This is a genomic window from Sorangium sp. So ce119, assembly GCF_051524405.1.
Lineage (GTDB): Bacteria > Myxococcota_A > Polyangia > Polyangiales > Polyangiaceae > Sorangium > Sorangium cellulosum_G.
In genome coordinates this window covers 6,389,190-6,446,860 of the sequence record NZ_CP150310.1, presented here as the reverse complement: position 1 = coordinate 6,446,860, position 57,671 = coordinate 6,389,190, and the positions used below count along the sequence as shown (strand labels likewise).

Annotated in this window: 43 protein-coding genes (1 of these 43 only partly in view); 26 read left to right on the top strand and 17 right to left on the bottom strand. The window is 71.0% G+C overall.

The annotated features are described in order from the left end of the window. Positions 1-332: 332 nt before the first annotated feature. The 8 genes from WME76_RS24295 (at position 333) to WME76_RS24260 (ending at position 10,978) form a co-directional block, all read left to right on the top strand. Complete coding sequence (locus WME76_RS24295) at positions 333-1,574, top strand: enolase C-terminal domain-like protein (protein WP_437954663.1); 1,242 nt, start codon at positions 333-335, stop codon at positions 1,572-1,574. Next, positions 1,571-2,689 (top strand): hypothetical protein, encoded by a 1,119-nt coding sequence (locus WME76_RS24290; RefSeq protein ID WP_437954662.1) that lies wholly within the window; start codon positions 1,571-1,573, stop codon positions 2,687-2,689. Before WME76_RS24295 ends, WME76_RS24290 begins: the two co-directional genes overlap by 4 nt. Continuing rightward, entirely contained in the window at positions 2,686-3,459 is a 774-nt protein-coding gene (locus WME76_RS24285; protein ID WP_437954661.1) for an SDR family NAD(P)-dependent oxidoreductase, read from the top strand. The genes WME76_RS24290 and WME76_RS24285 overlap by 4 nt, the downstream gene beginning before the upstream one ends. After that, a complete protein-coding gene (locus WME76_RS24280; RefSeq protein WP_437954660.1) occupies positions 3,456-5,120 on the top strand; it encodes an MFS transporter in 1,665 nt (554 codons plus the stop codon). The genes WME76_RS24285 and WME76_RS24280 overlap by 4 nt, the downstream gene beginning before the upstream one ends. A gap of 110 nt (positions 5,121-5,230) precedes the next feature. Then, a complete protein-coding gene (locus WME76_RS24275) occupies positions 5,231-6,328 on the top strand; it encodes a PfkB family carbohydrate kinase (protein ID WP_437954659.1) in 1,098 nt (365 codons plus the stop codon). Between the two features lie 44 nt (positions 6,329-6,372). Further along, positions 6,373-7,014, top strand: a complete 642-nt coding sequence (locus tag WME76_RS24270; RefSeq protein ID WP_437954658.1) for a bifunctional 4-hydroxy-2-oxoglutarate aldolase/2-dehydro-3-deoxy-phosphogluconate aldolase — start codon at positions 6,373-6,375, stop codon at positions 7,012-7,014. 180 nt (positions 7,015-7,194) lie between these two features. Next, entirely contained in the window at positions 7,195-8,736 is a 1,542-nt protein-coding gene (locus WME76_RS24265) for a hypothetical protein (protein WP_437954657.1), read from the top strand. A 181-nt stretch (positions 8,737-8,917) separates the two neighbouring features. After that, positions 8,918-10,978 (top strand): dipeptidyl-peptidase 3 family protein, encoded by a 2,061-nt coding sequence (locus tag WME76_RS24260; RefSeq protein ID WP_437954656.1) that lies wholly within the window; start codon positions 8,918-8,920, stop codon positions 10,976-10,978. 81 nt (positions 10,979-11,059) lie between these two features. On the opposite strand, the gene WME76_RS24255 is transcribed toward WME76_RS24260, so the two are convergent. Then, a complete protein-coding gene (locus tag WME76_RS24255) occupies positions 11,060-11,971 on the bottom strand; it encodes a phosphotransferase family protein (RefSeq protein ID WP_437954655.1) in 912 nt (303 codons plus the stop codon). A 227-nt stretch (positions 11,972-12,198) separates the two neighbouring features. On the opposite strand from WME76_RS24255, the gene WME76_RS24250 reads away from it, so the two are divergent. Together WME76_RS24250 and WME76_RS24245 are read left to right on the top strand one after the other, a co-directional pair. Continuing rightward, the gene (locus WME76_RS24250; RefSeq protein ID WP_437954654.1) at positions 12,199-12,639 is read left to right on the top strand and encodes a hypothetical protein; all 441 of its coding nucleotides are present in this window, start codon (positions 12,199-12,201) and stop codon (positions 12,637-12,639) included. Positions 12,640-12,676: 37 nt separating this feature from the next. Next, positions 12,677-13,288 (top strand): antibiotic biosynthesis monooxygenase family protein, encoded by a 612-nt coding sequence (locus tag WME76_RS24245; protein WP_437954653.1) that lies wholly within the window; start codon positions 12,677-12,679, stop codon positions 13,286-13,288. 25 nt (positions 13,289-13,313) lie between these two features. On the opposite strand, the gene WME76_RS24240 is transcribed toward WME76_RS24245, so the two are convergent. Continuing rightward, positions 13,314-13,940, bottom strand: a complete 627-nt coding sequence (locus WME76_RS24240; RefSeq protein WP_437954652.1) for a TetR/AcrR family transcriptional regulator — start codon at positions 13,938-13,940, stop codon at positions 13,314-13,316. A gap of 100 nt (positions 13,941-14,040) precedes the next feature. Between WME76_RS24240 and WME76_RS24235 the strand changes: the two genes are divergently transcribed. The 3 genes from WME76_RS24235 to WME76_RS24225 all read left to right on the top strand — a co-directional run bounded on the left by WME76_RS24235 (position 14,041) and on the right by WME76_RS24225 (position 17,121). Then, the gene (locus tag WME76_RS24235; protein ID WP_437954651.1) at positions 14,041-15,393 is read left to right on the top strand and encodes an alpha/beta hydrolase family protein; all 1,353 of its coding nucleotides are present in this window, start codon (positions 14,041-14,043) and stop codon (positions 15,391-15,393) included. After that, positions 15,390-16,427 carry a DUF6268 family outer membrane beta-barrel protein gene (locus WME76_RS24230; protein WP_437954650.1) on the top strand — a complete coding sequence of 346 codons (1,038 nt, stop codon included), beginning with the start codon at positions 15,390-15,392 and terminating at the stop codon, positions 16,425-16,427. The genes WME76_RS24235 and WME76_RS24230 overlap by 4 nt, the downstream gene beginning before the upstream one ends. Positions 16,428-16,488: 61 nt before the next feature. Continuing rightward, complete coding sequence (locus tag WME76_RS24225) at positions 16,489-17,121, top strand: MarC family protein (RefSeq protein WP_433926894.1); 633 nt, start codon at positions 16,489-16,491, stop codon at positions 17,119-17,121. Positions 17,122-17,170: 49 nt separating this feature from the next. On the opposite strand, the gene WME76_RS24220 is transcribed toward WME76_RS24225, so the two are convergent. After that, on the bottom strand, positions 17,171-18,040 hold the full coding sequence (locus tag WME76_RS24220; protein ID WP_437954649.1) for a PAS domain-containing protein: 870 nt from the start codon (positions 18,038-18,040) through the stop codon (positions 17,171-17,173). Between the two features lie 212 nt (positions 18,041-18,252). Then, positions 18,253-19,200, bottom strand: coding sequence for a LysR substrate-binding domain-containing protein (locus WME76_RS24215; RefSeq protein WP_437954648.1), 948 nt, complete (start codon positions 19,198-19,200; stop codon positions 18,253-18,255). 96 nt (positions 19,201-19,296) lie between these two features. Here WME76_RS24215 and WME76_RS24210 point away from each other — a divergent pair, with 96 nt between their 5' ends. The 5 genes from WME76_RS24210 to WME76_RS24190 all read left to right on the top strand — a co-directional run bounded on the left by WME76_RS24210 (position 19,297) and on the right by WME76_RS24190 (position 25,250). Beyond that, a complete protein-coding gene (locus tag WME76_RS24210; RefSeq protein WP_437954647.1) occupies positions 19,297-20,211 on the top strand; it encodes an NAD-dependent epimerase/dehydratase family protein in 915 nt (304 codons plus the stop codon). A 263-nt stretch (positions 20,212-20,474) separates the two neighbouring features. Next, a complete protein-coding gene (locus WME76_RS24205) occupies positions 20,475-22,592 on the top strand; it encodes a hypothetical protein (RefSeq protein WP_437954646.1) in 2,118 nt (705 codons plus the stop codon). A gap of 564 nt (positions 22,593-23,156) precedes the next feature. After that, entirely contained in the window at positions 23,157-23,687 is a 531-nt protein-coding gene (locus WME76_RS24200; protein ID WP_437954645.1) for an N-acetyltransferase family protein, read from the top strand. Continuing rightward, positions 23,687-23,836 (top strand): RICIN domain-containing protein, encoded by a 150-nt coding sequence (locus WME76_RS24195; RefSeq protein ID WP_437954644.1) that lies wholly within the window; start codon positions 23,687-23,689, stop codon positions 23,834-23,836. The genes WME76_RS24200 and WME76_RS24195 overlap by 1 nt, the downstream gene beginning before the upstream one ends. A 151-nt stretch (positions 23,837-23,987) precedes the next feature. Further along, complete coding sequence (locus WME76_RS24190) at positions 23,988-25,250, top strand: glycosyl hydrolase family 8 (protein ID WP_437954643.1); 1,263 nt, start codon at positions 23,988-23,990, stop codon at positions 25,248-25,250. 87 nt (positions 25,251-25,337) lie between these two features. Here WME76_RS24190 and WME76_RS24185 read toward each other — a convergent pair whose 3' ends face one another. After that, the gene (locus WME76_RS24185) at positions 25,338-27,014 is read right to left on the bottom strand and encodes a protein kinase domain-containing protein (RefSeq protein WP_437954642.1); all 1,677 of its coding nucleotides are present in this window, start codon (positions 27,012-27,014) and stop codon (positions 25,338-25,340) included. A gap of 823 nt (positions 27,015-27,837) precedes the next feature. Here WME76_RS24185 and WME76_RS24180 point away from each other — a divergent pair. After that, positions 27,838-32,715, top strand: a complete 4,878-nt coding sequence (locus WME76_RS24180) for an AAA family ATPase (protein WP_437954641.1) — start codon at positions 27,838-27,840, stop codon at positions 32,713-32,715. A gap of 90 nt (positions 32,716-32,805) precedes the next feature. Here the strand turns inward: WME76_RS24180 and WME76_RS24175 are convergent, their stop codons facing one another. The 5 genes from WME76_RS24175 to WME76_RS24155 all read right to left on the bottom strand — a co-directional run bounded on the left by WME76_RS24175 (position 32,806) and on the right by WME76_RS24155 (position 37,314). After that, a complete protein-coding gene (locus WME76_RS24175; RefSeq protein WP_437954640.1) occupies positions 32,806-33,990 on the bottom strand; it encodes an endo-1,4-beta-xylanase in 1,185 nt (394 codons plus the stop codon). A 344-nt stretch (positions 33,991-34,334) separates the two neighbouring features. Then, on the bottom strand, positions 34,335-35,030 hold the full coding sequence (locus tag WME76_RS24170; RefSeq protein ID WP_437962153.1) for a CTP synthase C-terminal region-related (seleno)protein: 696 nt from the start codon (positions 35,028-35,030) through the stop codon (positions 34,335-34,337). Positions 35,031-35,169: 139 nt separating this feature from the next. Beyond that, entirely contained in the window at positions 35,170-35,733 is a 564-nt protein-coding gene (locus tag WME76_RS24165) for a DinB family protein (protein WP_437954639.1), read from the bottom strand. 63 nt (positions 35,734-35,796) lie between these two features. Next, the gene (locus tag WME76_RS24160) at positions 35,797-36,750 is read right to left on the bottom strand and encodes a hypothetical protein (protein ID WP_437954638.1); all 954 of its coding nucleotides are present in this window, start codon (positions 36,748-36,750) and stop codon (positions 35,797-35,799) included. Positions 36,751-36,753: 3 nt separating this feature from the next. After that, on the bottom strand, positions 36,754-37,314 hold the full coding sequence (locus tag WME76_RS24155; protein ID WP_437954637.1) for a hypothetical protein: 561 nt from the start codon (positions 37,312-37,314) through the stop codon (positions 36,754-36,756). Positions 37,315-37,473: 159 nt separating this feature from the next. Here WME76_RS24155 and WME76_RS24150 point away from each other — a divergent pair, with 159 nt between their 5' ends. The 4 genes from WME76_RS24150 to WME76_RS24135 all read left to right on the top strand — a co-directional run bounded on the left by WME76_RS24150 (position 37,474) and on the right by WME76_RS24135 (position 41,019). Next, the gene (locus WME76_RS24150) at positions 37,474-38,310 is read left to right on the top strand and encodes an SDR family NAD(P)-dependent oxidoreductase (RefSeq protein WP_437954636.1); all 837 of its coding nucleotides are present in this window, start codon (positions 37,474-37,476) and stop codon (positions 38,308-38,310) included. Between the two features lie 40 nt (positions 38,311-38,350). Next, a complete protein-coding gene (locus tag WME76_RS24145; RefSeq protein ID WP_437954635.1) occupies positions 38,351-38,854 on the top strand; it encodes an SRPBCC family protein in 504 nt (167 codons plus the stop codon). Positions 38,855-39,103: 249 nt separating this feature from the next. Next, a complete protein-coding gene (locus tag WME76_RS24140) occupies positions 39,104-40,177 on the top strand; it encodes a hypothetical protein (RefSeq protein WP_437954634.1) in 1,074 nt (357 codons plus the stop codon). Positions 40,178-40,233: 56 nt separating this feature from the next. After that, entirely contained in the window at positions 40,234-41,019 is a 786-nt protein-coding gene (locus tag WME76_RS24135; RefSeq protein WP_437954633.1) for a phytanoyl-CoA dioxygenase family protein, read from the top strand. Positions 41,020-41,071: 52 nt separating this feature from the next. Here the strand turns inward: WME76_RS24135 and WME76_RS24130 are convergent, their stop codons facing one another. From WME76_RS24130 to WME76_RS24105, 6 genes are all read right to left on the bottom strand, one after another. Continuing rightward, a complete protein-coding gene (locus WME76_RS24130; RefSeq protein ID WP_437954632.1) occupies positions 41,072-41,902 on the bottom strand; it encodes a hypothetical protein in 831 nt (276 codons plus the stop codon). 202 nt (positions 41,903-42,104) lie between these two features. Then, on the bottom strand, positions 42,105-43,130 hold the full coding sequence (locus WME76_RS24125; RefSeq protein WP_437954631.1) for a hypothetical protein: 1,026 nt from the start codon (positions 43,128-43,130) through the stop codon (positions 42,105-42,107). Positions 43,131-43,206: 76 nt separating this feature from the next. Then, complete coding sequence (locus WME76_RS24120) at positions 43,207-43,920, bottom strand: ABC transporter ATP-binding protein (RefSeq protein ID WP_437954630.1); 714 nt, start codon at positions 43,918-43,920, stop codon at positions 43,207-43,209. Beyond that, positions 43,895-44,665, bottom strand: coding sequence for an ABC transporter ATP-binding protein (locus WME76_RS24115; RefSeq protein WP_437962152.1), 771 nt, complete (start codon positions 44,663-44,665; stop codon positions 43,895-43,897). Before WME76_RS24115 ends, WME76_RS24120 begins: the two co-directional genes overlap by 26 nt. Continuing rightward, positions 44,665-45,633, bottom strand: a complete 969-nt coding sequence (locus tag WME76_RS24110; RefSeq protein ID WP_437284550.1) for a branched-chain amino acid ABC transporter permease — start codon at positions 45,631-45,633, stop codon at positions 44,665-44,667. The genes WME76_RS24115 and WME76_RS24110 overlap by 1 nt, the downstream gene beginning before the upstream one ends. Next, positions 45,630-47,789: an ABC transporter substrate-binding protein gene (locus tag WME76_RS24105; RefSeq protein WP_437954629.1), complete on the bottom strand. Its 2,160-nt coding sequence runs from the start codon at positions 47,787-47,789 to the stop codon at positions 45,630-45,632. Before WME76_RS24105 ends, WME76_RS24110 begins: the two co-directional genes overlap by 4 nt. 189 nt (positions 47,790-47,978) lie before the next feature. On the opposite strand from WME76_RS24105, the gene WME76_RS24100 reads away from it, so the two are divergent. Further along, the gene (locus tag WME76_RS24100) at positions 47,979-49,673 is read left to right on the top strand and encodes a GH3 auxin-responsive promoter family protein (RefSeq protein ID WP_437954628.1); all 1,695 of its coding nucleotides are present in this window, start codon (positions 47,979-47,981) and stop codon (positions 49,671-49,673) included. A 174-nt stretch (positions 49,674-49,847) separates the two neighbouring features. Here WME76_RS24100 and WME76_RS24095 read toward each other — a convergent pair whose 3' ends face one another. Further along, positions 49,848-51,554, bottom strand: coding sequence for a glycoside hydrolase family 5 protein (locus tag WME76_RS24095; RefSeq protein ID WP_437954627.1), 1,707 nt, complete (start codon positions 51,552-51,554; stop codon positions 49,848-49,850). Between the two features lie 683 nt (positions 51,555-52,237). On the opposite strand from WME76_RS24095, the gene WME76_RS24090 reads away from it, so the two are divergent. Beyond that, positions 52,238-53,086: a hypothetical protein gene (locus WME76_RS24090; protein ID WP_061614144.1), complete on the top strand. Its 849-nt coding sequence runs from the start codon at positions 52,238-52,240 to the stop codon at positions 53,084-53,086. 488 nt (positions 53,087-53,574) lie between these two features. Beyond that, on the top strand, positions 53,575-57,671 hold the 5' portion of the coding sequence (locus WME76_RS24085) for an AAA family ATPase (RefSeq protein WP_437954626.1). 799 nt of this gene lie beyond the right edge of the window; the window shows 4,097 of its 4,896 coding nt (coding positions 1-4,097); its start codon is at positions 53,575-53,577; its stop codon lies beyond the right edge, outside the window.

Genomic DNA, 57,671 nt, shown 5'->3' with positions numbered 1-57,671 from the left:
TACGTAAGACGTCGTGCGTGCGAGCTTGTTGAAATTTTACAGCCACCGCTCGGGCCCCTGCGAGGCGCAGCCGCTCGAACGGCGACGGGCCGGGGCACGTGATCGCTGCCGATCGGGATGCTTTTGTCGATGCACACAGGAGAGCTGAAGACGGGTTGATGCCCTGACGGGAAAGCCGGTCGCTGGGTCGCATCAACGGGAGAAGGTCGCCGCCCATCCGTCGGTGACTCATGCAGTGATGATTGCAATTCCGAGCGATTGATGTCTTTGGTGGTCCGCGAAGGCCGGTCGTTTCACGCCGGCAGCCCGAGCTCCCTGGAGTGCCGTCCTGCATGAGAATCGTCGATATCCGCGCCACCACCGTCACCGTGCCGCTCGAGGCGCCCCTGCGCCACGCGAACGGCTGTCACTGGGGCCGCTTCGTGCGCACGATCGTCGAGGTCGAGGCCGATAGCGGCCTCATCGGCCTCGGCGAGATGGGCGGCGGCGGCGAGTCGGCCGAGGCCGTGTTCCGCGCGATGAAGGCCTACCTCGTCGGCCACGACCCCGCCCGCCTCGAGGAGATGCGGTTCAAGATCGCGAACCCGACGGCCTCTCTCTACAACAACCGCACCCAGATCCTCGCCGCCCTCGAGTTCGCCTGCCTCGACCTGATCGGACAGGCCTGGGGCGTGCCGGTCCACGACATCCTCGGCGGCAAGCTCCAGGACGAAGTCCCGTTTGCCTCCTACCTCTTCTTCCGCTATCCGAACGCCGACGGCTCGGGCGAGGTGCGCACGCCGAAGCAGCTCGCCGACGAGGCGAGAGCGCTGAAGAAGAAGCACGGGTTCACCTCCCACAAGCTCAAGGGCGGCGTGTTCCACCCCGATGTCGAGCTCGAGTGTTACCGCGCCGTGGCCGAGGCCGTCGGGGGCGACCGCATCCGCTTCGATCCGAACGCCGTCTGGTCGACGGAGCAGGGCATCCGCTTCGGACAGGCGATCGAGGACCTCAACAACGATTACCTGGAAGATCCCGTCTTCGGCCTGCACGCGATGCGGCGCACCCGCGAGAAGGTGCGGATGCCGCTCGCCACCAACACCGTCGTCGTCAACTTCGAGCAGCTCGCCGCCAACGTGCTGGACACGGCCGTGGACGTCATCCTGCTCGACACGACGTTCTGGGGCGGCATCCGGCCCTGCGTGAAGGCGGCCGGCATCTGCGAGACGTTCGGCCTCGGCGTCGCCGTCCACTCCTCGGGCGAGCTCGGCGTGCAGCTCGCGACGATGCTCCACCTCGGCGCCGTCATCCCGAACCTCTCGTTCGCCGCCGACGCGCACTACCACCACCTGAAAGACGACGTGATCCGCGGCGGCCCGCTCCCGTACAAGAACGGCCGGATCCGCGTCCCCGAGGGCCCCGGCCTGGGCGTCCGCCTCGATCGCGACAAGCTCGCCCACTACGCCGAGGAGTACCGGCGCCTGGGCTCGTATCCCTACGACAAGGACCCGCTTCGCCCGGGCTGGTGCGCCACCGTGCCGAACGAGCGCTGGGCCGATCCGAACGACGACCGTACCCCCGAGGTGCCGAGATGACCCTCGCCGAGCGCGTGGCCAAGGCGGTCGACGCCGCGCCCATCATCGATCTGCACACCCACCTGTTCGCGCCCGGGTTCGGCGCGATGAACCTCTGGGGCGTCGACGAGCTCCTGACCTACCATTACCTCGTCGCAGAGACCCTGCGCGCCGAGCCGAAGGTCACGCCCGAGGCGTTCTTCGCCCGCGACAAGGCCGCGCAGGCCGACCTCGTGTGGGACGCGCTCTTCGTCCGCCGCTCGCCGCTGTCCGAGGCCGCATCGGGCGTCGCCACCGTCCTCGACGCGTTCGGCCTCGACCCCGCCGCGCCGGACCTGCGCGACGCGCGCGCCTTCTTCGCCGCGCGCCGGGTCGAGGATCACGTGGACGACGTGCTGCGCCTCGCGGGGGTGAGCGCGCTCGCGATGACGAACGACCCGACCGACGCCGCCGAGCGCGCCGTCTGGGAGGCGGGCGCCGGGGCCGATCCGCGGTTCCACGCGGCGCTGCGCCTCGACCGCCTCGTCTCGTCGAACGATCTCGCCTCCGAGCTCGACCGGTGGATCGCCCGCATGCGGCCGCGCTACCTGGCGATCTCCGTCAACGAGGTCTCGGCCCCGCCCCGGGCCGTGCTGGACGCGTGCCGCGAGCACGACCTGCCGTTCGCGATGATGATCGGCGTCCGGCGCGCGGTGAACCCCCGCCTCGGCGTGGCCGGCGACGGCGTGAGCACCGCCGATCTGGTCCCGCTCGAGCGGCTCGCCGCCGAGAACCCCGACGTCCGCTTCCTCGTCACGACGCTCGCGCGCGAGAACGCGCACGGCCTCTGCGTCGTGGCGCGCAAGTTCGCCAACGTCCTCCCGTTCGGCTGCTGGTGGTTCATGAACAACCCGAGCCTGATCGAGGAGACCACCATGATGCGCCTGGAGATGCTCGGGCCGACCTTCGTGCCGCAGCACTCCGACGCGCGCGTCCTCGATCAGCTCATCTACAAGTGGCGTCACTCGCGGCGATCGATCGCCCGCGCGCTGACGCGACGCTATGAGGCGATGCCCGTCCCGCCGACCGACGCGCAGATCCAGCGCGACGCGCGGGCGCTCATGGGCGGCATCGCCGGGGAGTGGCTGGGAGCATGACGACCCTCTTCGAACTCGCGGGCCGCACGGCCGTCGTTGTCGGCGGCACCTCCGGGATCGGGCGCGCGATCGCCCTCGGCCTCGCCGAGGCCGGGGTCCACACCGTCGCCTCCGGCACCCGCGCGGACCGGGCGAACGCGGTCGCCAAGGAGATCCGCGCCCGGGGCGTCCGCTCGGTCGAGGCGACGTGCGACGTCGGCGACCGCGCGTCGCTCGACGCCCTGCGCGACAGCGTCGTCCAGGTGCTCGGCGGCGTCGACATCCTCGTCAACTGCGCCGGCCGGACCTTCCGCAAGCCGACGGCGGAGGTCGCCGACGCGGAGTGGAGCAGCCTGCTCGACACGAACGTCACCGGCATGCTGCGCGCCTGCCAGTCGTTCCACGCCCCCCTCAAGGAGAGCGGCCGGGGCCGCATCGTCAACATCGCCTCGCTGTCGAGCTTCGTCGCGTTCCACGAGGTCGCGGCCTACGGCGCGTCGAAGGCGGCCGTGCTGGCGCTGACGAGGAGCCTCGGGGCCGAGTGGGCCAGGGACGGCATCCGCACGAACGCCATCGTGCCGGGCGTCTTCGTGACCGACCTCAACCGCGCCCTCCTCGAGGGCACCCCGCGCGGGCAGGAGCTGCTCACCCGCACGCCCCTCGGCCGCTTCGGCGAGACCATCGAGCTGATCGGCGCCGCCCTCTTCCTCTGCTCCGACGCGGTCAGCTTCATCACCGGCACCAGCATCGCCGTCGACGGCGGCTTCCTCGCCTCCGGAGTCAACCAATGACCGCCGCATCCCCCGCAGCCCCGGCGAACGCCGGCACCATGACCCGCGTGCGCTGGACGGTCTGCGCGCTCCTCTTCTTCGCGACGACGATCAACTACCTCGACCGGCAGCTCTTCTCGCTGCTCGTCCCGTTCTTCGAGAGCGACCTGCGCCTCGGGCCGACGGACCTCGCGCTCATCAACGTGAGCTTCCTGCTCGCCTACGGCTTCGGCATGGTGTTCGTGGGGCGCTGGATCGACCGCGTCGGCACCCGCAAGGGGCTCGGCCTGACGTTCCTGCTCTGGAACATCGCCTCCGCGGCCCACGCCTTCGTCGGCAGCTTCGGCGGCTTCGCCGCGATCCGCTTCCTGCTCGGGGTCGGCGAGGCGGGCAACTTCCCGTCCGCCGTGCGCACCGTCGCCGAGTGGTTCCCCAAGAAGGAGCGGGCGCTCGCGACCGGGCTGTTCAACTGCGGCTCGAACGTGGGCGCCATCCTCGCCCCGCTCCTCGCGATCCGCATCGCGGAGGCGTACGGCTGGCGCGCCTGCTTCCTCACCCTCGGCGGGGTCGGCGTCGTGTGGATCTTCTTCTGGACGCGCTTCTACCGGCGCCCCGAGGAGCACCCGAAGGTCTCGCCCGAGGAGCTCGCGCACATCCGCTCCGACGCGAAGGAGTCGACCGAGGCCCTCGGCGTCGGCGAGGTGTTCGGGATGCGGCCCGTCTACGCGGTCGCGATGGCGAAGTTCTTCACCGACGCGCCGTGGTGGTTCTACCTCACCTGGCTGCCGAAGTTCCTCGTCAGCGAGTTCAAGCTGACGCCGACGTTCATGGCCTACGCGATCCCCGTCGTGTTCATCGTCGCCGACGTCGGCGCGATCGGCGGCGGCTGGCTCTCGTCGAGGCTCATCGCGAGCGGCCGCTCCGTCGGCACGTCGCGCAAGCTCGCGATGCTCGCCTGCGCGCTCTGCGCGGCGCCCGTCATGGCCGTCGGGCAGCTCGTCGATCGACCGAGCGTCGGAGGCATCCCGTCGGTGTACGTCGCGGTCGCGATCATCTCGCTCGCCGCGGCGGCGCACCAGGGCTGGAGCAGCAACCTCTACACGCTCGTCTCGGACACCCTCCCTCGCCCCGCCATGGCGACGGTGGTCGGCATCAAGACCGCGTTCGGCGTCGTCGGCGGCGCGCTCTTCCAGATCTTCGTGGCCCGGTCGCTCACGCTCACCGGCTCGTACGCCCTGCCGTTCATGCTCGCAGGCAGCCTGTACCTCGTCGGGCTGCTCGTGCTGCACCTCCTCTTGCCGCGGGTCGAGCCGGTCACGCCGAAGCGGCGCGTGCCGCAGGCGGTCATCGTCGCCGGCGGCCTGGCGATGCTCGCGGGCATCGCGGCGACGCAGTTCACCCTCAACGCCCCCCCGTACGCCTCCGTCGCCGGCTACCGCGAGACGCGGCCCGCCCAGCTCAGCGCGACGGGCGCGCCCACCGAGGGCCCGGCCGCCCGCGTGGGCTGGATGGAGGCGCGCTGGTACTTCTGGCCGACGGCCGCGGGACCCAGGGCCGAGCTTGTCAAGTTCGACCGCGACGGCCGGCCGATCGTCGAGACCAAGGGCGCCGGCGCCAAGGGGTACACGGGCCCGTCCGCCGCCGAGGTCGAGGCGGCCCGCGCCTCCGGAGGTGCCCGATGATCGTCGCTCCCGGCGAGCCTCATCGCCGCTCCGGGGCCCCCGGCGCCCCCCGGAGCTCTCCACCTCGACCCCGCTGTTCTGCCGCGCGCCCCGAGCCCCTACGATAAGCCATGTCCTTCACGCTCCGCGATCCTGCCACGTGCCGCTGGGACCTCGTCTCCCTCGGCGAGGTCATGCTGCGCCTCGATCCGGGCGACGGCCGCATCTCGACGACCCGCACCTTCAACGCGTGGGAGGGCGGCGGCGAGTACAACGTCGCCCGCGGCCTCCGCCGCTGCTTCCGGCTCCGGTCGGCCGTCGTGACCGCCCTCGCCGACAACCCGGTCGGCCGCCTCATCGAGGATCTCATGATGCAGGGCGGGGTGGACCTCTCGCTCGTGCGCTGGGTGCCGCACGACGGCGTGGGGCGGACCGTGCGCAACGGCCTGAACTTCACCGAGCGGGGCTTCGGCATCCGCGGCGCTGTCGGCACCTCCGACCGCGGCCACACCGCCGCGTCGCAGCTCAAGCCCGGCGACGTCGACTGGGACGCGATCTTCGGCCGCGACGGCGCGCGGTGGTTCCACACCGGCGGCATCTTCGCCGCCCTCTCCGAGACGACGCCGGGCGTGGCGAAGGAGGCCATGGAGGCGGCGCGCCGGCACGGCGCCGTCGTCTCCTACGACCTCAACTACCGCCCGTCGCTCTGGAAGTCGATCGGCGGCCAGGCCCGCGCGCGGGAGGTCAACCGCGCGCTCGCGCCGTACGTCGACGTGATGCTGGGCAACGAGGAGGACTTCACCGCGGCCCTCGGCTTCGAGGTGGAGGACCTCGACGACGCGCACGCCAACCTCAGCGTCGGCGCGTTCGAGGCGATGATCCAGCGCGTCATCGCGGCGTTCCCGAACATCCAGGCCGTCGCGACCACCCTGCGCGTGGCGACCTCGGCGACGCGCAACGACTGGGGCGCGGTGCTGTACCAGGGCGGCCAGCTCTACCAGGCGCCGCAGCGCAAGGACCTGGAGATCTACGACCGCGTGGGCGGCGGCGACTCGTTCGCCTCGGGCCTGATCTACGGCCTTCTCACGGGCAAGGGGCCGCAGTGGGCGGTCGACTGCGGCGCGGCGCACGGCGCGCTCGCGATGACGACGCCCGGCGACACGACGATGGCGACCCTCGACGAGGTGCTCAAGGCGATGAAGATGGGAACGGCGCGGGTGGATCGATGAGCGGAACCGTGAGTGGTCAGGCGAGCGGACAGGCGCGTGGACCGATGAGCAAGCAGGACGTGCTCGGCTGGATCGAGCGCACGCGGATCGTCCCTGTCGTGCGCGCGGGCTCGGCCGAGGAGGCGCTTTCGGCGGTCGAGGCGCTCCTCGAGGGCGGCATCGACGTGCTCGAGATCACGATGACCGTGCCCGGCGCGGTGGAGGTCGTCCGCGAGGTCGCCGGGCTCCACGGGGCGCGGGCGCTCGTCGGCGCGGGCACCGTGCTCGACGCCCGCACCGCCGAGGCGTGCGTCGAGGCCGGGGCGCGCTTCGTCGTCAGCCCCGCGCTGGACGTGCCGACGGCGCAGGCGTGCCGCGCGATGAACGTCGTCCACGCCCCCGGCGCGCTCACGCCCACCGAGGTCGTGGCGGCGCACCGGGCGGGCGGCGACGTCGTGAAGGTGTTCCCGTGCGACGCGCTCGGCGGCCCCTCGTACCTCAAGGCGCTCAAGGCGCCCCTGCCGCACATCCCGCTCATGCCCACCGGCGGCGCCACGCTGCAGAACATCGGCGCCTTCCTCGCCGCGGGCGCGGTGGCGGTCGGCGTCGGCGGCAACCTCGTGGATCTCAAGCTCCTGCGCGAGGGGCGGCGCGAGGAGCTCGTCGCCCGCGCCCGCGCGTTCCGCGACGCGTGCCGCCCGACGTGAAGCGCGCGTAGGAGGCGCGATCACAGCTCGTCGTTCCCACCCCGGCGCGCGCCGCCGGGGAAGCCTGACCTGCGCCCGCGGCACGCCCCGCGCGGCGTGACGTAAAACCGTAATTAAATCAATGCCTTACGGCGCTCATGGGGCATCCCCGGCGCCATTGAACATCCAGGGGCTTCGAACATGAATCCATCGCAGGTTGCGAACCTATTCGGTGCGTCGATCTTCCTCGTGGCCGCGGCCGCGCACGCCCAGGCCCCCGCGCCCGCCGGCGGGCAGGTGCCGCCCGCCGCGGCGCCTCCGCCGGCCGCCGCTGCGCCGGCCGAGCCGGCGGCGACGCCCGCCCCGGCGGACGCCGGCATGACGCAGCTCCCGACGGGCACGCAGGCGCCGGCCACGCCGCCGCCGCCCCCGGGCGCCCCGCTCGCGGCCGCGGCGCCGCCGCCGGCGCCCCCCGCCGAGGTGACGAAGCCCGCCGGTCCGGCCGCCGTCCCCGTGACCTCCAAGTGGAAGGCCACGGTGTACGGCATGGCGGAGTTCAACATCATGCACGACTCCACCCAGAGCTTCGGCGAGTCGGTGGGGGCCACGGTGATCCAGCGCGAGGACACCTACGCCGGCTCGCACGGCCGCACGCACTTCACGACGCGGAACTCCAGGTTCGGCATCAGGGCGAGCGCGCCCGAGTTCGCGGGGATGAAGACGACCGCCAACCTGGAGCTCGACTTCTTCGGCAACCAGCCGCCCACCGTCTCCGAGGCGTCGCTCGTCAGCAGCGGCACCTTCCGCCTGCGTCAGGCCAACATCAAGGTGGAGTCGGACTACGTCGATCTGATGATCGGCCAGTTCTATCACCTGTTCGGGTGGCAGCCGTTCTTCTTCCCGGCCACCGTGTCCTTCTTCCCGGTGATGAACCAGGTCTTCGGTCGGATGCCGCAGCTCCGCGTCGGCCACACCTTCAAGACCGATCCCGTGAACCTCGAGATCGCCGCGGCCGCCGTCAAGCCGCCGCAGCGCGACGCCGAGGTGCCGGATCTCCAGGCGGCCCTGCGCTTCGGCATCAACGACTGGAAGGGGATCCACACGCTCGGCGCCGCCGGCATGTTGTTCGACCCGCTGACGATCGGCGTCTCGGGCATCTACCGCCACTTCCGGGTCCCCGAGTTCTCCGCCGCCCCGGTCGCGTCGAGGTCGGCCGACGGCTACGGGATCTCGGTCGACGCGGTGGTCCCCATCATCCCGGTCACCGCGCTGGAGGAGCCTGGCAATGCGCTGACGCTGACCGGCTCGTTCTTCGCCGGCACGGGCATCGCGGACATCGTCGGCGTCGCGGGCAACGTGCCGCAGCCGGCGCTCCCTGACGGCGCGGTCTACGCGCCGGGCATCGACAACGGCCTCGTGGTCTACGACGCGAACGGCAACCTGAAGACCATCGGCTGGAAGGGGTTCGTTGTCGGGCTCCAGTACTACCTGCCCCCCTCGGGGCGCATCTCCATCTCTGGCAACTACACCCAGGGCTGGAACGACCGGGTGACGGAGGAGAACGGCTACGGCGCGCTCCGGACCGCCTACCACGAGTCGCGCTACATCGACGGCAACGTGTTCATCGACGTCACGCCGGCCGTCCGCACGGGGCTCTCGTTCCAGCACTCGGAGCAGACCTTCGCCGACGGCGTGACAGCGACCAACGAGCGCCTCGAGCTGGCCATCTACTCGTTCTTCTGAGAGATCCTGAGAGAGGCAGCGGCGCGGGCGCCCTGCGCCGCTGTCCCCGGGGCGACGCGGGCGGGGCAGGGGACCTCGCCGGGTCGCGTCCACGCGTCCACCACGCCCGTCCGCGACGAACCTCCAGCGCGGCCCGCGACGGCCTTCTCGCCGACCTGCGCTTTGGCTACGGATCGTCGCCATGCGTCGTCAGCACCCCGTCTTCTCCCTCGCCCTGTGCGCTGCTCTCCAGTCTGCCTGCTCAGCGGCCCCGCCGTCCGCCGAGCCGCCCCCGCCGCCCGCGGCCCAGGCTGCGAGCGGGGCGGCGGCAGCGCCGGCGCCTGGCAGCGCGGCGGCGCCTGGCGGCGCGGCGCCCGCGCCCGGGAGCGCCGTCCAGGTGCTCGAGGAGGTCGGCGGCGTGACCGCGGCCTCGTACGCCCCCCGCGGCTTCGACAGGCTCACGGCCGGGCAGCGCGCGCTCGCCTACCACCTCGCGCAGGCGGCGCTCGCGGGCGATCCGCTGTACACGATGCAGACCTCCAGGTACGGCTGGCCGGCGACGGAGCTCATGATCCGGCTCCTCGCGCAGAAGGACAGGCTCGATCCCGCGCTGCGCGACAGGCTCTCGCTCTTCCGGAAGATGCTCTTTCTGCATCACGGGATCCACGACGGGCGCACGGGGCAGAAGCTCGTCCCGCCCTTCTCTCAGCAGGAGCTGGAGGGCGCGGCCAGGGCGCTGAACATCACGATACCGAAGGATCTGCTCGCGGGGCTCTTCGACCCCAAGGTGGCGCCCGTGGTCACCAACAAGACCCCGGACAAGGGCAAGGACCCGATCCTCGAGTCCGCGGCCAACCATTACGAGGGGGTGAGCAGCAAGGACCTCGAGAACTTCAAGGAGAAGTACGAGCTCAACGGCCGTATCGTGAAGAAGGGCGGCAAGCTCGTCGAGGAGGTCTATCGGGCCGGCGGCGGCGGCGCGCCGCCCGGCGTGGGCGCGAAGGAGCTCGGCCGGGTGGTGAAGCACCTCGAGGACGCCCTCGCGCTCGCGCCGCCCGCGCAGCAGGAGCCGCTCAGGCACCTCATCGCGTACCTGAGGACGGGCGAGCCGGCCGAGTTCACCGAGCACGACGTCGCCTGGCTCAAGCAGGTCTTCCCTGTCGACTACATCCTCGGCTTCATCGAGACGTACGACGATGTCCGCGCGCGCAAGGGCGGCTTCGAGGGCCTCGTCTTCATCGCCGATCCGGAGCGCGACCCGCCGCTCCAGGCGCTCGCGAGGAGCGCGCAGTACTTCGAGCAGAAGATGCCCTGGGAGGCGAAGTGGCGGCGCGACGCCTTCCAGGTGCCCGCGGCCGGGGCGGTCGTCGCCATCGCGGCCACGGGCGACGGCGGGCCGTTCACGTTCGGGGGCGTGAACCTGCCGAACGCCCAGCGGATCCGCGAGAAGCACGGCTCGAAGAACTTCGTCGTCCTCTCCACGATGGACACCCGCGCGGCGCTCACCTCGGACAGGACCATCGACGAGTTCGCTCCGGAGGAGGTGCGCGCCGAGATCCGCCGCTGCGCGCGGCACCTGAGCTTCGCGGGGACTGCCTTCCACGAGGTCACCGGCCACGGTTCGGGCAAGGTGAACCCGGACCTCCGGGCCGATCCGGCGGAGCTCCTCGCCCCCTACTACGCGGCCCTGGAAGAGAGCCGCGCCGAGCGCGTCGCCGACTGGCTGACCGGCGATCCGAAGACGGTGGAGATAGGCCTCCTTCCGGACGCCGGCTGCGCGCGGGTGTTCCCCGCGTATGCGGCGATGGCGCAGCTCACGATGCTCAAGTCGGTGCCCCAGGGCGACGTGGCCGAGGAGGATCACCTCCGGGCGGAGCTGATCGCCTTTGGCTGGGTCAAGGACAGGGGCGCCGTCGCCGTCGAGGTGCGCGAGGGCAAGACCTTCTTCGTGGTGAAGGACCCCGACGCCTGGCGCAAGGCCTCGGGCGCGCTGCTGGCGGAGCTCCACCGGATCAAGGCCACGGGCGACCGGGAGGCGCTCAAGGCGCTCGTGGAGAGGTACGCAACCCGGATCAACCCGGTGTGGCGCGACGAGGTGGTGGCCCGGCTGAAGGCGCTGAACCTGCCGCGCACGATCGCCGTCATCCCGCCGGTGATCACGCCCATCCGCGACGCGGCCGGGAAGGTCGTGGACGCGAAGGCCGAGCAGACCACCTCGCTCGACGCCTACATCGCGGCGCTGGAGCAGGCCTGGGCCGGCTGAGCCCCGGACGCGCGGGGGCGCCCCGTTCGCCAGGCGAGCGGGGCGCGCGACGGGCGGCGCATCGCGCGTGGCCTGTGCTCCTCACGGAGGCGCCGCGGGTTCGAGCAACACGTGCTGACACCATCGGTGCAGGCTCACATCGTCTCGCGCGAACGACCAGCGGGCGGCGAGCCATCGCTCCGCCGGCTCCAGCAGCGCGTCCAGGCGCTGCCCCTCCAGCCACTCCCGGGCGAGGCGTCGATCGCGCGCGGTGGCGGTCGGGGTGATGAACGGCGTCAGGTAGCAGACGGCCGACAGCGGCTCGAGCCGGGCATCTCCCAGGACGCAGGGGCCGCCGAAATCGACGACGGCGCTCACCTCCTGGCCCTCGACGAGCACGTTGCCCGGGAAGAGATCCAGGTGCACGAAGCTCGGCCGGGCCGGCTCGGGCAGCGCGGCCGCCAGCCGCGCTGGATCGACGCCCGCGAAGGCGTCCCCGGCGCAGGCGAGGCTCTTCCTCGCGCGTTGCTCGAGGTAGGAGCGTTGGCAGCTCGCCCGGATCGGCTCCGGCTCGCACAGGTCGCCGTACCAGGCATGGTCCAGGCGCAGGGCGCAGAGGCGCGTGGAGGCGTCGAGGAAGCGCACGAGGAGATGGTCGCGCTCGGCCCCCGCCACCTCCCCGAGCACGTGCAGCAGCGGCCGCCCTGCGAGGCGCGGCTCGATCGTGAGGACGCGCCCGTGAGCCTCGGTGATCTCCAGGACGCGCGGGATCGAGAACGGCACCGCGCCCGCGCTCCGGTGGAGGTCATCGAGCAACTGGGCCCGTCGAGCGACCGTCTCCCGCGCGGTCCCGGGGTGGTGGACCCGCGCGATCCTGTCCTCGTCGATCGCAAAGACGCAGGCCTCACCGCCGATGCCGAGCAGCGCCTCCTGGTCGATGCCGAGGTGGCTCATCACCTGGAGGAGCGGGGCGTCGTCCTGGATGCTCACGGCCTCGTTATCTGCGCTGCCCACGAGGGAAGACAATCCTTCTCCGCGCCGACCCGCCCGAACTGGCGTTGCACGGGGTGCGTGCTTATGACGCGTTGCGTCGTCATCGACGGCGGCTCATTGCGTCGGCCGCGTTCTCTAAAAGCGCGAATCGACTGAACGATCCGCGGGCCTCCGGGCACGGAGGTCTGTTCGGTCGCGCGGCGGCGAACCCGTGACGGGATGCCCGCAGCGCGCCCAAGGAGTCCCAGATGACGCTCGTCTCCTCTGCCCGTGCGGCGCGGAGCTGTGCGCCGCGGTCCGTCCGGCGCCGGCTCGTCAAGCCGCTCCTCGGCCTCACGGCCTTCGCGGCGCTCTTCTTCGCGCTCGCGTGGCACCTCGACGCGCCCTCCTCGGCCGCGGGGCCCCTCGGCGCGATCGCCGCGAGCCCGCTCGGCCAGCTCTCCCGCTCCGCCGCCGATCGCGCGCCCATCGCGGGGCGCGTCGAGGAGCGCCTCCCGGCCGGCTCGTACACCTATGTCGCGGTGCGCGCCGGCGAGGCCCTGACGTGGGCCGTCACGCTGGGAGACGCGCCGCCCGTCGGCACGCCGGTGCAGGTGCGGAGCATGGGCCGCCGGACGAACTTCCACTCACGCCGCCTCGAGCGGACGTTCCCCGAGCTCGTCTTCGGGATCGTCTCGCGCGCCGACTGAGCTCCCCGCAGCGCACGCCACGGAAAGGACCATGACCATGATGACACGTACGTTGAATCCCGCGTTGACCGCCATGATCGAGCGATCATCGCGCGCAATCGCCGCCGCCGTCCTCGCGGCGCTCGGGGTGACCCTGTCGGCGTGCGGCTCGGACTCCGGCGCGGCGACGCCCGAGCCCTCCGCCCCCGAGTGCACGGGCGGCGTGCTCGAGGCCGATCTGCAGGCGGAGCCGCTGAGCGGGCCCGGCGTCGATCCCGCCACCGGGAAGCTCCGGCCTGCCCCGGAGGGCTCGTCGTACACGGTCAGCTCGACCTTCGGGATTCCGAGGCCGGGCGACGCCGTGATGGAGCGCTACGGGCAAGCGTTCGGGGCGATCCAGGCGCAGCTCGCGTCGCAGCGCGGGCTCCTGGCGATCCAGCTCGCCCGGTCGACGTCGTGCGGCTCCGGGCGCACGCTGGCCGTGTGGGAGTCGACCGAGGCGATGTACGAGTTCGTCATGAGCCCGGCCCACCTGGCGGCCATGGACGCAGCGGACGATCTGCTCGAGCCCAACTACGTGGTCACCCACTGGGAGACGACCCGGGACGACGAGATGACCCTCGAGGAAGGCGTCCGTCGCATCAAGGCGAGCGAAGCCCCCACGCCATGAGCTGGCGCCGCGGCGGCGCGCGCCGTCACCGCGCCGGTGAGGCGCTGGCCGCCGGGGGCGCCAGCGTCCGCCGCGCCAGCTCTTCCACGTAGGCGAGGCGGTCGGCCGGCGAGCCGAGCGCGTTCAGCCCTCCATAGAGCCCCGCGAAGAACGCCGGGAAGAACACCGACGAGAGCGCGGCCACGACCCGCTGCGCGGCCGCGCGCTCCTCGAGCCCAGGCACGGCCGCCTGGACGAGATCGCGCAGGCGCTCCATCACGGGCGCGAAGAGCGTGGGAAAAGGACCGCTGTAGTCGTCGGCGTGGAACGCGCCGTGGAGGTGCGCCCTGCCCATGTTCGGATAGCGCAGGCTGCCCTCGAGGTAGTAGCCGAGGAGCCCGCGGAGCGCCCCCACGGGGTCGCCAGGCATCCGGGCGAGGAACTCGTCGCCGTCCGCCAGCATGTGCCGGATCGATCCCTCGAGCGCCGCCGCGAGCAGCGCCTCCTTGGACCGGAAGTAGTAGTTCACCGCGGCGATGTTCACGCCGGCCGCGGCCGCGATCTTGCGCACCGTCACCTGCCCGATGCCGTGCTTCTCGATCTGGTCGATCGCAGCGACGACGAGCCTCTGACGTGGATCGTCCGCGTGGGCGGGTCGGTCTCGGTCGTTCATACAGTTGTTTGAAACGCACCTTGACAAGCCCGCGCGCGGGCGTCAATCGTTGAAACATGTGTTTCAATCACTTGTTTCATCCAGGGCTGGAGGTGCACCGATGATCGATCGGCGGAGCTTTCTCACCCACACGGCGGTCGGGGGCGGCGCGGCCGCGCTCGGCTTCGCCGCGGGCCGCCGCGGGCTCGACCAGGAGGTCGCGTCCGCGCGGTTCCACGGCGACGACGTGCTCGGGCAGCGCCGGGCAGCGGGCGTCTGGCATCGCTACAAGTTCATCGGCCAGCCGGTGATGGACGCGCAGATCGTGTTCTGGCTCGGCCTCGCGTCGATGGGCCTGACCGACGTCGGCGAGGTGCTCGACACCGCGACGCGCATCCGCCCGGGCGACGAGCGCTCGTGGTTCGAGCAGTGGCTGGCCACCGCGCAGCGCGTGCGAGGCTACGGGGAGGAGGCGGAGGCCCGCGGCCACACGCGGAGCGCCGCGTCGCATTTCCTCCGCGCGGGCGCGTACTACCGGGCCGGGCTGATGCGCTACGCGGACCGCGCCGATCCCCGCCTCGTCGAGGCGACGATCGCGGGGCTCGACCTGCACGGGCGGGCGCTGCGCCTGCGGGGCTACGACTCGAGGCAGGTCGACATCCCCTACGAGCGCGGGGTGCTCCACGGGCGAGCCCACTACGCGCCCGGCGTCGCGCGCGCCCCCGTGATCGTGCTGCACCAGGGCCTCCACGCGTGGCCCGAGGACACGATGTGGGTCATCGACGGCGCGCTCCAGCGGGGCTACCACGTCCTCTCGTTCCACGGCCCGGGCCAGGGCGCCTCGCTGCGCCTCCACGGACACCCGTTCCGGCCCGACTGGGAGGTCCCCGTCGGCCGCGTGCTCGACTTCGCCGAGCGCGACGAGCGCTTCGACCCCGGTGGGTTCGTGCTGATGGGCCTGTCGTTCGGCGGTTACCTCGCGCCGCGCGCGGCGTCGCGCGAGCGCCGCCTGCGCGCCCTCGTCGCCAACCCGGGCGTCGTGAGCTGGCGCGACGCGATGCTGCGCCACTTCGCCGCGATGCCCGGCCTGCTCGAGCTGCACGAGCGCGGGCCAGCGGCCTTCGACCGCGCCATCGACGCCGCGTCGGTCGTGCTGCCCGACGCCCGCTGGTACTTCGACGACGCGACATGGAAGCACGGCGTCTCGACGCCGCACGAGGTGATCGACGAGCTCCGCAAGTACGATAACAGCGACGGCGTCGCGAGCATCCGCTGCGAGACGCTGATCATGGAGGGCAGCGCCGAGGACGCGTCTCCGGGCGAGTCGGAGCGCCTCCATGCGGCGCTCACGTGCCCGAAGCACATGATGGTGTTCGACGCGAGCACGGCGTCGCAGGTGCATTGCCAGGGCGGCAACCAGCTCCTCGCCCAGGCGCGGCTGTTCGACTGGCTCGACGAGCGGGTGGCGCGATGAGGCGGGCCGATCGTCCGGTCGCGCGCTCCCTGGCGGCGAGGCGAGGGGAGGGCGCCCCCCGCCGGAGCGCGCGGACCTCGCGGCTCCTCGCCCTGGCGGCGTTCCTGTGGGTGTTCGCGCCCGGCGTGGCGCTGGCCCAGTTCCCCGACCTCGTGGACCTGAGCGCGCAGTACATGCCGGGCGTCGCGCTCGAGGACCCGCGCCCCGCGCGGGCGCAGGTCACGTCGTACGAGGTGAGCGCCAATGTGCCGATCCCGCTCGGAGAGCGGACGTACCTGATCCCGGGGGCGACATACCACGTCGAGGCGGTCTCGTACGCCGAGGCGCCGCCCGGCTTCGACAAGCTCCGGGCGTTCCACGCCGTCGACGTCCCCTTGCTCTTCGTCCAGCTCCTCCCGCGCGACTGGTCGCTCTCGCTGCGCGTCGCGCCGGGGCTGGCGGGCGACTTCGAGGGCCTCGACGGCGGGCTCGCGCGCGTGAGCGGGCTCGCGCTGGCGACCCACACGCTCTCGGAGAAGCTCGTCCTCGGGGGTGGCGCGCTCGCGTCGTTCAGCTTCGGCTCGTTCCTCCCGCTGCCCGCCGCTTACGTCGACTGGACGCCGAACCCGTATTTCCGCCTCGAGGCCTTCGTCCCGGGCTTCGCCGCGGCGAAGCTCACGTTCTGGGATCGCCTCGAGATCGGCCTGCGCGCGGACGTGGCGGGGAACGCCTATGCGGTGCGCGACGCGCGCGTCACGGGCGCGTGGCCCTGCGCGGCCCGGCCGGCCGACGACCCGGCGACCGAGCAGGATGAGCGGGTGGCGCGGCCCGAGCTGTGCGTCGACCACATCGCCTACGCGGTGGCGACCGCGGGCGTCACGCTCGGCGTGCGCGCCTTCTCCTCGGTGTGGCTGACCGCCCAGACCGGCCACAGCCTGTTCCGCCGCTTCGAGCCGATGAACGACGACGATGAGGGCATCCCCGGAGGCGGGCAGAGCCTCCCGAACACGTTCTTCTTCCGCGCCGGCGTGACGTGGCGGATCCCGAAGACCTGAAGCTGTCGTGGCGGGAGGGCGCCGGGCTGGACCGTCCGTACCCCAGCGGTCACCCTCCGTCATGAGCGGGTACGTCTCGCTGTTCCTCATGTCGCTGTCGGCGGTCTTCTTCGTCGTGGACCCGATCGGCATCGTGCCGCTGTTCCTGACGATGACCGCCGACGATCCGCCGGAGAAGGTGCGGCGCACGGCGCGGCGGGCGTGCGCGGTCGCCGGCGGGCTGATGCTGTTCTTCGCCCTCTTCGGCGGGGTCATCTTCAAGGTCTTCGGCGTCTCGCTGGGCGCGTTCCGCGTCGCGGGCGGCATCCTGCTGCTGATCACGGCGCTCGACATGCTGCGCGCCCGCGCGTCCGCGACGCGCACCACCCCGCGCGAGGAGCAGGAGGGCATCGCCAAGGAGGACGTGGCGCTGGTGCCGCTGGCCATGCCGCTCCTGGCCGGGCCGGGCGCCATCGCCACCGTGATGGTGCTCATGGCGCGCGGGGGCAGCGACCTCGTCGCGATGGCGCTGGTGCTCGCCAGCGTGGTCATCACCTTCGTCGCCTCCTACTTCGTGCTGCGCGGCGCGGGGCTCCTGCAGCGGGCGCTCAAGGCGTCCGGCGTGGCCGTGCTCGAGCGCGTCATGGGCCTGATCCTGGCCGCCATTGCGGTGCAGTTCATCGCCGACGGCGTGAAGGCGCTCTGGGGCGGGTGACGCGGGCCTCCGCGGGGCCGCGCGCGGCGCGGCCGCCCCCCGCCGGGGCTCAGCGGGCGAGCGCGCCGAGCCCGCGCTGCGCGCCGAGGCGGCTCATCGCGTAGGCGAGCCCGCTCTGGAGCGTGCCCTGCGTGGTGATGCGGTTGAAGTCGACCCCGAGCCCCACCAGCGTCCTCGCGATCTCGGGGCCGATGCCCACCATCACGCTCCGGCAGCCGAGCAGCTCCGCGGCCTGCACCGCGCGCACCAGGTGGCGCGCCACGGCGGTGTCGATCCCCGGCACGCCGGTGATGTCGAGGATCACGAACTCCGCGCCTCGCTGCCCGATGGCCTGCAGCAGGCTCTCCAGCGCCTGGGCCGCGCGCCGGTCGTTGATCTCCCCGACCAGCGGCATGAGCAGGATCCCCTGCCAGATCTGGATGACGGGCATCGCCACGCGATCGAGCAGCGCCGCCTGCGCGTCGATGATCGCGCGCTGCTCCCGGTTCTCCGCCGCGATCCGCTCGGCCTCCATGTGCCGCCGCTTCAGGTCGGTGATGTCCGTGATGAGCCCGCAGAGGCCGACCACCTCGCCCTGCGCGTTCTTCATCGGGAACTTGCGGGTCCAGATCGTGCGCGTCACCCCGTCCGAGCCCGTGGCGACCTCCTCGTTCTCGATCGGCTCACCGGAGTTGAAGACCAGATCGTCGAAGCTCCAGAAGACATCGGCCTGTTCCTTGGGCCAGTAATCCGGATCACTGCGGCCGATCAGATCGTCGTAATGCTGCCCGATCAGCCTGCAGAAACCCGGGTTGCAAGCGATCCAGCGGTGTTGCCGGTCCTTGACGAAGACGGGATCCGGGACGGTGTCGAGGACGAGCTGGAGGAGCTCGAATGTCTTCCAGTCCGCGACGTCGATGCAGGGGAGCGAGAACACCATGCGGTCAAGCCAGTCTCCCCCCGGCCAGACTTCTTTTATCAGTCATCGTGGATGAGTCCGCAAGGCCCGAGATGGACGGATTCATGGCCCCGGAGACACACGTTGTGTTGGCGCACTGCATGATGTCTTGAACGTATTTGGCCTTTCTAGTGGTAGTCACAATTTGTGTGGCCACTTGATGGAGAGACGCGCGCGGGTGCTCCGAGAGGGGCTCACGTGGAAGGCGGCGCGCTGCGGCGGCGCGCCGGGCGCTCCAGCGCCTTCGCCACGCGCGTCACCAGGTCGCGCACGAAGCGGATGGCCTCATCGTCCTCGACCGCGCTCCGCCAGAGCAGCTCGAGCGGCGCGCCCTCCGGGGCGACCGGCAGCGCCGCGGCGCGGAGGCGCGGGCGCAGCGACGTGATCTCGCGCGCGACGATCCGAGGCACCGTGGCGAGCAGGGCGCTGCCCTCCACGACGGCGCCGATGCTGTGAAAGCTCGGCACCGACACCCGCACCCGCCGCTGCACGCCGAGGCGGTCCTCCATGACGCCGCGCAGATCGCCGTTGTACGAGACGATGACGTGCTCGTGCGCGAGGTAGCGCGCCAGCGTCAGCGGCTTGCCCACCCGGGCGTGGCGCGGATCGAAGAGGCACACGAAGCTCCCCGTGAACAGCGCGCGCCGCCGCGCGCCGGCCGGCAGCTCGCCCGCCACGGTCACCGCGAGGTCCACCGCCGAGGAGCCCAGCGCGTCGCCGACGGTGCGGAACTGCACCGGGATCACGACGAGCCGCAGGCGCGGCGCCTCCTCGGCGAGCGCGCGGAGGAGCGACGGGAGGAGCCACGCCTCGGTCGCGTCGGAGAGGCCGAGCCGCACCGTGCGCTCGCTCGTCGCCGCGTCGAACGCCGCCGGGGAGAGCGCGGCCTCGACGAGCGCCTCGAGGTGCGGCCGCGCCGACGCGAGCAGCCGCTGCCCGCGCGCGGTCAGCGCGAGGCCGCGCCCCGCGCGGACGAAGAGCGGCGCCCCGACCGCCGACGCGAGCCGCCGGAGCGCCGCGCTCACCGCGGGCTGGGTGAGGTAGAGGCGGCGCGCCGCCGCCGTGACGCTGCCCGCCTCGGCCACGATCACGAAGAGCCGGAGGAGGTTGAGGTCGAGGTTCTTGTCATAATTCCCATTCATGATCTGTATACATCCTATTCACTCGACTTCTGTGTGGGGAGCCTCGATCTTCGGGGCGCGCGGGGCGAGGGGCTCACAGGGGAAAGGAACGTGCGAATGCGAATACTGATCACCGGCGCGACGGGGTATATCGGGTCACGGGTCGCGCGGCGGCTCCACGCGAAGGGACACGCCGTCCTCGCGGCGGTGCGCGACGAGGCGAGCGCGGGGCGCCTGCGCGACATGGGCGTGCCCGCGGAGCCGCTCCGCGCGTCGCTCGACGACGTGGACGTCCTCGCCGAGGCGGCGCGGTCGGCGGACGCCGCCGTGCACCTCGCCTTCGAGATGCGCGGGGGCGATCTCCGGGCGGCGGTGGCGCAGGAGCGGCGCGTGGCGCAGGCCCTCGCCGACGCGCTGGCCGGGACGGGCAAATGCCTCATCGGCACGACCGCCACCGGCGTGGTGGGCAACACGGGGCCCGCCCCGGTGGACGAGGATCACCCGTCGGAGCCCGGCCACGGGGCCGCGGTGCGGCGCGAGGTCGAGGGCGATTACCTGGCCGCGGCGCAGCGCGGGATCCGGAGCGCGGTCATCCGCCCCGCGATCCTCACCCACAGCGACGCGCCCCACGCCGTCGCGCCGAGGCTCGTGGCGGCCGCGCGCCAGCACGGCGCCGCCCACCACATCGGCCAGGGCGAGAACCAGGTCACCAGCGTGCACGTCGACGATCTGGCCGAGCTGTACGTGCTCGCGCTGGAGAAGGCGCCGCCGGGGCGGATCTACAACGGGGCCGGCGCGAACGTGGCGACGGGCGACGTGGCCCGATGGACAGGCCGCGCCCTGAACGTGCCTGTCGCGAGCGCCTCGCGCGAGCAGGCGGCGGCGCTCTGGGGGCCGTTCTTCGCCATGCTGCTCGCGCTCGACAACCGGATGTCGAACGAGCGCGCGCGCAGCGAGCTCGGCTGGCAGCCCTACCGCACCACGAACACGCTGGAAGACGACATCCCGCTCCTCGCGGCGCTCCTCGCCTGAATCTCGAGGGCGCGAGCGAGAGCGCGGACCGCGGTGCGACACGAGCCCACGTGAGTCCTCGGCGAGCGACGCGTGTGGCGAGTGTGACGCGTGTGACGAGCGCGACGACCGTCACGGCGCGGGGGAGAACGCGGCGTCTGCCGGTGATTTCGCTCGCGAGGCGGCGGCGCGGGGCGGTACTCTGTCGGGTTTCGAGCGCCACCATCGCTCGCCGCAGATCGGTTGGGCGGCGGGTCGCAACCTGCGCTCTCAGGAGGACGCCCTTGCACCAGCAACGCTCTGTCGCCTTCTCACGCTGGATCCCTGTCGCCGCGTCGGCCATCGCCGCCTCGAGCGCGGCGGGCTGCACCGCCGCGGGCGACGCGCCGGCCGGGGCCGCGCTGTCGGTCCGCCACGTGCGCGTCACGCAGGCCGACGTGGGCGCCTTGCCGCCGGGGGAGCGGCTGCGCCTCGACCTCGGCGCGGCCCGGGTCGCCTACCACGTGGCGCTCGACCCGGCGCTCGACGCGGACCGCATCGTGCTCGTCTCGGCGGGGGGCGCGGAGGCGCCGCTCGCGGCCGAGATCGAGGCGATCGAGCGCCGCGCGGCGGAGCCGCTCGCCACGGCCGACGGGCGGCTGCTCCTGACCGGGGACCCGACGGTGTTCGAGGAGCTCGACGCGGCGGAGCTCTCCGCGCTGCGCGCGCAGGGCGAGCTGGTGAAGCCGCTCGCGGCACCGTCGCCGAACGCCAGGCCGCAGTCGACCGACCCGTGCGGTCGGTCGGGCGTGTACCTGGAGAGCGACCTCGCCGGGGGCGCCGCGGCGCTGAGCGTGTGGAGCGCGCACGTGGCGCTGATCTGCGAGCCGATCTGCGCGCCGGGGGCGACGGAGGCCTGCTACGGCGGGCCCGAGGTCACGCGGGCGGTCGGCGCGTGCCATGCGGGCCAGCGCGCGTGCAACCTGACCGGCACGGCGTGGGGGCCCTGCTTCGGCGAGGCGAGGCCCGAGAGCGAGGCGTGCACCTCGACAACGGACATCGACTGCAACGGCGCGGTGGGGTGCCTGCCGGGTCACCTCTGGAGCAAGCTCTTCGGCGACGCGGTCGCCCAGGCCGGCAACCGGCTCGTGTACGACATCGCGACGGACGCGGCGGGCAATCTGCTGCTCACCGGGAGCTTCAGCCGGTCGCTGCCCGTCGGGTCGCAGACGCTGGTGGGCGGGCGCGGGGTGGATGCGTTCGTGATCAAGCTCGACCCGGCCGGCAACCCCCTCTGGGCGCGCAGCTTCGGCAGCGACGGCCCGGACATCGGCTTCGGCATCGCCACGGACGCGTCGGGGGACGTGATCGTCACGGGGTCGTTCTGGAACACCGTGGACTTCGGGGCCGGCCCGCTGGTCAGCGCGGGCGGGCCGGACATCTTCGTGCTGCGGCTCGACGCGAACGGCACGACGCTCTGGAGCCAGCGGTACGGCGCCGCGGACGCGCAGATGCCGGAGGTGATCGCTGTCGGCCCCGGGGGCGAGATCACGGTGGCGGGACGCTACTATGGCCCGCTCGATTTCGGCCTCGGTCCGCTGCCCACCAGCAACATCACCAGGACGTTCGTGCTGCGGCTCGACGCCGGCGGCGTCCCGCTCTGGAGCCGAGGGTTCGACGTGGAGTACGTGATGTGGCCGAAGGATCTCGCGGCGGATCCGTCGGGCGACGTGGTGCTCGCGGGGTGGACGCAGGGCTGGGTCGACCTCGGCGGCGGGCCGGTGAGCGGCGCGGGCGGGGAGGACGGGTTCGTGGTCCGGCTGGCGTCGGGCAGCGGCGCGACCGTCTGGGGCCGGGTGATCGGCGGGCCCGAGGACGACCAGGTGACGGGCGCGGCGCTCGACGGGGCGGGCGGCCTCGTCGTGGCGGGGTGGTTCGGCGGGCAGGTGGGCCTCGGCGGGGGGGCGACGCTGACGAGCGCGGGGAGCACGGACGCCCTCGTCGCGAAGCTCGACGCGGGGAGCGGCGGCGTCCTGTGGGGCAAGGCGCTCGGGAACGCGTCGCAGCAGGACGCCAGCGCGCTCGCGCTCGACGCCGCCGGCAACATCGTGCTGCTCGGGCACTACCGGGGCGTGGTGGACCTCGGCGGCGGGCTGATGACCTCGTTCTCGGAGTTCGCCATGAGCCGCTTCCTGGCCAGGCTGGACCCGGCGGGCTCGCTGCTGTGGAGCCGGGGATACGCCTTCCAGACCTACTCGCTCCTGCACGGCGCCGAGGAGGAGCGGGGCCTCGCCGTGGACGCGGCGGGGAACGTCTTCTTCAGCGGCGTCATGTTCGACTCCGCCTGGGCGGTGGAGTACGGCGGCGGGCTCCTCGACCCGCTCGGCAACATGGACTTCGTCGTGGCGAAGTACGCGCCGTAGCCCGGCGCGCGGTCGCACGTTCCTTCAACCCGGTTGAACGTTCCGCGCGCGACCGGGAACGAAGGATCGAGCCGGGACGCGGCGCGGCCGTTCTGGCCTCCCGGGCCACGCCGCCCGCGGATCGATCGGCCTATCGACAGGCCTCATCCTGCTTTGCCACGAACGCTCGTCCGGCGATGCGCGCCGCGGGGAACTCCCGCCGGCCCGCACCCCGGCGAGCGAGGAGAAGAGGAGCCCGAGGGAGAGCCGGAGTCGGAGGAAGCGCAGATAGCGGCCACTCGATCGACGTGGGCAAAGGCGCGCCCCTGTTCTACGACCTGACGTTCACCTGGCTCGCCGAGCACGGCATCGCGCCCTGACGCGCGCCACGCCCGGCCTTCGGTCCCTGGCTGGCTCATCCGCTCATCCCCGCGGGGCAGCCCCCATCCATGGGGGTCGACCCGGGGCGGCGCGATGCGAAGGACCGAGTCGCAGCATGGCAGGCCAACCGGTCGGGAACGCGCCTTGCCGCGCCAGCGTGGAGGAAGTAAGTGCCATGGAGTTCGCCACGCGAGAGGGGCTCACATGACCGACACGTTCCGCATCCGCCGCGCCACCTCCGACCCGGCAGTGGCCGAGGCGCTCGCTGACGTGCTGCTGGACTGCGTGGAGAGCGGCGCGTCGGTCGGCTTCATGCACCCGCTGCCGCGCGCCAAGGCGCTCGCCTTCTGGCAGAGCACGCTGGCCAGCGCCGAGCGCGGCGAGCGCCTCGTGCTGGTGGCCGAAGACACGGAGTCGGGCAGCATCGTGGGCACGGTACAGGTCGTGTTGACCATGCCCGACAACCAGCCGCACCGCGCCGACGTGGCCAAGCTGCAGGTGCACCGCAGCGCGCGCCGCCGCGGCCTAGGTGAGGCGCTCGTGCGCGCCGCCGAAGCGGCGGCGCGCGGGGCGGGCAGGACGCTGCTGGTGCTGGACACCGTCACCGGCAGCGACGCAGAGCGTCTGTACACCCGCCTGGGATGGCAGCGCTGCGGCGTGATCCCCGGCTATGCGCTCTGGCCGCGAGGCGGGCTGTGCAGCACCACGGTGTTCTATCGGGAGCTGGCCGGTTGATGGAGGGTGTGCGCAACGGCTATTACCACGTCGTCGCGCGGCACAGCGGCACGTGCCTGGACGTTGTCAGCGGCTCGACCGCCGACGCGGCGGTCGTGAAGCAGTACTCTTGCAACAGCGGCGCCAACCAGCAGTGGGCGACGTGGTGACGCAGGGAAGTACGATCACGCTCCCCTGCTGACGATTTCGCGAAGGATCGGGGAGCCTCGCCTCATTCAAGGTGCAGGAGGTGGCCAGGGCACGCGCCTCTCCTGATGTTGATCTCCTGATCAACGCGTCACCAACCTGGAGGTTGCTCCCATGTCCCTGTCTTCCTCATCGGCCGCATGGTCAAGGCGAACCGGACCGCTGAAGCGGGTGCTGCAAGGGCTGACGCTGGCCTTGCTCGGCGTCGCCGGCAGCGCACATGCCCAGACGCATCCGTTCGGCAGTCACCATGAGGCCTACCACGCGTCGACCTTGCGCGTCTCGGCCGGCCAGGCCGCGGCCGACAGCGCGACGGCGAGCTTCTACTGGCAGTGGAAGAGCCGTTACGTGGAGGCCGGTTGTCAGCCGGACGAAGTCCGCATCCGGGCCAGCACGGGCGACGGCGCTCACGTCGTGTCCGAGGGCCAGGGCTACGGCATGCTCATCGCCGTGATGATGGCCGGGCAAGACGCGCAGGCTCAGGCGATCTTCGACGGCTTGCACCGCTACAACCGCCGCCATCCCAGCCAGAACAACCCCGACCTGATGGCGTGGGCGCAGGACGCCAGCTGCAACGACGTCCTCGATCACGACTCGGCCACGGACGGCGACCTCGACATCGCCTACGCGCTGCTGCTCGCGCACGAGCAGTGGGGCTCCGGCGGCGCGATCGACTACGCCTCCGAGGCGACCCGCGTGCTCGACGCGATCGCGGCGAGCAACGTCAACCCGACAACGAAGCTCGTCAACCTGGGTGACTGGGCGAAGTGGCCGGACGATCCCACGTATTATTACGCCACGCGCAGCTCCGACTGGATGCTCGGCCACTTCCGCAGCTTCATCGGCCGCGCCGGCACCGACTGGTCGCGGGTGTTGAGCGCCCACCAGACCTTGATCGAGACGATGCAGAACAGCCACGCCAGCTCGACCGGCCTGCTGCCCGACTTCGTCATCAACACGCACACGACGCCTCGCCCCGCCGCGGCCAACTTCCTCGAGGCGCCGCACGACGGCCGGTATTCCTGGAACGCGGCCCGCGTGCCGTGGCGCCTCGGCATCGACGCGGCCATCAGCGGCGACGCGCGCTCGCGCGAGGCGGTCGGCAGGATCAGCCGCTGGATCCGCGGCAAGACCCGCGGCAACCCGAGCAGCATCCGCGCCGGCTACTACCTCGACGGCCGCGCGATCGAGTCCTACAGCGACATGGTGTTCATCGCGCCGTTCGCGGTCGCGGCCACCGCGGATTCCGGTGGTCAGGCGTGGCTGGACAGCCTGTGGAGCCACATCGTCGCCGCCGCTCCCGTCGAGGACTACTACGGCGATACGGTCAAGCTGCTGGCCATGCTGTGCGTCTCACGCAACTGGATGACGCCGTGATCGGCCCGGGCAGCGGCACGCTGCCAGCCTCCCAGATCGAGCCATTCCCGCCCAGGTCGGCGTGATCCCCCCGGGGGGCTTCTCCGCTCAGAAGATCGCGCTCTTCCGCACGCCCGCATCGTTCGCGCGTTGCCGCGACGGCGCTCCGCCCGTGCTCCGCGGCGCCTCGGTCGCGCGCGCCGGCCGCGCCGCGGCGGGGCGCGCCGCGGCGGGCCGCACCGCGGAAGGCCGCGGCGCATCCTCCAGCGGCGCCGCAGCCGCCAGCGGCGCCGCAGCCGCCAGCGGCGCCGCAGCCGCCAGCGGCGCCGCTGCCGGGGCCTGCGCCGTCGCCGTCCCGCCCGGCGCACCGGTCGAGCACGTGGCCGCCTGGGGCGCCCTCGGCGTCTGAGCCCCAGGGGCGCGGCGCGCGGCGGCGAGCACCCCGTCGCTGACCGCCAGCAGCGCGGCCGTGCTGCCCTCCGACCGCTTCCAGGGCAGCGCCGTGACGAGCGCCAGCCCCATCCCGAGCGCCATCATGAGGCCCGCCGCCGCGAGGTGCAGCCCGGTCCGCCGCGCCGGCGCGGCGGGCGCCCGCTCTGTCGGCGCCTCCGGCACCCCGACCGCGGCCACGAACGCCGCGATCATCGGCTCGATCGACGGGAATCGCTCCCCTGGATCCAGGGCGAAGGCCCGCGCGAACCAGGCCTCCAGCTCCGGCGGCGCTCCCGGGCACAGCGTCGACAGCGGCGGCCGATCGCTGGCGAGGATGGAGGCGAGCACGTCGGCGATCGTGCGGCCCGCGAACGGCTGCTGCCCCGTGAGCGCCACGTGCGCGACCACCGCGAGGGCCCACATGTCGAGCTGCGGATCCGCGTGCCCGGTGCACGTGTGCTCCGGGCTGAGGTAAGCCGGCGTGCCCAGCACCACGCCCTCCGCGGTCTGGCGCGGGAAGTCGGCCGGCAGATCCTGGCGAATCCACTTGGCGATGCCGAAGTCCGCGACCTTCGCGCGCAGGCGTCCGTCGCGCCCCTCGCGGAGCAGGATGTTCGACGGCTTGATGTCCCGGTGCACGATGCCGAGTCCGTGCGCGACCGAGAGCGCCTCTCCGATCTGGCAGAGGAGCGCGGCGAGCTCACCCGCCGGCACCCGCCCTCGCTCCTGGATGAACTGCCGGAGCGACCGGCCGCGCACGTACTCCATCACGAGGTACGGGCCCGCCTCGGGATCCTCGCCGGCGTCGTGCACCGTGACGATCAGGTCCGTCTTCCGCCCGATCTGCGCCGCGACCTGCGCCTCGAACCGGAAGCGCTCCATCATGTCGATGGCCGGGTCCTGGCGCGGGAGCACGAGGAACTTGAGCGCGACGTCGAACCGCCGGACGCTGTCGTGCGCGCGCCACACCTCGCCCATCGCGCCCTGGCCGAGCGGGTGCACGAGCCTGTACCGCCCGGCGACGACGCGGCCTCGCGCGAGCGGGGCGCGGCCCTTGTCGCGTCCGGCGCCGCGCGGAGCGGCAGGGCGCGGCTGCGACGCCGGCGGGCCAAGCGTGACGGCCTCGCGCGCGCCGCCCGACGCCGGCGGGGCGAGCGTGACGGCCTCGCGCGCGCCGCCCGGCGCCGGCGGGGCGAGCGTGACAGCCTCGCGCGCGCCGCCCGGCGCCGGCAGATCGGGCGCTCGGCGCGAAGACGGCGGCTGCAGCACGCCGGTGACCTTCGTGTCGCCCCCGCGTCCCAGGCCGGTTCCTGTGCCCGTGGGAGGACGACCAGACGTGGGAGGCCAGGACATGTCCGCAGCGTATCTCGAACGCGGGGACCTTTGAATGGCGAACCCCCGGGATCTCTCGCGCAACCGTACCTGCACGCTCGCACGACAGCGTCACAAGACACAGCTCCGCCGCATTTGTCGATGGACGCTGCCGACGCCGCGTCGCGCGCGCCGCACGGCGGACGCAGGACGTGTCGCCCCCTCATGTGCCCCGGTCCGCCCCGGGTGTGGGATTGCATGCTCGGCGAGGCGCAACGCGCGCCGCGTGGCGCGCGAGCGCGGGCGCGCGGCAGCTCGTCTTGCGCGCACGAGCGCGAGCTCCCAACCGTGAAGCGCCACCCCCACCCGCGGCGGCGCTCACCGCGGCGTCGTCCCTCGTCGCCGCGCCTCGACCGGCGACCTCTGAGCTCCGTCCCGATCGTGCTCTCCCCGCGCGCCGGCGACAGCGCTCACGCCGTCTGAAGCCCGACAATCTGCGTGATCTCCCGCGACGCTCGTTCGACTCGCCCCGGCTCCTCCGGAGTTGGCGTTGGTTGCATCACAGTCCTGCCCCGAGTCCATTTACCCGGATGCCGCAAGGGTGTTATGCAAAAAAGATGGGCAGGGAAGCGATTCCGCGGTCAATCCGCGGCATGCGCGCGATCGGACTCAGAGGGTATATCAGGCGATCCCGGACGGTGTCTGGCGGGGCGCTGGCCGCTGCACCCGAGCGCCACGGGCCCTCCACGGCCTGCTCTCTCTTGCCGCGCTGTCCAGAGATCGAGCGACGGCGACCCACCACCCGCCCTCCGCGAGCGGCCTCCACGGAGAGGCCCGTTGTCGCGATTCTGTAGTGGAGAGGGTGATGATCAGCCTTCCCCATTACACGATCACGGGCGAGATCCAGAGCGACGTCGAGACCGTCATCTATCGTGGGTACCGGAACGTGGACCGGGCGTCCGTCGCGATCAAGCTCTTCAGGAGCGAATACCCGACGTCCCGGCAGATCGCCAAGCTCCGGCACGACTACGAGATCACCAGGGATCTCGACATCTCCAGCGTGGTGAAGGTCTACGGCCTGGAGCGGGTGGGCACGAGCCTCGCGCTCGTCACCGAGGACCTCGAGGAGCAGCCGCTGAGCGACATCCTCCAGCAGACGCATTCGATCGGCCTGAAGACCTCGCTCCAGATCGCCGACTCCATCGCAGACGCCATGGACGCGATCCACCGGCGCCACATCATTCACAAGGACATCAAGCCGCACAACATCCTCGTCCGCATGGACACGCGCCAGGTCAAGCTGATCGACTTCGGCGTCGCCACGCGCCTCTCCCAGGAGATCCAGCCGGCCAGCAGCCCCGACTCGCTGGAAGGGACCCTGGCCTACATGTCACCGGAGCAGACAGGGCGGATGAATCGAGCCCTCGATCACCGCACGGACCTGTACTCCCTCGGGGTCACCCTCTACGAGATGCTGACGGGCGCGCTGCCTTTCCGGGCGACCGACCCGCTGGAGCTCTTGCACAGCCACATCGCCAGGCAGCCGACGCCGCCGCACATGCGGTCGCCCGGGGTCCCCGAGGCGGTCTCGAACATCGTGATGAAGCTCCTGTCCAAGGCGGCGGAGGATCGGTACCAGAGCGCGCACGGCCTCCGGGCCGATCTGCGCGAGTGCCTGGAGCAGCTCGAGGCCACCGGCCACATCAGGCCCTTCCCGCTCGGCCGGTACGACCGCGGCCACGGGCTGCTCCTCCCGCAGAAGCTCTATGGACGCGACGGGGAGATCGCGGCCCTCCGCGCCGCCTGGGAGCGCGCGAGCCGGGGCACCGCCGAGCTCGCGCTGATCTCCGGCCACGCCGGCATCGGCAAATCGGCGGTCGTGAGCGAGCTGTACAAGGTGATCGCCGACCGGCGAGCGCGCTTCATCGCGGGCAAGTTCGACCAGTTCAACCGGAGCATCCCGTACGCCTCGCTGGCGCAGGCGTTCCGGGACCTCATCCGGCACCTGCTCGCCGAGCGCACGGAGCCGCTCACCCGGCTCCGGCGCACGCTCGCGACCGCCCTCGGCCAGAGCGCGCGGGTCCTCGTCGAGCTGATGCCGGAGCTGGAGCTCATCGTCGGTCCCCAGCCGCCCGTGCCCGAGCTCGGGGCGAGCGAGTCCCAGAATCGACTCGACCTGGTCTTCCAGCGGTTCCTCCGCGTCTTCGCCACGGCCGACCATCCGCTGGTCCTCTTCCTCGACGACCTGCAGTGGGCCGATCTGGCCTCGCTCAGGCTCCTCACGCTGCTCCTGTCGGATCCGGAGCGCGGCTACCTCCTCGTGATCGGCGCCTACCGCGACGACGAGGTCGACGCCGGCCACCCGCTCTCGGCAGCCCGGGCAGAGCTCCGGGAGGCGGGGACGAGCGTCGTCGAGGTCAACCTCGATCCGCTGCGCCTGTCGGACATCAATCAGCTCGTCGCCGACGCCCTCGGCTGCGACCAGCAGAGCTCCGCCCCGCTGGCGAAGCTCGTCCTCGACAAGACCCAGGGGAACCCCTTCTTCATCAACCAGTTCCTCGTCTCGCTCTACAAGGACCACCTGCTCACCTTCGACGCGTCCTCCGGCGCGTTCTGCTGGGATCTCGAGGGCATCCGGAGGGCGGGGATCACGGACAACGTGGTCGAGTTCATGGCGAGGAAGCTCCGCCGGCTCACGCCGCGCACGCAGCGGATCCTCACGCTCGCCGCGTGCATCGGCCACCGGTTCGACCTGAGGACGCTCTCGATGATCGACGAGCGGCCGCCCGCCGAGACGGCCGCCGACCTCTGGGAGGCGCTCCGGGAGAACATCGTCCTTCCCCTGGACACCGAGTACCGGTTCCTCCACGTCACGCCCGACCCGAGCGCCGAGGGCGAGATCGCCCCCGTGGACATCGATGTCTCGTACAGGTTCCTGCACGATCGCGTGCAGCAGGCCGCCTACTCGCTGATCGAGGAAGAGCTCAAGCAAGATCTCCACCTGCGGATCGGGCGCCTGATGCTCGCGCAGCGGGGGCTCGGCGATCGAGACGAGAGCCTGTTCGACACGGTGAACCACCTGAACCTCGGCGCCTCGCGGATCACCTCGCCGGCCGAGCGGACGACCCTCGCGCGCTTGAACCTCGCCGCCGGCACGAAGGCGAAGGCGTCGGCGGCCCACGACGTCGCCGCGGGCTACCTCGGCGCCGGGACGTCGCTCCTCGGCGAGGAGGGCTGGGAGCAGGACTACGAGCTCACGTTCGCGCTCCACCTCGAGCGCGCCGGGTGCGAGTTCCTGAGCGGCCGCTTCGCGCAGGCCGAGTCGCTGTTCAACTTCATCCTGGCCAGCGCCAGGACCCACCTCGATCGAGCGCACGTCTACGCCCAGCGCCTCTTGCTCTTCAACGCCGTCGCGCGGTTCGACGAGTCCGTGCGCTGCGCGCGGACGGCCCTGGCGCTGCTCGGGATCGAGCTGCCCACAGGGGACGATCGCATCAAGGCGGCCCTCGAGGCGGAGCTCGCGGAGGTGCCGATCAACCTGGCGGGCCGCCGGATCACGGACCTGTTCGACGCCCCGGAGCTGATCGACCCCCGGCACAAGGCCGCGCTGACGATCCTGACGAACGTGAGCGCGGCCATCCTCGGCGCGAACCCCGCCCTCCACGCGCTCGTGTGCGTCAAGCACGCCAACATCTCGCTGAAGCACGGCCACTCGGAGGTCTCCGCCTGGGGCTACCTGATCTACGCGATCGTCCTGATCGAGCTGGGTCGGTACGGGGAAGCGTACGAGTTCGGCAGGCTCGCGATGGGGCTCAACGAGAAGATGAGCGGCGCCGTGGTGTCGTCCAAGGTGAAGTCGAGCTTCGCGATCTTCGTCTCTCCCTACCGGGAGCCGCTCCGCCTGTCGTTCTCGTACCTCTCGCAGGCGCACCGGGACGGCATCGAGGCGGGGGACTTCCAGTTCGCCAGCTACTCCCTCTTCCACGGGGTCACGAACCGGCTGAGCCACGGCGTCGAGCTCACCGCGATCGCCGAGGAGATCGAGCGGTGCCTCCCGTTCCTTCAGCGCACCAGGGACGTCATGTCCAACCTCATCGTGACCTCGTCCCGGCAGATGATCGCGAACCTGCGGGGCTGCACGCAGGGGCACCACACCCTGAGCGATGGAGTCTTCGACGAGGCGGAGTTCGACGCGGTGATCGGCGCGCCGAACCACGAGTTCATGGCGGCGTTCTATCACATCCAGAGGGCTCAGCTCGCGTTCCTCTACGAGGATCACGAGCGCGCCCTCTCCCTCATCGCCCTGGCGGAGCCGCTGCGCCCGTACCTGGCGAACATGTGGATGTCGACCGAGGTGCCGTTCTACGCGTGCCTGATCATGCTGGCGCTGTACCCGACCGCGCCGGCCGTGGACCAGGCGCGCCACGCGCGGGAGATCGAGCGCCACGCGGCGGACATCGCGGTGTGGGCGGAGAGCTGCCCCGAGAACTTCCGCCACAAGCTCCTCCTGGTCTCCGCCGAGCGCGCGCGCGTGTCCGGCGACGACGCGGCGGCGATGGATCTCTACGACAAGGCGATCGAGGCGGCCCACGAGGGCGAGTTCCTGCACCACGAGGCGCTGGCGAACGAGCTCGCCGCCAGGTTCCACCTGGCGAGGGGCAGGAAGAAGATCGCGCGCGCGTACATGGCCGACGCCCTCCACGGCTACGCGCGGTGGGGCGCGGAAGCCAAGGTGGCGCAGCTCAAGGACAGGGTTGCGGAGCTCGCGCCGCGGGGCGCGGACGCCGTCGTGGCCGCGCCGACGATGAGGCCGGGGCCGAGCGTCGCGGCCGGCGAGGACCTGGATCTCGCGACCATCGTGAAGGCCTCCCAGGCGACCTCCGGCGAGGTCGAGCTCGACAAGCTCCTCCGCCTGGAGCGCGAGGCGACCGAGAAGCGCATGGCGGGCGGCTTCGCGCACGAGATCCAGAGCGCGCTGGAAGGAGCGAGGCTGGCGCTCGCGAGGGCGCTCGGGCAGGACGAGGCGGCGTCGCGGCCGAGCCTCACCTTCGATTCAGGGGTGGAGCTCGGCAAGCTGCACGAGGAGCTCAGCCTGCGCTTCGCGGACGAGGAGCTGGATCGGATCACGGACCGCCTCCGGCACATCTTCGAGAACCAGGAGGCGCTCGACGCTGCGCTGCGGCTGGCGTTCAAGGCGACCACCCGGGCGCTCGCGATCACGAAGAAGATCATGGACCTGTCCAGCGTCACGGACGGCGAGGGCGCGGCGGGGCCGATCAACCTGAGCGAGCTGATCGAGAGCGCGCTCGTCGATCTCCGGCAGACGATCGACGGCTCCAGCATCTCGATCCGCGAGGACGTCGCGGCATCCCTGACCATCGTCGCGGACCCGACGCAGTGCTACGCCGTGGTACAGAACCTCCTGAGCAACGCGCGCGATGCCGTCCTCGAGCGGTATCCGCGCGGCGGCGCGGGCGTGATCGAGATCAGGGCGAGGGCCGAGGGCGAGGCCTGCGTCATCCAGGTGACGGACAACGGCGTGGGCATCCGGCGAGAGAACCTCGGGAGGATCTTCGACTCCTTCTACTCCACGAAGCCAGAGACCGGCACGGGCCTGGGTCTCGCCATCGTGAAGCGGATCATCGACGTCGCCGGGGGCACCATCGACGTGCAGAGCGAGTGGGGGAGGGGGAGCGAGTTCACCGTCACCTTGCCGATCTCACGCCAGCCCGGTGCGAGGTGAGGGGTGTGAGCGAGCACGAGCCCGTGGGTACAAAAGCGCGCGAGCCCCCTCGACCGAGGGAGCTCGCGCGCTCATCGCGTCAGCCTGGTGTCAGTTGCGGCCCAGGAACTCCATCAGCCACTGCATGGCCGGGCGCATGTTCCCGTTCGAGTGCTGGATGCCGGTGTTGTCCCGCCACGTGGTGCCGACGATATAACCCCAGAGGGTGATGCCGGGGACGGAGGGGTGATTCCAGAACATCGTGAACTGCTCCTCCATCACCTGCTTCTGCCGGTTGTCATCGGCGATGCCGATGTCGTACTCGGTGATGTACACGGGCTTGCCCAGCGCGGCCATCTTGTCGATGTACGACTTCACGGTGGGGGTGCTGATCTTGTACGCGTCGTGGGCCTGCGCGCCGAGCGCGTCGACCGGGGCGCCGGCGTCGATCACGGCCTTCGCGATCCTCATGAAGTTGTTGTGGTCGTTCTCGTACTCGATGTTGTTGTAGTCGTTGAAGATCAGGACCGCGCCCGGGCAGAACTCGCGAGCCCACTTGAAGGAGTTGACGATCCAGTCCCAGCCGCTGGCGCCGTCGCCGCCGATGCCGTTCTTGTAGGAAGGGGTGGTGTGGGGCGGCGGCTCGTTGACGACGTCGATGTACTTCGTGTCGGGGTAGCGCTCACAGAACGTCTTCATCCAGTCGCGCACGGCGTTCCGCTGCTGATCCGCGGAGAGACGCCCGACCCAGTCCGGCTGCTGGCTGCCCCAGACGAAGACGTGGTGCTTGAAGATGATGTTGTTGTCCTTCGCGTACTTGTAGATCGCGTCGAGCTTGCTCCAGTCCTTGGAGCCCTGGGTCCTCTCGACGGAGCCCCACTTGCCCTCGTTCTCGGGCGTGATCTGGTTCCAGTACTTCGCGAACCCGTCGCGCACGGCGCCGCTCGTCGTGATGTTGCCGACGAACTTCTCGCTGCTGGGGGCGCCGCCCGTTCCGTCGCTTCCGCCGGTCCCGCTGTTCGAACCACCCGACCCGCCGCCGCCTTCGCTGGAGGTGCCCGTCGAGGTGCTGGTCGTTCCAGGGCCTCCGGTGCCGCTGGTGACCGATGCGCTGCTGCTGGCGGTCGTGCTGGCGCTGGTGGTGGTGCCGGAGCTGACGGTGCTGCCGGCTGCCCCCGAGCCGCCCGCGCCCTCCTCAACCCCGCCGCCGCCACCAGAGCATCCAAAGAGGGCCGCGACGCCGAGCGCCATCCACGTGGTGCCGCACAGCCATCGAGAAGAACGGTTCTTGTTCATAGTGCACTTCCGCAAGTTGAGTGGTTGGTGGTTCTCGAAGCGAGGGAGCCGATGGCAGCGGTCCGAGCCGGAGCGCACCCGCTCTGCGAACTACGTGCCAAACAGCTCGGCACCTACAATTCCCGCCTGCCCTGGAAGTGATCACAACACCCACACGAAAGCCGCGGCCACACGGCGTTCCGCGTCGATAGGAATTGTACCGTGGTATTGCGAGAGCCGACCCAGGTTGAGCCGACCCGGGTTGAGGGTGGTTGGTTCGCCGGCTTACACTCGGGGTGCCCAACCTCGGTCGGGCCACGGCGACCCCAACCCGGGTGGCGACCCCAACCCGGGTCGGGCAGCCCTCAACGAGCGCGATCCGCGCAGGCCCGGAGGAGCTCAGCCACCAGCGGCGGAAGGCGACCGGCGAGCGCGGCGCGCTCCGGCTGGAACAGCGTGGCGACGAAGAACGGATGTCCGTCGAGCTCCACGGCGCGCACATCGCCGGCGTCGTCCTCGGCGCCGACCCGCAGCGGGCCCGAGACCAGCGCGGCCTGGAACGCCGGGTTCAGGCCGTAGCGGCAGCGGTACCCTTCCGTCGCCTCCGCGCAGCCGTAGGCCTGCGCGATGCGGGTGCCGGCGCGGAACCGGACGGCGCCGGTGGCCTCCACCAGCGAGCACTCCAGCGGCGCGATCACCGCGCGCTGCGCCTCCGGCGCCGTCTCCGCGTGCTCGGCGTCCGACCAGCCCAGCACATGGCGCGCGTACTCGATGATCGCGTGCTGGAACCCGCCGCAGGTGCCGAGAAAGGGCCGCCGCTGCTCGCGCGCGAAGCGGATCGCGCGCAGCGCCCCATCCATGCTCCGGTACGGGCTCGCTGGCACGCACCAGAGGGCGTCGTAGCCCGCCACCCGCGACGCGTCGGTCACCTCCTCGGTCGGCACCCACTCGAACGAGAGCGGCACCGCCAGCGCCTCTCCCGCCAGTCGCAGCGCCGCCGGGATGGCCCGGTGCGCGGTCACCCCGTCGTCCCGATCGCCGACGAGCCCCAGCCGAATCATTGACATCATGCGCCTCACCAGAGATCCCGACGTGCGGGCAAGAGGGTTCTCGTCTCGATCCTGCGTTTCACAGGGCGGAAGCGTGAAAGCGACATGGAGGTCAACCTCCTCGCGCCGTCCGTCCCAGCGCGCCGCCGGATCAGCCAGGCGGCCTTCGTGCGTAGAGGAAGCGAGCGTAGCCGATCTCGGCGGCGTTCTTCGTCAGCTCGACGTTCACCCAGGCCACGACATCACCGAACGGACGATCCTGAAACGGCCATCGAGCGCGCTGCGCCGACCGCAGATCGTCGTCCGTGACCCGATCGAGCGCCGCGCGCCACTGTGCCTGCAGGCCGCCGAGCCACGCGCGCACGCCGTCGGCGTCGCCGGGCCACGTCACGCTCTCGCGCGAGAGCGCTCCGTCGCCGAACGCGTGGTCGAGCGCCATGGACCACCAGAAGCCGATATGCCACGTCACCCACGCGATGCTCGGCGGGCCGAGGTCGTATCCCTCGTGATCAGGCCAGTCGGCGCGCCACGCGCCGCCCGCGGTCCGATGGACGTGCAGCCCCGCGTCAGCAGGGCGCCACAAGCACTCTTCGGTGGAGAGCCCGTCGAGGTGATAGCTGGCGAGCTGCCACGCGATGTCGAGCTGCCGCACCAGATAGCCACGAACCTCGTTGGCCTCAGGCTGCGTCGGCGCGCCAGGGCTGTCGCGTCTCATGGCCCGGAGCCTAGCAGCATCCCCGTACCCGGTAAACCGCCGGACCCGCCGCGCGCGCCGCCGTCATGGCTGCTGTAGCCGCTCCGCGTGCTCGGCCAGGAGCCCGCCGAGCAGGTGAAACTCGAGATACGACCGCGCCAGGTCCGTCGCCCCGGGCAGCTCCTCCTTCTCGTCGCCCAGCACCACCCAGCCGCCGCCTCGCTCGAACCGGAACGAGAGGGTCTCCCCCTCCTCGAGCCCGCGCTCGCGCACCCGCCGCAAGATCGACACGCCCTCCAGCCCGAACAGGAACAGATCCCGGGCGATCACCTCGTCGAGCCACCGCTTCGACAGCGCGGTGAGCGACAGCTCCCACGCCCCCTCGCGCAGCATCTCCGGCACCGACCCGCGGCGGATGAGCGGCGCGTTCGCCGCGTCGAGCGACACGAGCTGCGCCCGCGCCACGCCGTGATGGACCCCGAGCGCCCCGAAGCCCACCGACAGATCCGCGATTCGATAGCCCACCTGCGCCGGATCCTGCGCCACGCCCTGCAGCAGATCCCGCGTGGCCATGATCGCCTTCACCACCCGCAGGGCGAACGACGGGCGCAGGCACAGCGCGCGCGTCCTGTCCGGCGTGAGCGCGACGACGCGGGTGACCGCGTCCTGCACGATCACCTCGAAGGGCTCGAAATCGGCCGCCACCAGGGGCTCGCTCGCGCGCATGTGCCGGTGCAGATCGAACGAGAATGCGCGCCCTTTCTTGAGCACCTTGAGGTGCACGCTGAAGGGGCTCTTCCGCCCGCTCGCCGTGGTGCCCTCGGCCAGGAAGAGGACATCGCCGATCACGGTCTTCTCCGGGTACACGTGATCGTTGTAAAGAACGATGCGCCGCGCCTCGGTGTCCAGGTCGACGCGGGAGCGATCATCGTCGAGGGCGAGGCGATTGCCGTCGTGATCGCCGCGCGTGCCGAGCCCGGCGAAGGGGCAGCGGACGCGACCCGCGAAGTGGTAGACCCCTCGATCACAGAAGCGCACGGATCACCCCCAATCCCCGGATGCCGCGCCCTGGCGAAAGACGCGCGCGGAGGCCCACTCCGCGACGAGCAGCGCGCCCAGCGTGACGCCTGCCATCAGCAGGCGCGCAGTCCAGGGCGTGGGCGCGAAGACCGCCATTTCTCTGGACGGGCGGTGGGCGAGGTTCACGTTGAGCGCCGGGTCGGTCGCGACGAAGCTCAGCGCCAGCAGCGCGACGAACATGGCCCAGGCCGAGAGCGCGCTGCCCGACGGCAAGCCGCGCTGCGCGAGGTGGAGCGCGGCCGCCGCGGGCGGCGCGAGGTGCGCGGCGACCGAGAGGAGCGTGGCCTTGCGCGTGGCGATGACCTCGATGAGCCACGCGGGGATGCCGACACCCACAGAAAACACGAACGCAGGCCCCACGAGCCACCCAGCGCCGGCGACCAGGCCGAGCGCCACGGCGAGGGCCGCGACGTGGCAGGCAAAGAGCATCTCGCCCATCCTGCCGGTGCCGAGCTTCTCCTGCACGTACCTGGCCAGGATCGCGAAGATCGGCAGGGCGCACAGGACCTCGAGGGCACGCACGCGCGCAGGGTACCGCGCGGCGCCGCCGGAGGGGAAGCGGATCGCGGGCCCACGCGAGCGCGGCAAGGACGTTCGACATCCGTCGACTACCCCGTCGGACGAAGCTGGGTAATAGTGACGCCTCGTCTGCTTCACGAACGCACGGAGGAGGAGAGAGCGATGTCGAAGATCGCACTTGTCACAGGCGCGAACCAGGGCCTCGGTTACGCGATGGTCGCCCGGCTATGCCAGGACTTGCCGGCGGGCAGCACTATCTACCTGGCGGCGCGGGATCAGGAGCGCGGCGAGGCGGCCGTCGCGAGCCTGCGCGCGCAAGGCCTGCAGCCGTCGCTGGCCCGGCTCGACGTGACCGACGACGCGAGCGTCCAGGCCCTGGCCGAGACGGTGGCGCGCCGCCACGGCGGGATCGACATCGTGCTCTCGAACGCGGCAGCGCGCATCGTGAAGGATCGGCCGCAGGCAGCCCAGGTCCGCACCTTCATCGACACGAACAACCACGGCACGTACCGGATGATCCGCGCCTTCGGGCCCCTGCTGCGCGACGGCGGCCGGCTCCTCATCGTCGCGAGCGCCTTCGGCTCCCTGGGCAAGCTGGACCCGCGGCTCCATCACCTCTTCGACCCCGCCGCGCGCTCTCTCGAGGACATCGAGCGCGTCATGGACGAGTACGTGGAGCTGGTCGAGCGCGGCGAGGCAGAAGCCCACCACTGGCCGGCGTGGATCAACATCCCGTCCAAGATCGCCCAGGTAGCCTCGATGAAGATCTACGCGCGCCAGCGACAGGACGAGGCGACGCAGCGCGGGATCGTCATCGCCGCGCTCTGCCCCGGGCTCGTGGACACCGACGCGTCGCGCCCGTGGTTCGACGACATGTCGTCCGCGCAGTCGCCGGCGGATGCCGCGAAGAACGCCCTCTGGGTCTGCACGCAGCCCGCCGAGTCACCGCGCGTGTACGGTGAGCTCGTCCAGCATCGTCGGATCATCCCCTGGGTTTGAACCCGCCACGCAACGACACGAAACGAAAGAAGGAGACAGCATGAGCCCCCGACCTACCGGCCGCGTCCGAGGCACCGCGACAGGCGCCGATCTCGTGATCAAGCGCAGCTTCCGCGCTCCCATCGAGGACGTCTGGCAGAGCGTCACCGCCTCCGAGAGCACGGCGCGCTGGATCGGCCCGTGGGAGGGGGAGGCGGGGCCCGGCAAGACGGTGCGCCTCCAGATGGCGTTCGAGAAAGGAGCGCCGTCGTGCAACGTCTCGATCGACGCGTGCGAGCCGCCGCATCACCTCGCGGTCTCGATGAAGGACGACTACGGCGACTGGCGGCTCGCGCTCTCGCTCACGACGAAGGGGGACACCACCGAGCTCACCTTCGTTCAACACCTCACCGATCCAGCGCTCGCCGGGGACACAGGGCCAGGATGGGAGTACTACCTCGACATGCTCGTCGCCTCCCGGCTCGGCGAGCCGCTGCCGGACTTCTCCGATTACTATCCGGCGCAGCGTGCCTACTACCTGGGCGACGCGCGCACGCAGGAGTAGCCCGGCCACGGCGGGGAGCCTCTGCGCGCGTTCCTGCTCGATCGGCGGCGGACCGGCTGGCGGCGGCGGGTCCGGAGCCTTCGCCGGAGGTTCCGGTCGTCGCCGGGCCCGCGAAGCCGGGCTGCTCGAGCGTCGGTCGCGGAGTCCGCTGCCGTGCCGCGCCGCCCGGCGTCGAGTTTCGTCGGATCCGGTGAGCCGTGACGGCCCCCGCCGAGGACTTCACCTCCAGAACATGCCTGGAGGGAATCCATGAAGCGTTGGATCACGGCCGTCGGTGCGCTGGCGATGATGAACGGTGGGTGCGACCCGATCGTGTTCGGTCCCGTCGAGCCTCAGCCGACCGAGGAGCCGCCCCCCCCGCCCTCGCCCAACGCCCTCGCGATGCGGGCAGGCGACTGGGCGCTCTCGTTCGAGGGGCGCGTGACATCAAGCTTGGACTACGCGCAGCATCTCCTCTATCCCCCGCCGCATCCCGAGTCGCTCGTGCTGTTCCTTAGCGACTCCGTCCAGGAGTGCAGCCGGCCGCTGATCCATGACCCGACGCAGTGCGTTCCAGCGTCGAGCCAGTTCTGGCAGGTCATCCTCGTCATCCCACCCGAGCTCAACCGACCCGGGCTCATCGACCTCAGGGACCACCGCATCCGAATCTACCACGGCGTCTTGCGACCCGATTGCGGCGGCAGCTTCGGCTTCAGCCCCGGCTCGTGGGGCGCCCCAGGGAAGTGGGAGAAGACGATCGAGATCGTGAGCAGCGATGCGAGCTCCGTCTCGGTGAAGCTCGACTGGGGGGAGCTCGACCGGAGGGAGCTCGCCTCGGGGGAGCTGCCCGACGTTTGGGGACACATCGACGGCGACTACAACGCCACGTATTGCGGCGCCGCCCCGCCCGTGAGCCCGGCCTCGCCCGGGCTTGCGCTCCGTGGCGCACGTGGCCCCACGATGCCGATCGATGGCCTGACGCCGGATCCCGACGCGCTCCAGCTCATCCTCGGGAGCGCAGCCACGAGCTGCGAAGATCCGTTGTCCCCCATCAATTGCACCGGCACCTCGCGCGTCAGGCTCAGCCTCCCGCCGTCGCTCCAGCAGCCCGGGATCATCGACCTCACCGACCCGGCCATCGACGCGTCCTTCGCCGTCTCGTGGGGCTCAGCGGAGTTCTGCGATGATTACGACTTCGTCACCGGATCGTTCGCGGGAGGCACGGTCGAGATCCTGGGCATCGACGCGAGCGGGGTCCTGGCCAGGGTGTACGGGTCCTACACCGACCTCACCCACGGCGGCTTCGACGCCGACGGGCTGTATGCCGCGTCGATCTGCCCGTGAGCCGCTCTCGGCGGCTTGCACCCTTGCGGCTCGCTGGATAGGGTGGCCCACGCGCCATGACCGAGCTGAGCCACGCCCAGATCGAGCACTTCATCACCGAGGGATTCGTGCGGCTCGATGCCGCCTTTCCCCGGAGCCTCGCCGACGAGGGTCGCGCCATCCTGTGGCGTGACACCGGGTTCGATCCGCTCGAGCCGAAGACCTGGACGAAGCCCGTGATCCGGCTCGGGATGTACGGCCAGCGACCGTTCGCTGACGCGGCGAGCACGCCGGTGCTCCGCGCCGCGTTCGATCAGCTGGTCGGCCCCGGTCGCTGGCAGCCGCTGACCGTGCTCGGCACGTTCCCCATCCGCTTTCCGTCGCCCGACGACCCGGGCGACGCGGGCTGGCACGTCGACGCGAGCTTCGGCACGGAGAACCCCGACTTCATGACGTGGCGCGTGAACGTCGCGTCGCGCGGCCGCGCGCTGCTCATGCTGTTTCTCTTCTCGGATGTCAGCGAATCCGACGCGCCGACGCGCATCCGGGCGGGGTCGCATCTGGACATCGCGAGGCAGCTCGCGCCCGCAGGCGAACAGGGGTTGACGCTGCGGGAGCTCGCCGCGAACGGCTTCGCGGAGACGGCGCATCGACCGCAGGTGCTCGCGACGGGCGAAGCGGGGACGGTCTACCTGTGTCATCCGTTCCTGGTCCACACGGCGCAGCCGCACCGAGGCACCCGCCCGCGCTTCCTGGCCCAGCCGCCCCTGCTGCCGGCCGAGCCGCTGCGGCTCGAACGCGAGCACGGGGACTATTCACCCGTCGAGCAGGCCATCCGCGGGGCCCTGAGCGGGGGCCTCTGACGGGCCGCCACGATGGGCGACCCGACGGAGATGGGCCCACCGATCCTGGTTCTCAGCGCGACACGTACGCCGATGCGGACGATGTCGACCAGATCGGTCCCGTCGTCCACGTCGCGGGCAAGGCCGAGAGGTTCGACTCGGCGCTGCTCTCCGAGGTGTACGCGCCCTCTTCCCGATCGCGGAACCTCGGGGCGCCTCCGCCTTCGGGACCGAGGATCGCGATCCAGTACGGCTGGCCGGCGACGATCGACACCGGCGCCACGTCCACCGAGTGCCACCCGGCGTTGTGGTACAGGTACGGGATCGTGCCTTGCGTCAGCAGCGTGCCCGGATGACCGCCGTTATCCGTGTAGAGGCCGACGACGATGTTGACGGCGGTGTTCGCGTTGTCGACGTACAACGTGAGCACCGAGGCCGTACCCGAGGCCGTCGAGGTGTACTGGAACGCCTCGGCCGAGCCATCCGGATTGCTGTCCGGGTTGCTCTCGATCGTCCCGTCGCCGACGAGCGGGCCCCCGGGGCATGCGGTGTCGGGGTTTGCCATGATGCCTCCGCCGCAGTCCCGGAGCGAACCGCGGCAGACGCCTTCTCCGCACTCGTCGGGCTGCGGATCGCACATGATGTCGGCGACCAGGCAGCCGCCGTAGCAGCCGCAGTAGACGAGCCCTTCCTGGCACATATCGCAGCTCCGCTCCGGACAGGTGTCGCCCGTCGCGACCCAGAGCCCGCAATCGCAGTACTTGTAGCCGTCGCACACCGACGGGTCGCTCAGGCCCTCGGCTTGCGTGCCCTTGTCCTCGATCGGAGCGCGGCCCGCGTCCATCACGCTGGTGCAGCCGGCGCCGAGCGCGCAGACGAACGCCAGCGGTGTGGACCATCTCATGACGCGCGTCGCCTGCCTGAAATCCATCGTCGTCCTCTTTCTCCAGGGCGAGAGATCATGAGCGTGGTCGCCAGCGCGGGTATGTGGAATATTCCAGCTGCGAGCAGGCCCGCTGGTCTCGCTGATCTTGCCGGTGAATCAGTGGAGTTCACCCTGGGCGTGCCGTCAATCGCGGGCCGCCGACGATACATTACTTAACAGATCAGGGCACCGGGATCATTTGACCTTCCGGGTGCGCCGGGTCGGTCGTCTCAGCCCACGTGTTGTTCTGCCAGAGGAACCGCTCCGGGTCGGCGGCTTGCACCTCCGGATCGGGCGTGCCCTCCCGGTCGGCGGAGATCAGCCCGTAGTAGAAGCTGTCGCCGTGCTGGTTCCCGATGAACCGGACGCGCGTCGGCATCCCGTGGCCCTGCTCGCGGTTGTAGAGGGTGTAGTTGCCGCCGTCGATGAAGTTGTCCTGGACCAGCACGTCATCGGTCGCTCCGAAGTCGCAGGTGATGTTGATCGCCGCGGTCTCCTCGCCGTCGTGCTCGATGCGGTTGCGGAGCAGCGACGTCGGCTGGCTCGTCCCGTAGATCTCGATCTGATCGCGGTGCGCGGTGCCGTCGTAGGGAATCGGATCGTGGAGGTAATTCTCCTCGACGTGGCCGCCGCTCAGGCGCATCCCGTTCTCCTGTTCCGACACGTCGTTGCGCCGGCATACCCCGTCGCCGCTCGTCGTCAGATCGATGCCGATGGTCCCCGTGGTGCCGCCGTGGATCGTGTTCCACTCGATGCGCCAGCCCGAGGGGTTCGTCTCGTACCCGACCCAGATCCCCCGCGCGTCGACCGCACCGTCGAGGTCGACGTCGCAGCATCGGACTGTCACGTCGTCGGCGAGGATCTTGATCGCGCCGACGATGCGCTTGTTCTCGATCACGGTCCCTGGAACATCGACGATGCGGGGCCCATCGTAGTCGGTGAGCTGACCGCACGGCAGCCCCGCCGCGACCGCCCCCGCGATACCCGTGTTCGCGGCGCCGATGTCGCGACCATGGGCGACGTCGCCGGCGTGTCCGCCGCCCCCGCCGCCCCCGCCGGCGTGTCCGCCGCCCCCGCCGGCCGTCGACGCGCTCGCCGTGCCCGAGCCCGAGGACGCGGCGTTCCCGTTCTCCTGCCCCGAGCAGGCGAGCAGGATGGCGAGCGGCGCAGCCAGAAGGAGAGGGGAGGGGCTCGTTCGTCCGTGCATCTCCGCAAGGTACCGCCCGCCCGGCCGCGCGGGAAGCTGGCCGCGCGCGGCGAGCGCCGCCTGCTCCCGCTTCGACTCACAGCCCCAGATAGGCCCTCCGCACCTCCTCTTTCTTCGCCAGCTCGCTCGCCTCCCCCTCCAGGTGGACGCGCCCCTCCGCCAGCACATAGGCGTAGTCGCTCACCGCCATGGCCATGGCCACGTTCTGCTCGACGAGGAGCATCGTCAGCCCCTCGGCCTTCAGCCGGCGCAGCGACTCGAACAGATCGAGCACCAGCCGGGGCGCGAGGCCCAGCGACAGCTCGTCGAGCATCAGCACCTTCGGGTCGGCCATCAGCCCGCGGGCCACGGCGACCATCTGCTGCTCTCCGCCGCTCAGCGTGCCCGCCTTCTGCCCGCGGCGATCCGCGAGGCGCGGGAACATCTCGAACACGCGCTCGAGGTTGCGCCGCGCGCCCGGCTGCGCCCGCCGCGAGAAGGCGCCGAGCTCGAGGTTCTCCTGGACCGTCATGTCGCTGAAGAGCTGCCGTCCCTCCGGCACCAGCGCCAGGCCCTCGCCGGCGCGGGCGTGCGCGGGGAGCCGCGTGACGTCGTGACCCCCGAACACCACGGCGCCGCTCCACGTCGGAAGCAGCCCCGTCACGGCGCGCAGGAGCGTCGTCTTGCCAGCCCCGTTCGACCCCACGAGGGCCGTCAGCTTCCCCGGCTCGAGGCGGAGGCTCACGCCCCACAGGATCTGCACCTCCTCGTAGCCCGTCGTCAGATCAGTCACTTCGAGCGCGGCCGCCATCCGAGCCTCCTGCCAAGAGCTCCTGCCCGAGCTTCGGGTCGCCGAGGTACGCCTCGATCACCTTCGGATCCGCCGCCACCTCCCGCGGCTCCCCCGCGGCGATGAGCTTGCCATGGTCCAGCACCACGATCCGGTCGGAGAGGCTCATCATCGCCTGCATGAGGTGCTCGATCATCAGGATCGTCACCCCCTGACCGCGGATGTGGCGGATCATGTCGATCATCCGGGCCACCTCGGCGGGATTGAGGCCCGCGAGGACCTCGTCGAGCAGGAGCAGATACGGCCGCGCGGCGAGGGCGCGGGCCATCTCCAGCCGCTTCTTCTGCGCCACGTTCAGGCTGCCGGCGAGCTGCGCGGCCCGCTCGCCGAGGCCCACGAGGGCGAGCACCTCGTCCGCCACGCGCGCCGCGGCGCCGCGGCCGTGGCGCTCGCGGCCATAGCAGGCGCCGAGGATCACGTTCTCGCGGACCGTGAGATCGTGCAGCGGCCGCACGATCTGGAACGTGCGGGCCAGCCCGAGCTGCGCCACCCGGTACGGCGGCCGGCCGGTGATGTCCTGCCCGCGGAAGACGATACGGCCCTTCTCCGGCGCGTTCACGCCGCTCACCACGTTGAAGAGCGTCGTCTTGCCCGCGCCGTTCGGGCCGATGAGGCCGACGATCTCCCCGTCCTCGACGCCGAACGCGACGTCGCTCAGCGCTTGCAGGCCGCCGAAGCGCTTCGATACCCCCTGCACCTCGAGCATCATTCGAGCACCCCCCGCGCGCGCGGCAGGCGCGCGCGCAGCCAGCCGACGACCCCGGACGGCACGAAGAGGACGATGAGCAGGAGCACGCCCCCCGCGAAGGCGAGGTGGAGATCCTTGAAGAGCGGGGTCGTGAGCAGGAAGCTGCGGAGGCGGTCGTACGCGGCCGCCCCGAGGATCGGCCCGAGCGCCGTCCCCGCGCCGCCCAGCATCACCATGACCAGCGTCTCGATGGACATGTGCAGCCGGAAGGCGTCGCCCGGCTCGACGTTGCCGTTCTTGAAGAAGTAGAGCGTGCCGGCGACGCCGGGGAAGAAGGCCGACAGCACGTAGGCGAGCGTCTTGAGCCGGGGCGCGTTGACGCCCATGACGAGCGCCGCGTCCTCGTCCTCGCGGATGCTGAGCAACCCGAGCCCGAACCGCGAGCTCTTCACGAGCAAGCTGACGGCGACCACCACCACCGTGACCAGCAGGAGCAGGGAATACGTGAGCCACAGCGCGTCGGCCGGACCGCCGTACTCCCCGTAGACCGAGAAGTTGATCGACAGGCCCGTCGCGCCGCCGAAGAGGGAGACGTTGTTCACGAACGCCCGCGCCGCCTCGTTGATCCCGATCGTGGCCAGGGCGAAATAGGCGCCCCGCAGGCGCAGGATCGCGAGGCCGAGGACGCCGGCCAGCGCGGAGGCGGCGAGGCCGCCGGCGAGCATGGCGAGGTAGAGGGAGACCCCCCGCTGGCTCAGGAGGTAAAAGCCGGTGTACCCGCCCAGACCGAAGAACACGATGTGGCCGAAGTTCACGTAGCCCGTGTACCCGAGCAGGAGATTGAGGCTGGACGCGAGCGTGACGAACGTCAGCAGGGTGAACATCGTCTCCCGCAGCGTGTCGCCGCGCGTCGCGAGGGGGAGGGCGCCCAGCCCCACGACGAGGAGGAGCGTCAGCCAGAAGGCAGGGTGTCGATGGGCGTTCATGCGCGGGCTCCAAACAGGCCGCTCGGGCGGAGCAGCAGCACGAGGACGAACAGGACGAACTCCACCACAGGCACCCAGCTCACCGGGAGGAACACGGGGATGAGCCCCTCCAGCATGCCCAGCAAGAGCCCTCCGGCGAGCGCCCCGAGCGGGTTGCCGAGGCCCCCGAGCACGCCGATCACGAACGATTTGAGCTGATACGACTCGCCGCTCAGGATGGTGAAGGGGAAGAACGTGGCGATGAGCCCGCCGGCGGCCGCCGCGAGCATCGTCCCGAGCCCGAAGCTGAGCGCCAGCACGCGGGAGGAGGGGATGCCCATCAGCTCCGCCGAGGCGCGGTTGCTCGCCACGGCGCGGATCGCCTTGCCGAGCCGCGTCCGACGGAGAAACAAGGTGAGGGCCGACGCGACAAGGACGGCCATCAAGGCCGCCATGAGGCGCGTGCCCGGGAGCGCCACCGGGCCGAGCCGCGCCGTGCCGAGGGAGTAATCGATGTTGCGCGGCGTGGTGGTCAGGAGCGCCGTGCCCAGCCCGATGAAGATCATGTTGACGGCGAACGTGGCCAGCAGGGTCGTCAGGTGGTGCGGCGCATGGACGACCCGGTGTACAGCTACAGGGTAAATTAGCAGTCCGAGCAGCAGGCCCCCGCCGGCCACCGCGACAAGCCCGACGTAGGGGTTCAACCCCAGGTGCGTGAACAGGAAGTAGCTCGCGAACATCCCGAGGGCGACGATCGCCCCGTGGCTCAGGTTGATGATGCGCAGGATGCCCCAGATGAGGGTCATCCCCATCGCGGCAAGGCCGTACACGAACCCGAGCATGAGCCCGTCCACGAGCGACGTCAGCAGTCGACTGGGGCCCGCGGCCGCCTGCTCGCGGGCGGGATACAGGGCCTTCGCCGTGCTGGCGTCCGCTGGCCAGACCACGCGCTTGACCATCTTGCCCTGCTCGTCCTTCTGCCACTGGATGTACACCATGTCGTGGCCGATCTGGCGGCCATGCCGCTTCGCGCTTGTGTCGTATCTCGTGTGGCCGAAGAAGGTCAGCATGTCCGTGCCGTCGAGCGCCGCCTTGACCTTCGCCGTGTCCAGCGACCCCGCGCGCGCGATGGCCTGCTCCAGGATCAGCCCGGCGGCGTAGCCCCCGGCGCCGTGGTACGACGGCGTGTCGCCGAAGCGCTCCGTGTACCGCGCGACGAAATCGCTGACCGACGGGCCGTGCCACGGGAGGCCCGCCGCGCTGGCGGCCTCGGGGCTGTATTTCACGGCGGACTCCCACTGGCTCGGTCCGATCACGCCGAGCGCCGCCGCGCCGAGCTCCCCGAACCGAGGCTCCGGCGGCGCCACGAGCAGCGCGATGAACTTCGCCTGAATGCCCTTCTCCGCGAACTGCCGCGCAAAGGTGCTTGTATCGGCGAAGTGGCCGCCGCCCATGATGGCGTCCACGTCGCCCGGCATCCTGTTGATGAACGGCGCGAAGTCCGTGGTGCCGCTGGCATAGCCCTCGAAGAGGACGATCTCGTATCCCTTGCCCTCGCCGTGGCCCTTCGCGGCCGTTGCCACGTCGGTGGAGAACTTGTCCCGCTCGTGGACGATCGCGACCTTCTTCGCCGACGGATCGAGGTGGGCCAGGAGATCGAAGGCGCCGGTCAGGTAACGGCTCGCGGGCGTGTAGGTCATGAAGGCCAGCGAGTAGCCCTTGTCGTGGGTGGAGTCCGACGAGGCGCCCGCCGTGACCATGACGCGGCCATACTGCTCGGCGATGACGGCGGCCGCGTCGGTCAGCCCGCTGCTGTAGGGGCTGATCAGGAAATCGGCCCTGTCCTCGTTGATCAGCCGGGTGTAGAGCTGCTGGACTCGGTCCTTGTTGCTCTCGTCATCATAGAACCTGATGTCGAGGGTGACGAAGCTGCCGTCGGCGAGGCGGATGCCGCCTGCCTTGTTGACATCGTCCACCCACATCTTGATGCCGTTGGTCTGCCGGGTCGACTCGACGTTGACGTTCCCCGTCAGCGACGCCGTGAACCCGACGATGGCCGTCCGGGAGCGGGCCGCCGTCCCCTGCGGACCGAGCGCGCCGGACTGCGCGCTTGCGGTCGAGGTCGCGCCCCACGCGATCGCCACCAGCGTCAGGATGAACGGGGCCAGCTTTCGCATCGCGGTATCCTACACCGCGGCGCCCGCGCCCCCTCCGAGAAAGCCCGCGGGCGCGCGACCGGAGGCATGTCGGCTGGCCGGCAGTGGCCGCCGGCCGGGCGCCGCCGTGTGCCTTGGTTTCCTCCGCTCGATCGGGCACAGTGGGCCTCTCTCGCCGCCGCGTCGTCAACGCTGCTCAGGAGATCCCGTATGCGCTCGATCCTGCCCACGCTGCTCCACTCGGCCTTCGTCGGCGTCAGCCGGCTCGCCAGGCTGCGCTTCGAGGCGCAGGCCCACCGGGCGGGCGCGGTGAACGAGCGCCTGCTCCTGGACATCGTGAAGCGGCACAAGGGCACCGAGTTCGGGCGACGGCACCATTTCAGCGCGATCCGGACCGTGGGGGATTTCCAGCGGGCGGTGCCGATCGCCACCTACGACGACCTCCGCGCCGATATCGAGCGCATGGCCCGCGGGGCGCGGGGCGTGCTCACCGCGGATCCTGTCGCCGCGTTCGCGCTGACCTCGGGCACGACGGGCACCCAGAAGCTGATCCCGATCACCACGCTCACGCAGCGCGGGCTCGGGCAAACCCTCCTCACGAGTCGCGGCATCCTGTTCAAGGCGATCTCCGCGTCACGCGAGGACAGGCCCGCGGCGGCGTTGATGAGCGCGCTGCTGACCGGCAAGACCGAGGGCGGCTTTCCGACCGGCTCGACCTCCTGCTACATGATGCGCGCCGCGCTCGAGCGGCGACCCGGAGCGTGGGCTTCCCCGCCCGAGGCCTACCACGTCCCGACCCAGGCCGACGCGCTCTACCTGCACCTCCTGTTCGCGCTGGCGCAACCCGCGCTCGGATCGATCGTCGCGCCGTTCGCCTCCGGCCTCCTCGATTTCTTCCAGGTCCTCGAGGCGCGCTGGCCCGCGCTGGTCGAGGACCTCGGCCGCGGAGCGCTGCGCCCCGACGTCGCCGTGCCGCCCGAGCTCGCGCAGCCGATCCGCGCCAGGCTGCGGGCCGATCCCGGGCGGGCGAGCGCCGTGGCGAAGGAGCTCGCGCGGGGTCTCGCCGGCATCGCCCGGCGGCTCTGGCCGGGCCTCACCCACGTCTCGGGCGGCACGAGCGGCAGCTTCCGGATCTACGCCGAGAAGCTCGCGCGCTACGTCGGCGATGTCCCCATCTACTCACCTTTTTACGTGTCCTCGGAGGCGATGCTCGGCTTCAACCTCGGTCTGGGCGCCCCTGTCTACGCCCTCCAGCCGAGCTCCGCCTTCTACGAGTTCATCCCAGCCGACGACCTCGACGCGGAGCGCCCCTCGGTCCGGCGCATCGACGAGCTCACCGAGGGGGAACGGTACGAGATCGTCGTCACGACCCACGGCGGGCTGTACCGCTACCGCATGGGCGACGTGATCGAGGTCGCGCGCCACCACCGTCGCGTGCCGGTGGTGGAGTTCATCCACCGGCGCGGGTGCCTGCTCAACATCGCCGGGGAGAAGACGTCCGAGCACGCGATCCATCGCGCCCTGGACGAGGCGCTGTCGAAGGAGGCCCTCGGGCTCGTGGACTTCTCGACGATGGAAGATGCCGAGTCGGCGCCCAAGCGCTACGTCGTGTTCGTGGAGCTCACCGAGGGCAGCCGGCCTGTGTCCATCGAGCGGCTCGCCGGGCGGATCGACGACGCGCTCCGCGCGGCCAACCCGTACTACGCCACGCTCCGGGGGCGCCTCGGGCCGCTCTCGCTCCACGTCGTGCAGCCGGGGACGTTCCGTGAGCTGCGCGAGCTCCTGGTCCGCCGGGGCGCCTCGCCCGGCCAGGTGAAGGTGCCGCGCGTTGTGACCGAGGGCCCGCTCGCGGAGCTCTTGATGGCGCGCGGCGAGGCCGCGCCGGAGCCTGCTGTCGCGCCCTGACGGGGCTTCCTCGTCTCGGCCCGGCCCGCCGTCCGGGCGCGCGGCGCCGCGGCGGCGTCGCTGTCGAGATGGCCCCCTGGTCGCCGGGACCGCCAGCCGCTGCCGGCTGAAGCCACAAAAAGAAACCGCCCGCAAGCCGAGGCCTGCGGGCGGTCTTCATGATCCGCGATTCGTCTACTTCAGGCGGGCCAGCATCTCGACCTTCTCCGAGTCGAGACCCGTCCAGGTGCCCCAGCCCGACTTCTGGGCATCGGTGTACGCGTGCTCGTAGATGCCACCCGTATCACCCGACTCGGGGTTGATGGACCAGTACGTGAAGTCCGTCATCTTCCGCTTGATGAGGTAGTCCACGTACATGTTCTGCCACTCCCAGTCGTAGCGCTTGCCGGCGGGCAAGTGCGCCCACTGCGTGGCCAGCGCCGGATCCATCTCGTTCTTCGGCCAGTCCTTCACGCCGCCGAACTCGCCGGTGATCACGCAGAACTTCTGCTCGTGCAGGAACCCGAAGTGCTCGTCCCACTGCTTCTCCAGGCTCGCGACGGCCTGGGCGTTGCTGCGCTCCACGATCAGACCGCACTTGGCCGCGGCGGCCGCCTCGTCCTCGAGCCCGACGCACTCGGGCTTGGACTGATCGACGTGCTGCTTCTGAACGAACACTGCCGGCCCGTAGGTGTGGGGCGAGAAGCAGAGCCGATCCTTGGGGACCTGGATCGGGTAGGCCGTCTGTCCGTAGAAGTTCTCACCCCAGTTCGGGTTGAGGTTCTCATCGCCGTGGGGCTCCGGCTCCAGGTCCAGGCCCGCGCCACCCGCGATCTGGTGGCTGCCGGACACGCCCTGCACCACCGCGATCATGTCGTCGTTCTCGGACGCGATGGCGTCGTAGCAGGCCTTCGCCATGTCCGCCCACTGGGGCCAGGAGTACTTCCACGGCTCGTTGAAGCAATCGACGCCGATGACGTTGTCGACCCCGAGCTCCTTGGGCAGCCGCGCGATCGCCTTGATGTCCGCGATCCACTTGTCGAAGTTGTAGGCGTCCTCGCCCATCGTGCAGTTGTAGTCGTCCGCCTTGTAATCGTAGTTCTCGCGGCTGCTGTCCACGTAGGGCGGGGCATCGTCGAGCCGGCCCGCGCGCCACCCGATGTGGTTCGAGCAGGAGTGGATGCCGATGATGACGTTCAGGCCGTTCGCGTCAGCCTGCTTGAGGAAGTCCTCGAGCGCCTCGCGGGCGTTGGCGTACGGGTAGACCGACTCGTCGTTGTTCCTGATCCGGGGCGTCATCGTGCTGTAGTTGCCGTCCGGATGGTTGGCGACCAGGGTCTGCGGCGCGATGGGGAGCCGGATCGTGTTGAACTTGAGCGCAGAGCTCGTGAGCTCCTTCATCGTTTGCTCGATGGTGCGCGGGGCGTCGTTCTCCGCCCACCACATCGACCCGATGAAGAGCTCCATGGCGCCGGGGCGCTCGAGATCGTCCTGCCCCTCGAGCCCGAACCAGTTGCCGCCGCGAACCTGGATCGCGGTGCCGTCCTGCGTCAGGCGGCCATCCTTGACCCGGAACTTGCCGGCCGGCGAGCCATCGGTCTCCGGCGTGGGCTTCCCATCCGGGTTGGTCGTGCCGCCACCGACGCCGGTGCCGCCCGTCGGGGTGCCCGCTCCGGTGCCGCCGGTCGGCGTGCCCGCCCCGGTGCCCGCACCGCCGGTGCCGCCCGTCGGGGTGCCCGCCCCGGTGCCGCCGGTCGGCGTGCCCGCCCCGGTGCCCGCACCGCCGGTGCCGCCCGACGGCTCCCCGGTCGCCCCGCTCGAGCTATCGCCGCCGCAGCCGACGCCCACCAGACCGAGAATGGAGAAGGAAAACAAGAAGATATGGCTTCTTCGGATTCTCATGGCTTCGCTCTTTTCGTTAAGCACAAATTCAGTACAAGGTACACGTCCCGAGCGACCACATCCGTGGTGCGACCGTAAGCCAGTCCAAGATCGTCAACTGGTCGCGCTCGGAACTCGACCCTGAACCGAATTCGCAATCAAGCAACACCGACGGGTTGCCAACCGGCCTCGTACACTACCCGTCAAGAAAACAGGGGTCAAGACGGGACTGCCCCTACGGGCCGGGGACCAAAATCTCGATCGGGTGTCTCTTTCCCACGCGAGCGGATCGACGGAGGATGCTCTCTGTCGAGCCCGAGAGGCCCGTGTCGCTGGAGGAGGGGACGGCCGCGCCAGGGGGCCTGGCCTCGGATCGCGCTTGAGCTCCCCAGCCGCCGAATTGCATTCGGCGCATCGCGTTCACGTCAGACGCGCAGCGTCATCGATGCTGAGCCTCATCAGCCGCCGAATCGCATTCGGCGCATCGCGTTCACGTCAGACGCGCAGCGTCATCGGTGCTGGGTCCACTTCGGGTGAAACGTTTCAGCGAGGGGAGATCGGAACGGCGGGGTGGCGGACGGGTCGGTTCTCCGGGGGAGGGGTGCATGACAGGGCGCCGCTCGGTCGGAACCCGAGCGCTCAGGCGCGGGTCGAGGAGAGTCACCCCCTCACCGCCGGGCGACTCACGGCGGTATGCTGCCGTCATGGACTGGAAAGAGCGCTGTCGCGCCCGCCTCCACGAGCACCTCGACCCGCACGGCGACCTCGCGCCTCCCTGGGAGCGCTTCCCCGATTACGAGCGCCACACGATGGGGTGGCGAATGGGCGCCGGTGAAGACTGGATGGGGCTGTGGGGCGTCTTTCTCGAGCAGCTCGCGCCCGACCTCGAGACCCGCGTCGCCTACCTGCGACGCCACCCTCCGGCGCCGATGAGCTGGGCAGACGCCGTTCATGACGTGCTCTATCCCACCGAGCGATCGGAGGACGACGGCGACGAGGACGACAGCGATGAGGATGATCCGACGGAGACTGCCCAGCGCCGCGCCGCGCTCGTGGAGCAGGGCTTCATCGCGTCCGACGTCGCTTTCACCACGTGGCTCGGCCAGCAGAAGGACGTGCGTTGGCCGTGGGAGCGCGGCGCGACGCCCGAGGACGCGGCCCGGTACGACACCCGCGAGCTCTGGTTCTGGTCGCGTCGGATCGCCGGGCTCCGGAGCGCCGGCGGATGGAAGCCGCCGATCGTGCCGGAGACATGGCGCGCCTGCGCGCGAGCGCTCGAGAGCGGCGACGCAGGACCGATCGAGCCCGGCCGCGGGCTCAGCTCGCTCGCGCGGTTTCTCTGCGCCGGAGACGTGAAGGCCCCATGGCAGCTCGGCCTGGATCTCGCCGACTTCGCGGACTCGTTCGATGACGACATGGGCTACGTCGATGCGTTTCGCCTGTGGGGGATGTCGGCCTTCGACGACGCCCACCAGCTTCGCCTCTATCTCGAGGCCACGCGAGCTCCGCCGGACTGGAGGGCCTGGGCAGAGGAACAGTTTCCTGTCGATTGAGCCGCGACAGGGAGCGCTGGCACACGAGGGCATGATCCGACGAGCGGGCGGAGCGAGCGTACATGCTGCGCAGATGAGCGCACATCGGGCATGCCTCGCGGGTCACGAGCGGTCTCCTCACATGGCGTCACGGATCTACCCAGGCCGCACGAGCGAGCGTCTGGTGGTCTGGGTAGATCTGCTGGAATGCTCAATAAAATCGATAAGATAGGACGGGTGTTCCCCGCTCGGCGAGGCCCGCTTTCCCCCTTGCTCGGCCGGATCACGCCGTGGTAATTTTTGGGGCGTCCTGGACGCTCTGGGAGGGAAGGCAGGCTCCAGGACACGCGGAGACACTCTCCTTCTTCGTGCCTCCTGCGCTGTTGCCGCGGTTCCCTCTCCTCTTCGCAAGGCCGTTGTCCTGCTCCGCCGTCGGCCTCCAGGGTCGAAGGGGGCGCTCACACGCTCATGCGCCAGCGGTCCAGCGCGGCGCTTCCTCCCGATCGTCAATGCTCACCCTACCCAGCTACCACTCCGTCATTCACTTCGATCCGACCGACGACTCCGCCCGCTACCGCGCCATCCGCGCGTCCGACGGCGCGCCCGTGGTGCTCAAGGTGCTCGGCGCCGGCGCGTCGCGGATCGTGGACCGCGCCCGCGTCAAGCACGAGTACAAGCACATCGCGCGCATCGAGTCCGAGCGCGTCGTCAAGGTCCACGGCGTCGAGGAGCACGACGGTGAGCTCGTCGTGGTCCTCGCGGACGCCGACGGAGAGGAGCTCGGGAGCTTCCTTGCGGCGCAGGGCCAGCTCGACGTCGATCGGTGTCTCGATCTCGCCATCTCCATGACCGAGGCGGTGCGGGTGCTGCACGGGCACGACGTCGTGCACGGCGCCGTCCGGCCGAAGAGCTTCGTCGTCGGCGACGACGACGAGGTCCGGATCCTGAACTACGGGGTCGACGCCGCGGTCAGCCACGAGGGCGCGTCGCTCTACGGCGAGGCCTTCATGGCCGACGTGCTCCCCTACCTCTCGCCCGAGCAGACCGGCCGGATGAACCGGAGCGTCGACCACCGCTCGGATCTGTACTCGCTCGGCGCGCTGTTCTACCGGATGCTCACCGGGAGCCTGCCCTTCGAGGCGAGCGATCCGCTCGAGCTCATCCACGCTCACATCGCGCTCATCCCCGATCACCCCACGGCCCGGAGCGCCGATGTCCCCGCCCCGCTCGGCGACGTGGTGATGAAGCTGCTCTCCAAGGACGCGGAGGATCGCTATCAGTCCGCGAGCGGCCTGCTCGCCGATCTCCACGAGTGCCGGCGGCGCTTCGCGCAGGGCCGCCGCCTCGAGCGCTTCGAGCTCGGCCAGCGCGACGCCGCGTACCTGCTCCAGATCCACCAGCGGCTCTACGGCCGCGAGGAGAGCATCGCGCGCCTCACGGCGGCCTTCTTCGAGGTCCTGGGCGGCGCGCGCAAGGTCGTCCTCGTCTCGGGCTACTCGGGCATCGGCAAGTCGTCGCTCGTCCGGGAGATCCTGAAGCCGCTCGCGCGCGAGAAGGGCTATTACATCAGCGGCAAGTACGACCAGTTCAACCGCGATCGGCCGCTCGGCCCGGTGCTCCAGGCGTTCGACGCGCTGCTGCGGCAGATCCTGTCCGAGAGCGAGGAGCGCATGGCGCGCTGGCGAGCGGCGATGATCCAGGGGCTCGGGAGCAACGCGCAGGTCATCTGCGAGGTCCTCCCCGCGCTCACGTACCTCGTCGGCGCGCAGCCGCCCGTGCCGTCGCTCGGCCCCGTCGAGGCGCAGAACCGGCTGAACCTCACCTTCCAGAAGTTCGTCTCCGTCTTCACCGGGCAGGGGCGCCCCGTCGTCCTCTTCCTCGACGATCTCCAGTGGATCGACGCCGCGAGCCTGAGCCTCGTCAACGCGCTGCTCGAGGGCGACGGGCTCGGGGCGTTCTTCTTCTGCGGCGCGTACCGCGACAACGAGGTGAGCGCCGCGCACCCGTTCATCCGCGCCGTGGAGGACCTCCGGAAGGCCGGCGTCGAGAGTGAGCCCATCGTGCTCACCCCGCTCGAGCTCCCGCACGTGACGGCGCTCCTCGGCGACAGCCTCGGGCGCCCGGACGTCGGGCAGCTCGCGGCGCTCGTGCTGAGGAAGACCGGCGGGAACCCGTTCTTCATCAAGCGCTTCCTCAAGTCGATCCACGACAGCGGCGCGCTGTCGTTCGACCAGGCCGGCCGCTGGTCGTGGGACCTCGCGGCGATGAGCGCCCTCGAGTACACCGACAACGTCGTCGATCTCATGGCGAGCAACATCCGCCGCCTGCCCGCGCCCACGCAGGAGGCGCTGCGGCTCGCGGCGGCCCTCGGGAACCGCTTCGATCTGGGGACGCTCTCCACGATCAGCGGGTGCTCCGTCGACGAGCTCTACGCGCGCGTCGAGCCGGCGCTCAAGGAGGAGCTCATCACGAGCGACGGGGCGACCCACCGCTTCGTCCACGACAAGATCCAGGAGGCCGCCTACTCGATGATCCCTGTCGAGGAGCGGCCGGGGCTCCACCACCGCATCGGGATGCTCCTGCGGGAGGCGCTCGGGGCCGACGCGCGCGGGCTGTTCGACGTCGTGAACCACCTGAACCGCGCGGGCGATCTGATCGGCGGCCGCGCGGCGCGCCTCGACCTCGCGCGGATGAACCTCGCCGCGGCCGAGCGGGCCGAGGAGAGCTCGGCCTTCGACGCCGCGCTCAAGTACCTGGCCGAGGGGATCGCGCGCCTCCCCGACGATCCGTGGGGCACGGAGTACGAGCTCACGTTCGCGCTCACCACGAAGGTGGGGCTCATGCAGGTGCTCGCCGGCCGCCCCGACGAGGCCCTCGTCACGCTGGACGGGGCCGTGGCGCACGCGGGGAGCCGGCTCGACAGGACGCGCGCCTACGGGGCCAAGGTGAAGGTGCATGTCCTCAAGGGCGATCTGTACGCCGCCCTGACCGAGGGGCTCGTGGCCCTGCGGCTCTTCGGGATCGATCTCCCGCCCTTCCCGTCGGACGAGGCGGTCGCCGGCGACGTGGAGGCGACGCTGAAGTTCCTCGACGGCCGCTCGATGGAGTCGCTCGTCGGTGTGCCGCGGCTCCAGGACCCCGAGATCGCCGCCCTGCACAGCGTGCTCGAGGAGATGATCTCGTCCTGCTACTTCCTCGCCAGCAACAACTTCGGGTTCTGCGTGATGAAGATCCTGCGGGACACCGTGCACTACGGCGTCTCGCAGAGCTCGGTCTTCTCCTATGTCGTCTTCGGCCAGATCCTGTGCGTCAGCGGCCGTATCCCGCTCGGCTACGCCTTCGGCGAGGCCGCGGTCGAGCTGCTCCGGCGCTACCCGGACAAGCGGAACGACCCGATCCTCGCCTGCATGTGGGGCGGGTTCGTCATGCACTGGCGGACGAGCTACGCGAGGGGGCGCGAGATCCTGCGCTCCGGCATCCACGCGGGCCTGGAGACAGGGCAGTACATCTGGGCGTTCTACTGCATGGTGAACGCGAACACGAGCACCCTGCTCCTCGGCCTGCCCCTCGCCGAGATCAAGGCCGAGTCGAGGTCGCTGCTCCCCCTGCGGAAGTTCGACAGGTGGAATTTCATCACCTGGATGGTCAGCGCCATCGGCCAGCTCTGCGAGAACCTCATGAGCCCGGATCCCGGCCCGTCGGACCTCGCCGGCGCGTGGATCCAGATCGACGAGATCGTCGCGGCCGCGGCGGCGATCAACAACCAGGCTTCCCTCTTCTTCGCCCTCTTCTACCGGCTCGTCCTGCGCCTGTTCCAGGGCGATCACGCGGGGGCGGCGGCGCTCGCGTTCGAGGCGAACCCCACGATCATCGGGATCGCCGGCTGGCAGGGCAACCCGCCGTTCCACTTCTACGGGGCCGTCGCCCTGATCCTGGCGGCCGAGGGCGCGGAGCCGGAGACGCGGGAGAAGTACCTCGAGAAGGCCCGCGCGATGGGCGAGAAGGTCGCCTTCTGGGCGAGCCACGCCCCCGACAACATGAGGCACCGCCACCTCCTGCTCTCGGCCGAGCTCGCGCGCGTGGGCGGCGACAGGCGAGGGGCTTTGGAGCTCTACGACGAGGGCATCCGCGCGGCCGCGGACGGCGGCTATCTCCACGACGGCGCGCTGGGCAACGAGCTCTGCGCGCGCGCCTACCTCCAGCTCGGGAGGACGACGCTCGCGCGCGCCTACATGGTCGAGGCGCACGCGCAGTACGCGCGCTGGGGCGCCTCGAGCGCCATGGCCCGCCTCGAGCGCGATCATCCCGATCTCCTCGTGAGGCGCGAGCTGCCCGCCCTGGCGAGCCCGCCGGTCGTCGTCCGGGAGGACCTCGACCTGCGCAGCGCGCTCAAGGCATCTCAGGCCCTCTCCGGGGAGATCGTCCTGCCCCGGCTGCTCGAGGCGCTGATGCGCATCATGCTCGAGAACGCCGGCGCGCGCCGCGGCTTCCTGATCCTGAAGGACGAGGGCCGACTCACCATCGAGGCCGCCGGCGACGTCGCGGACGACCGGATCGAGCGGATCGCCTCGGTTCCGCTGGACTCCCGCCCCGACCTGGCGGCCAA

Excerpts from the sequence above, each read along its gene's own strand:
- WME76_RS24295 (WP_437954663.1), top strand. The coding sequence starts at position 333 with ATGAGAATCGTCGATATCCGCGCCACCACCGTCACCGTGCCGCTCGAG.
- WME76_RS24290 (WP_437954662.1), top strand. The coding sequence starts at position 1,571 with ATGACCCTCGCCGAGCGCGTGGCCAAGGCGGTCGACGCCGCGCCCATC.
- WME76_RS24285 (WP_437954661.1), top strand. The coding sequence starts at position 2,686 with ATGACGACCCTCTTCGAACTCGCGGGCCGCACGGCCGTCGTTGTCGGC.
- WME76_RS24280 (WP_437954660.1), top strand. The coding sequence starts at position 3,456 with ATGACCGCCGCATCCCCCGCAGCCCCGGCGAACGCCGGCACCATGACC.
- WME76_RS24275 (WP_437954659.1), top strand. The coding sequence starts at position 5,231 with ATGTCCTTCACGCTCCGCGATCCTGCCACGTGCCGCTGGGACCTCGTC.
- WME76_RS24270 (WP_437954658.1), top strand. The coding sequence starts at position 6,373 with ATGAGCAAGCAGGACGTGCTCGGCTGGATCGAGCGCACGCGGATCGTC.
- WME76_RS24265 (WP_437954657.1), top strand. The coding sequence starts at position 7,195 with ATGAATCCATCGCAGGTTGCGAACCTATTCGGTGCGTCGATCTTCCTC.
- WME76_RS24260 (WP_437954656.1), top strand. The coding sequence starts at position 8,918 with ATGCGTCGTCAGCACCCCGTCTTCTCCCTCGCCCTGTGCGCTGCTCTC.
- WME76_RS24250 (WP_437954654.1), top strand. The coding sequence starts at position 12,199 with ATGACGCTCGTCTCCTCTGCCCGTGCGGCGCGGAGCTGTGCGCCGCGG.
- WME76_RS24245 (WP_437954653.1), top strand. The coding sequence starts at position 12,677 with ATGATGACACGTACGTTGAATCCCGCGTTGACCGCCATGATCGAGCGA.
- WME76_RS24240 (WP_437954652.1), bottom strand. The coding sequence starts at position 13,940 with ATGAACGACCGAGACCGACCCGCCCACGCGGACGATCCACGTCAGAGG.
- WME76_RS24235 (WP_437954651.1), top strand. The coding sequence starts at position 14,041 with ATGATCGATCGGCGGAGCTTTCTCACCCACACGGCGGTCGGGGGCGGC.
- WME76_RS24230 (WP_437954650.1), top strand. The coding sequence starts at position 15,390 with ATGAGGCGGGCCGATCGTCCGGTCGCGCGCTCCCTGGCGGCGAGGCGA.
- WME76_RS24225 (WP_433926894.1), top strand. The coding sequence starts at position 16,489 with ATGAGCGGGTACGTCTCGCTGTTCCTCATGTCGCTGTCGGCGGTCTTC.
- WME76_RS24220 (WP_437954649.1), bottom strand. The coding sequence starts at position 18,040 with ATGGTGTTCTCGCTCCCCTGCATCGACGTCGCGGACTGGAAGACATTC.
- WME76_RS24215 (WP_437954648.1), bottom strand. The coding sequence starts at position 19,200 with ATGAATGGGAATTATGACAAGAACCTCGACCTCAACCTCCTCCGGCTC.
- WME76_RS24210 (WP_437954647.1), top strand. The coding sequence starts at position 19,297 with ATGCGAATACTGATCACCGGCGCGACGGGGTATATCGGGTCACGGGTC.
- WME76_RS24200 (WP_437954645.1), top strand. The coding sequence starts at position 23,157 with ATGACCGACACGTTCCGCATCCGCCGCGCCACCTCCGACCCGGCAGTG.
- WME76_RS24195 (WP_437954644.1), top strand. The coding sequence starts at position 23,687 with ATGGAGGGTGTGCGCAACGGCTATTACCACGTCGTCGCGCGGCACAGC.
- WME76_RS24190 (WP_437954643.1), top strand. The coding sequence starts at position 23,988 with ATGTCCCTGTCTTCCTCATCGGCCGCATGGTCAAGGCGAACCGGACCG.
- WME76_RS24185 (WP_437954642.1), bottom strand. The coding sequence starts at position 27,014 with ATGTCCTGGCCTCCCACGTCTGGTCGTCCTCCCACGGGCACAGGAACC.
- WME76_RS24180 (WP_437954641.1), top strand. The coding sequence starts at position 27,838 with ATGATCAGCCTTCCCCATTACACGATCACGGGCGAGATCCAGAGCGAC.
- WME76_RS24175 (WP_437954640.1), bottom strand. The coding sequence starts at position 33,990 with ATGAACAAGAACCGTTCTTCTCGATGGCTGTGCGGCACCACGTGGATG.
- WME76_RS24170 (WP_437962153.1), bottom strand. The coding sequence starts at position 35,030 with ATGATTCGGCTGGGGCTCGTCGGCGATCGGGACGACGGGGTGACCGCG.
- WME76_RS24165 (WP_437954639.1), bottom strand. The coding sequence starts at position 35,733 with ATGAGACGCGACAGCCCTGGCGCGCCGACGCAGCCTGAGGCCAACGAG.
- WME76_RS24150 (WP_437954636.1), top strand. The coding sequence starts at position 37,474 with ATGTCGAAGATCGCACTTGTCACAGGCGCGAACCAGGGCCTCGGTTAC.
- WME76_RS24145 (WP_437954635.1), top strand. The coding sequence starts at position 38,351 with ATGAGCCCCCGACCTACCGGCCGCGTCCGAGGCACCGCGACAGGCGCC.
- WME76_RS24140 (WP_437954634.1), top strand. The coding sequence starts at position 39,104 with ATGAAGCGTTGGATCACGGCCGTCGGTGCGCTGGCGATGATGAACGGT.
- WME76_RS24135 (WP_437954633.1), top strand. The coding sequence starts at position 40,234 with ATGACCGAGCTGAGCCACGCCCAGATCGAGCACTTCATCACCGAGGGA.
- WME76_RS24130 (WP_437954632.1), bottom strand. The coding sequence starts at position 41,902 with ATGAGATGGTCCACACCGCTGGCGTTCGTCTGCGCGCTCGGCGCCGGC.
- WME76_RS24125 (WP_437954631.1), bottom strand. The coding sequence starts at position 43,130 with ATGCACGGACGAACGAGCCCCTCCCCTCTCCTTCTGGCTGCGCCGCTC.
- WME76_RS24120 (WP_437954630.1), bottom strand. The coding sequence starts at position 43,920 with ATGGCGGCCGCGCTCGAAGTGACTGATCTGACGACGGGCTACGAGGAG.
- WME76_RS24115 (WP_437962152.1), bottom strand. The coding sequence starts at position 44,665 with ATGCTCGAGGTGCAGGGGGTATCGAAGCGCTTCGGCGGCCTGCAAGCG.
- WME76_RS24110 (WP_437284550.1), bottom strand. The coding sequence starts at position 45,633 with ATGAACGCCCATCGACACCCTGCCTTCTGGCTGACGCTCCTCCTCGTC.
- WME76_RS24105 (WP_437954629.1), bottom strand. The coding sequence starts at position 47,789 with ATGCGAAAGCTGGCCCCGTTCATCCTGACGCTGGTGGCGATCGCGTGG.
- WME76_RS24100 (WP_437954628.1), top strand. The coding sequence starts at position 47,979 with ATGCGCTCGATCCTGCCCACGCTGCTCCACTCGGCCTTCGTCGGCGTC.
- WME76_RS24095 (WP_437954627.1), bottom strand. The coding sequence starts at position 51,554 with ATGAGAATCCGAAGAAGCCATATCTTCTTGTTTTCCTTCTCCATTCTC.
- WME76_RS24090 (WP_061614144.1), top strand. The coding sequence starts at position 52,238 with ATGGACTGGAAAGAGCGCTGTCGCGCCCGCCTCCACGAGCACCTCGAC.